The sequence below is a fragment of the Klebsiella sp. SYXHC3 genome (assembly GCF_057196925.1).
Window position 1 is genome coordinate 1 of the sequence record NZ_JBXUNG010000013.1, and the last position, 56947, is coordinate 56947.

Genomic DNA, 56947 nt, shown 5'->3' on the forward strand with positions numbered 1-56947 from the left:
GGGGAAGGATTCGAACCTTCGAAGTCGATGACGGCAGATTTACAGTCTGCTCCCTTTGGCCGCTCGGGAACCCCACCACGGGGTAATGCTTTGTACTGGCCTGCTCCCTTCTCGGGAAGCGGGGCGCATCATACCAAATGACGCGCCCCTGTAAAGCATTCCTTTGACAAAATTAAACTGGTTGCCTGATTTTTACGCGTAACGCCGCAAAGCTAACCAATTCATTTCGCTGTCGATTAAAGAATAATCGTCCGATTACCGTAAACAAAGACGCGTTGCGCCAGCACCTGATACAGCGCGCGGCTTAAGACGTTTTTTTCCACGTCGCGGCCTGCGCGCATCATATCTTCGGCGGTATAGGTATGATCGACATGAATCACGTCCTGCATGATGATTGGGCCTTCATCCAGATTATCATTTACGTAGTGGGCGGTGGCGCCAATGATCTTCACGCCGCGCTCATAGGCCTGATGATACGGACGCGCGCCGATAAACGCTGGCAGGAATGAGTGGTGGATATTAATGATTTTGTTCGGGAAGCGGGCGACAAACTCCGGGGTAAGCACGCGCATGTATTTTGCCAGTACCACGTAATCCGGATCGTGGGCGGCTATCGCATCACCCATCCGCTGGTCGTGCTCTTCGCGGCTCAATCCTTCATGGCTCACCAGCTCAAAAGGAATATCAAAACGTTCTACCAGCGTGCGCAGCGTTTCATGGTTGCCGATAACCGCGGCGATGTCGACATCCAGACCGCCATAGTTGGCTTTCATCAGCAGATCGCCGAGACAGTGAGCTTCTTTGGTGACGAGAATCACCACTCGGCGACGGCCCGCGGGATTGAGTTCACGGATTGAGCCTTCCGGCAGCGCGCTATCGAGATCGGCGAGCAGGGTGGCGTCATTAAAGATACCTTCGAGCTCGGTACGCATAAAGAAGCGGCCGGTACGATGATCGACAAACTCATTGTTCTGTACAATGTTCAGCTCGTGTTTGTAACAAATATTCGTGATACGCGCGATGAGGCCTTTCTGATCAGGGCAAATGGTGCGTAGTACTTTACGTTGTAATGAATGCATCGCGGGGAAAATCCTGTTGTGTTTGCAATTGCTGATGCCGGGCCTTACTGGCCGCAGCATTTTTTAAATTTTTTACCTGAGCCGCAAGGGCAGGGGTCATTACGACCAATTAATGGTCGGGTGCCGTCAATATAGTACCACTGTCCGTTTTCTTTTAAGAATCTGGAACGTTCAATAATCGCGCCGGGACGGTTATCTTCAGTAAAGCGCGCGATAAAGCTGACGAAGCCTTCATCGGAACTACGGCCGTTATCGGTTGCGAAAACGGTTAAACCAAGCCACTGCGTATTGGCAAAGCCTTTTTCGATATCGGCGCAAGCTGACCGCCAGTCAGATATCGCTGGCAACATGAGCTATACTCCAGAGCGCTGCCACAGGGGCATAATTGCGACAAAATCGCCTCCATGGAAAAGAATGACGGCGCCAGAGCGCCAAAGTGCATTATGTTAACTGAGCGATGGCGCTGATGTCATGCTCGGAGTGGAAGGATATGTATCTGTACTAATGAGAAAGCTAAAGATTGGTTTAGCGCTAGGGGCTGGCGCCGCGCGCGGTTGGTCGCATATCGGCGTGATCAAAGCGCTGCATCGGGCGGGAGTTGATGTCGATGTGGTAGCGGGATGTTCGATTGGTGCCTTAGTCGGTGCGGCCTACGCCTGCAATCGCCTCCCTGCGCTGGAAAAGTGGGTTAGCTCCTTTAGCAACTGGGACGTGCTGCGATTGATGGATCTCTCCTGGCGGCGCGGCGGACTGTTACGCGGCGAGCGCGTGTTCAATCAATACCGGCAAATTATGCCCGTCGCGCAAATTGAAGCGTGCGAACGCCGTTTTGCCGCCGTGGCGACTAATCTGAGTACCGGGCGCGAATTATGGTTTACGGAAGGCGATCTGCACATGGCGGTCCGCGCTTCTTGTAGTATGCCTGGCCTGATGTCGCCGGTGATGCATAACGGCTACTGGCTGGTGGATGGCGCGGTGGTTAATCCGGTCCCGGTCTCACTGACGCGAGCTTTGGGGGCGGATATTGTGATTGCCGTCGATCTCCAGCATGACGCCCATCTTATGCAACAGGATTTATTATCAATAGAGTCGCCTCGTCCGGAGCCGATAGAGGAGCTCAGTTGGCATTCCCGTCTGCGATCCCGGTTGGGGAGAATGAGCTCTCGCCGTGCGACAATAACCCCCACGGCGATGGAGATTATGTCAACCTCGATACAGGTGCTGGAAAATCGCCTGAAACGTAATCGTATGGCAGGCGATCCGCCGGATATCCTGCTCCAGCCGTTTTGTCCGCAAATCTCCACTCTTGATTTTCATCGTGCTGGCGAAGCGATGGCCGCAGGACAGCTGGCCGTTGAGAAAAAAATGGATGAATTATTACCCTTGGTGCGCACTTCCGCGTAGCGCACTTGTCCAACACTTAAGTAAATTCTGACAGGCGATAGCGTGAATAGCGTGCCACTATTTAATTATCGTCAGCCAGGGGAGAGAACATGACGCAGCCATTGGCGGGAAAACAGATTCTGATAGTTGAAGACGAACCCGTTTTCCGCTCTCTCCTTGATAGCTGGCTAACTTCCCTGGGGGCGACTACCCGCCAGGCGGAAGACGGCATTGAAGCGCTACAGCAAATCGCGATTTCGAAACCGGATCTGATGATTTGCGATATCTCGATGCCGAGGATGAACGGCCTTGAACTGGTTGAGCAGGTTCGCAACCAGGGTGAACAGCTCCCGATTCTGATGATTTCAGCGACCGAAAACATGGCGGATATTGCTAAAGCATTACGTCTTGGCGTGCAGGATGTCTTACTGAAGCCGGTAAAAGATTTTAATCGCCTGCGTGAAACGGTGTATGCATGTCTCTACCCGACAATGTTTAGTTCACGAGTTGAAGAGGAAGAGAGATTATTTGAAGACTGGGACGCGTTAGTTAGCGATCCCCTGGCGGCGTCAAGGTTATTACAGGAACTTCAGCCGCCGGTGCAGCAGGAGATTTCCCATTGTCGTATCAATTATCGTCAGCTTATCTCAGCGGATAAGCCGGGGTTGGTGCTGGATATTGCGCCGTTATCAGAAAACGATCTGGCGTTTTATTGCCTGGATGTCACCCGCGCTGGCGATAATGGCGTTCTGGCGGCATTATTATTACGCGCTTTGTTTAATGGTTTGCTGCAAGAACAACTTGCTCATCAGGGACAGCGCCTGCCGGAAATGGGCGCATTGTTAAAACAAGTTAACCAATTACTCCGCCAGGCCAATTTACCGGGTCAATTCCCATTGTTGGTTGGTTATTATCACAGCGGATTAAAAAATTTGATTCTGGTTTCTGCCGGTCTTAACGGTACGTTGAATACCGGAGAGCATAAAATTCAAATTAGTAACGGCGTTCCATTAGGAACGTTGGGCAACGCATACCTCAACCAAATTAGCCAGCGCTGCACATCCTGGCAGTGCCAAATTTGGGGAGCAGGGGGACGTTTACGCCTGATGTTGTCTGCAGATTGAACAATTCGCTCTATTTTTAGTAGGTGGGATTACCGGGCCTACATTTCCGGTGGTACTATCACTGCGTTTTATGCGTAAAAGTCCTAATTCGAGGGTATCCATACCTTTTCAGACCAGGTTTAACTGATCAGACTGATATACTCGATGCGTTATTTATTGACATTAAGTTCAAAAAACGAACAGTCCAGGAGATTTCAATGGCTGCCCTTAATTCTAAAGTAAGAAAAGCTGTTATCCCGGTAGCGGGATTAGGCACCAGGATGCTACCCGCCACCAAGGCTATTCCGAAAGAAATGCTGCCACTGGTAGATAAACCATTAATCCAATATGTTGTTAACGAATGTATCGCCGCTGGGATTACTGAAATTGTTCTGGTGACACACTCTTCGAAAAATTCTATTGAAAACCATTTCGATACCAGCTTCGAACTCGAAGCGATGCTGGAAAAACGTGTAAAACGTCAGCTTCTGGAAGAAGTTCAGTCTATCTGTCCGCCGCACGTCACCATTATGCAGGTACGTCAGGGGCTGGCTAAAGGTCTGGGCCACGCGGTGCTGTGCGCGCATCCGGTTGTCGGCGATGAGCCGGTTGCGGTTATTCTGCCCGACGTGATTCTGGACGAATATGAGTCCGATCTGACCCGTGATAACCTGGCGGAGATGATTGCTCGCTTTGACGAAACGGGCGCCAGCCAGATCATGGTTGAGCCGGTTGAAGACGTCACCGCTTATGGTGTTGTTGACTGCAAAGGTGAAAGCCTGCAGCCTGGCGAAAGCGTGCCGATGGTTGGTGTTGTTGAGAAACCAAAAGCAGACGTCGCGCCGTCTAACCTGGCGGTAGTCGGTCGTTATGTGCTGAGCGCCGATATTTGGCCGCTGCTGGCGAAAACCCCTCCGGGAGCCGGTGATGAAATTCAGCTGACAGATGCTATCGATATGCTGATCGAGAAAGAAACCGTTGAAGCTTACCACATGAAAGGCAAAAGCCATGACTGCGGTAATAAGCTCGGCTATATGCAGGCCTTCGTAGAATATGGTGTTCGCCATAAAACTCTGGGCGAAGACTTTAAAGCCTGGCTTGCGCAAGCGGTCGCGAAGTAATATTCGCCACCCGAGAAACCGGTTCGCCTGATAGCGAACCGGTTTTTTTATGCCTGATACTTTCAGCGTGTAATGATAAAAAAAATCCCGCCGAAGCGGGATTTTTATATCAAGCGTAAAGCAAATTAGAGCAGGAAATCGTCCAGTGTTTTACCTTGCTCGTCCATTGCTTTCTTGATGACTGCCGGAGTACGACCCTGGCCAGTCCAGGTTTTAGTTTCGCCGTTTTCATCAACGTAGCTGTATTTTGCCGGACGTGCAGCACGTTTAGTTTTGGTGCCAGCTTTAACTGCTGCCATAGTGCTCAGCAGTTCATTCGGATCAATACCGTCAGCGATCAGCATTTCGCGGTACTGTTGCAGTTTACGAGTGCGCTCTTCAATTTCAGCAGCAGCGGCGCTTTCTTCTTCACGACGTTCGTTAACGACAACTTCTAATTTTTCCAGCATCTCTTCAAGCGTTTCAAGGGTGCATTCTCTTGCCTGCGCACGAAGAGTACGGATGTTGTTCAAAATTTTAAGTGCTTCGCTCATTGTAGTAATCTCAAACTTATATTGTGGGGTGGTTTGTTGAACTAATAATAGAGCGATAAAATCAGATGTGCAATAGGGGAGAATGTAAGGAATTCAAAATTACTTGTTATTTGTCTGGTTGATTAAATAATTTAAGTTAAATTTTCGCGCGACTTCACATCTTCTCGCTTATAGCTTAAGCATACGCACTGACGCTAAAACCATGAGTCAGGATGATTTTCCTGCGTTTCGAGAGTAAATTTATACTTCACGTGGATAAATATCACACTTCAGTTTTAGCGCATTAGTTATGGTGATGTTTAATATAAATTGGCGACCAAAACCCATTATAGTTGTCTGGAGAATGGCGGTTTAAGCACAAAACGACAATGATTTGTATCTGCTACCGTGGTGACGGTGATGTCTGAACGCTATTCCTTCGCTGGCCGTTTCATTTGTTGTAAAGCATTGTCATTAAACCAGCAGCAATACCGCCGTGAAAGCACGGTAGGCTCAGTAATATATGATACAATTGCGCGGTAAAACACATTGATTGGGGTTACGCAGCCGATGGCACAACTTTATTTTTACTATTCTGCAATGAATGCAGGTAAGTCTACTGCGCTGTTGCAGTCGTCGTACAATTACCAGGAACGAGGGATGCGTACCGTCGTTTATACCGCTGAAATTGACGACCGTTTTGGTTCTGGCAAAGTGAGCTCACGAATCGGGCTTTCTTCACCAGCGCGGCTGTATAATCCTCAGACGTCGTTATATGCCGATATAGCGTCAGAACATGCCCGCCAGCCCATCCATTGCGTACTGGTGGACGAAAGCCAGTTCCTGACCCGTGAACAGGTTCATGAGCTCTCAGAAGTCGTGGATGAGCTGGATATCCCTGTATTGTGCTACGGCTTGCGTACAGATTTCCGCGGTGAGTTATTCAGCGGTAGCCAGTATTTGTTAGCATGGTCGGATAAACTGGTTGAGTTAAAAACGATTTGCTTCTGTGGCCGTAAGGCAAGCATGGTGTTACGTCTTGATCAGGAAGGGCGGCCATACAATGAAGGAGAACAGGTAGTGATTGGCGGTAATGAGCGGTACGTTTCCGTATGCCGTAAGCATTATAAAGAGGCGTTAAGCACCGGTTCATTAACTCAGGTGCAAAGTAAGCTGCGTCACGGCGAATAATGCTGTAATTTCATTACCTTCAGGCGTCTAAATGGCGCCTGTTGTCTTTTATGGAATCGGTTCCTTTATTCCGACTTCACCAGATTTATTGCATTCACTACTCCTGGATGTAACTCTAATAAAGTACGAATATAAAAAAAGCCCCATCAATAGATGGGGCTTCGTTCATTTCAATTCTGCGAATTAAGCGGATTTTTTCGCTTTTTTCTCAGCTTTGGCCGGAGCCGCTTCTTTTTTCACAGCCGCCGCTTCACCTTCTACAAAGTCACGACCGTAGTAGGTATCCAGCAGAATCTGTTTCAGCTCGGCGATCAGCGGGTAGCGCGGGTTAGCGCCGGTGCACTGGTCATCGAAGGCGTCTTCAGACAGCTTATCGACGTGAGCCAGGAAATCAGCTTCCTGAACGCCGGCTTCGCGAATAGATTTCGGAATACCCAGTTCAGCTTTGAGGCTTTCCAGCCATGCCAGCAGTTTCTCGATTTTCGCCGCAGTGCGGTCGCCCGGAGCGCTCAGACCCAGGTGGTCTGCGATCTCAGCGTAGCGACGGCGCGCCTGCGGACGGTCATACTGGCTGAATGCGGTCTGCTTGGTCGGGTTGTCATTCGCGTTATAGCGGATAACGTTGCTGATCAGCAGGGCGTTTGCCAGACCGTGAGGAATGTGGAACTGCGAGCCCAGTTTGTGCGCCATTGAGTGGCACACGCCGAGGAAGGCGTTAGCAAACGCGATACCGGCGATAGTGGCGGCGCTGTGCACACGTTCACGGGCTACCGGGTTCTTAGAACCTTCATGGTAAGAGGCCGGCAGATACTCTTTCAGCAGTTTCAGCGCCTGCAGAGCCTGACCATCGGAGAACTCAGAAGCCAGTACGGAGACGTAAGCTTCCAGAGCGTGAGTCACGGCATCCAGACCACCGAAGGCACAGAGAGACTTCGGCATATCCATGACCAGGTTGGCATCGACAATCGCCATATCCGGAGTCAGAGCGTAGTCGGCCAGCGGATATTTCTGTCCAGTTGCATCGTCGGTTACCACGGCGAACGGGGTAACTTCAGAACCGGTACCGGAGGTGGTGGTAATGGCAACCATCTTGGCTTTGACGCCCATTTTCGGGAACTTGTAGATACGTTTACGGATATCCATAAAGCGCAGCGCCAGTTCTTCGAAGTGGGTTTCCGGGTGCTCGTACATGACCCACATGATTTTTGCCGCATCCATCGGGGAACCGCCGCCCAAGGCGATGATTACGTCTGGTTTGAAGGAGTTGGCCAGATCCGCGCCTTTACGCACGATAGTCAGCGTTGGGTCAGCTTCAACTTCAAAGAACACTTCGGTTTCTACGCCAGCCGCTTTCAGTACGGAAGTGATCTGGTCCGCGTAACCGTTGTTGAACAGGAAGCGGTCAGTCACAATCAGCGCGCGTTTGTGACCATCAGTAATCACTTCATCCAGTGCGATTGGCAGTGAGCCACGACGGAAGTAGATAGATTTCGGAAGTTTATGCCACAACATGTTTTCAGCTCGCTTAGCAACGGTTTTCTTGTTGATCAGGTGTTTCGGACCAACGTTTTCAGAGATGGAGTTACCACCCCAGGAACCACAACCCAGAGTCAGGGAAGGTGCGAGTTTGAAGTTATACAGGTCGCCGATACCACCCTGGGAGGCCGGGGTGTTGATCAGGATACGCGCGGTTTTCATCATCTGGCCGAAGTAGGCCACGCGAGCCGGCTGGTTGTCCTGGTCGGTGTACAGGCAAGAGGTGTGACCGATACCGCCCATGGCGACCAGTTTTTCTGCTTTATTGACCGCGTCTTCGAAATCTTTCGCACGGTACATTGCCAGCGTCGGAGACAGTTTTTCGTGAGCGAACGGTTCGCTTTCGTCAACGTCGGTAACTTCGCCGATCAGAATCTTAGTGGTGGCTGGCACGGTGAAGCCTGCCAGTTCAGCGATTTTTGCCGCTGGTTGACCAACGATCGCCGCATTCAGCGCGCCATTTTTCAGGATGATGTCCTGAACGGCTTTCAACTCTTTACCCTGCAGCAGGTAGCCGCCGTGGCTGGCAAAACGCTCGCGGACGGCGTCGTAGACGGAGTCGACAACCACCACGGATTGTTCAGAAGCACAGATAACGCCGTTATCGAAGGTTTTCGACATCAGTACGGACGCCACAGCGCGTTTGATATCAGCCGTTTCATCAATAACAACCGGCGTGTTGCCCGCGCCAACGCCGATAGCTGGTTTACCGGAGCTATAAGCGGCCTTAACCATACCTGGGCCGCCGGTGGCGAGGATCAGGTTGATGTCAGGATGATGCATCAGTGCGTTAGACAGTTCTACGGAAGGCTGGTCGATCCAACCGATCAGATCTTTCGGCGCGCCTGCGGCAATCGCTGCCTGCAATACGATGTCCGCTGCTTTGTTAGTCGCGTCTTTAGCACGTGGGTGCGGAGAGAAGATGATGGCGTTACGCGTCTTCAGGCTGATCAGCGATTTGAAGATAGCAGTAGAAGTCGGGTTGGTAGTCGGGACGATACCGCAAATAATACCGATTGGCTCAGCAATGGTGATGGTACCGAAAGTGTCGTCTTCAGACAGGACGCCACAGGTCTTTTCATCTTTATAGGCGTTGTAGATATATTCGGAAGCGAAGTGGTTTTTGATCACTTTATCTTCAATAATACCCATGCCGGATTCGGCAACAGCCATTTTAGCGAGAGGGATTCGAGCATCTGCAGCGGCCAGAGCGGCAGCACGGAAGATCTTATCAACTTGTTCTTGAGTGAAACTGGCATATTCACGCTGGGCTTTTTTTACGCGCTCTACAAGTGCGTTAAGTTCAGCGACATTAGTAACAGCCATAATGCTCTCCTGATAATGTTAAACTTTTTTAGTAAAACAGTAGCTCGATTCGACATTATAGACAGGCTGTTAACAGCTTGCATGTAAATGTTAACGTAAAGATTTCTAACGCTTTGAACCCACTGATTTACTAAAAAAGCTTTGTCTCACTACGCACTCAGGTACTTCGGCCTTTCACTCTGTTGATGTAGCCAAGATTACTCACTTCTGAGTATTAATTACGTGATTTGGATCAATATTTGGCGATGCTGATACCTTTCAGCAGGTCAATAATTAACCAATCAAGTCAAGATTAATGATAAGATATGCATATTTAATGAATAAAGTGCATGCGCGAAACAAATATATAACAAATAAAATCAATAAACCCCGGCTGCATATTTGAGATGAATTGTGGCGATGAAAAGGGTATCTTCTGCGCAATTATTTTGTACCGATACTGTCAACAGCCTTTTTTAATGGTGCTGCGGAGTTCACTGTGACCCTACCGTTGTTTGATTTCGCTATTTATTTTAAATTTTTTATCGGCCTGTTCGCGCTGGTCAATCCGGTTGGCATCATTCCGGTTTTCATTAGTATGACCAGTTACCAGACGGCGCTGGTACGTAATAAGACGAATCTGACGGCTAACCTGTCGGTGGGTATCATCCTGCTTACCTCGCTCTTTCTTGGCGATGGCATCTTACAAATTTTCGGCATCTCAATTGATTCCTTCCGTATTGCCGGCGGGATCCTGGTGGTGACGATCGCCATGTCGATGATCAGCGGCAAACTCGGCGAAGATAAACAAAATAAACAAGAGAAGTCGGAGACGGCCATTCGTGAAAGCATCGGTGTCGTACCGTTGGCATTACCTTTAATGGCGGGGCCGGGGGCTATTAGTTCCACGATCGTGTGGGGCACGCGTTATCACTCGATTGCCCATCTGATTGGTTTTTCAATCGCTATTGCGTTGTTTGCCGCCTGTTGTTGGGGAATTTTCCGCATGGCGCCATGGTTAGTCAGATTGCTGGGGCAGACCGGTATTAACGTCATTACACGTATCATGGGTCTGTTACTGATGGCTTTAGGCATCGAGTTTATTGTTACCGGGATTAAAGCGTTGTTTCCTGGATTGACAGCATAGCCGGTGTATCAGGCGCGGGGTTGGGCCTCGCGTTTGAAAGATTATTAGCAAAAGTTATTCCTGGCACTAATAAAAAAGACAAACGATAACTTTTGCTAATGATGATTTAATTTTATATTTATCATATGGTTAGTTGATTTTATTCTATCTCGCCGTACTGTCTTTCTCCTGTCGTCACTGTTATTTTCATCACACCATTCTCTGGCGCTTGCTGTCGGATCATTGAAATGATATTAGTAATTTCATTGAGACAGCAGATTAATGTGCTAAAAAATAGACAACTGTTAAATTTTTGTACAAAAAAGCAACTTCGCGCGCAGGGCCGGGCCGCAAAACGACAGGGTGGTCCTATCTTGCTGATTAAAAACAATGTTTTTTCTTTTTTGGCGTTATAAGCCTTACGATAAGCACGGTAAAAAAAACAATAAAAGAGAATCCGGTAACATATTTGCAAATTGCATTGGCGGACAAGAAATCGTTTTGGTACTTTCCGGCCTGATCGCTAACTAACTAATATGCACAAATGAGAATTATTATTAAATGACTCGTTGTGCCGACATTCCCCTCTGGACAGGGGGTAAAGAATCGACGTCAAGGCTGCCGTTTGAGCGGTCGTAATAAATAAGTCGGTGATAGCAAGCAGTAAAATCTGACAGCGGCAAAGACTCCTGCACTGTACAGAATCCCTATAAGGGAAAAATAACAGGCTGGTTAAATAACCAGTAATTATAATGAGTGGAGTAACAACACATGACCATCATCACTAAAAAAAGTCTGGTAGCGGCGGGAATTTTATCTGCGCTCATCACCGCAAATGTTGCTATGGCAGCGGATGTTCCTGCCGGGGTGCAACTGGCGGATAAACAAACGCTGGTGCGTAATAACGGGGCAGAGGTGCAATCTCTGGATCCGCATAAAATTGAAGGTGTACCGGAGTCCAACGTTAACCGCGATCTGTTTGAAGGGTTAGTGATTGGCGATCTTAACGGCCATCCTGTTCCGGGCGTTGCCGAATCGTGGGATAACAAAGATTTTAAAGTCTGGACTTTCCATATTCGCAAAGATGCCAAATGGTCTGATGGCTCGCCGGTTACCGCGCAAGATTTCGTTTATAGCTGGCAGCGTCTGGCCGACCCGAAAACAGCATCACCGTACGCCAGCTATCTCCAGTACGGCCATGTCGCCAACGTCGATGAGATTATCGCTGGCAAAAAACCAGCAACCGATCTCGGCGTCAAAGCGATCGACGACAAAACCTTTGAAGTCACCCTGAGCGAGCCGGTCCCTTATTTCTATAAACTCCTTGTCCATCCATCCGTTTCCCCAGTACCAAAAGCCGCCATCGAAAAATATGGTGAAAAATGGACTCAGCCGGCGAATATCGTCACCAATGGCGCCTATAAACTAAAAGATTGGGTGGTGAACGAACGTATTGTGCTCGAGCGTAATACGAATTACTGGGACAACGCTAAAACGGTTATTAACCAGGTAACTTACCTGCCAATTTCTTCTGAAGTTACCGATGTGAACCGCTACCGCAGCGGCGAAATCGACATGACCTATAACAACATGCCGATTGAACTGTTCCAGAAGCTGAAAAAAGAGATCCCGAAAGAAGTTCACGTCGATCCTTATCTGTGTACTTATTATTACGAAATCAATAACCAGAAAGCGCCATTTACCGACGTACGCGTCCGTACCGCGCTTAAGCTGGCGCTGGATCGCGATATTATCGTCAATAAAGTGAAAAACCAGGGCGATCTGCCGGCTTACAGTTACACCCCGCCATACACCGACGGCATGAAACTCGTTGAACCCGAGTGGTTCAAATGGTCTCAGGAAAAGCGTAATGAAGAAGCGAAAAAATTACTGGCGGAAGCCGGTTATACCGCTGATAAGCCGCTGACCTTTAACCTGCTGTATAACACTTCCGACTTACATAAAAAACTGGCTATTGCCGTGGCGTCCATCTGGAAGAAAAACCTTGGCGCTAACGTTAAGCTGGAAAATCAGGAGTGGAAAACCTTCCTCGACAGCCGCCATCAAGGCACCTTTGACGTCGCCCGCGCCGGCTGGTGTGCTGATTACAATGAGCCGACATCGTTCCTGAACACCATGCTCAGCGATAGTTCTAACAACACGGCGCATTATAAGAGCCCGGCATTTGATAAGATCATCGGCGATACCTTGCAGGTCACCGATGAAGCGAAACGCGCAGAGCTGTACGCGCAGTCGGAGCAACAGTTGGATAAAGATTCCGCGATTGTTCCGGTTTACTACTATGTGAACGCGCGCCTGGTTAAACCGTGGGTTGGCGGTTATACCGGTAAAGACCCGTTGGATAATATTTACGTGAAGAACCTTTATATTATCAAACATTAATGGCAAGACGTGGGGCAGGCAGAGCTTGCCCCACCGTGTCTGAATTCATCGCACTCGATAGGCACAGGCCAGAAGGTACGGGCAATGTTAAAATTCATATTACGTCGCTGTCTGGAAGCGATTCCGACGCTATTCATCCTTATTACTATCTCTTTCTTCATGATGCGTCTCGCGCCGGGCAGTCCTTTTACCGGTGAACGTACGCTGCCGCCGGAAGTCATGGCGAACATTGAAGCGAAATATCATTTAAACGACCCCATCATGACCCAGTACTTCAATTATCTGAAGCAGCTGGCGCACGGTGATTTTGGTCCTTCCTTTAAATATAAAGATTATTCGGTGAACGATCTGGTGGCATCAAGCTTCCCGGTTTCCGCCAAATTAGGCCTTGCCGCCTTTTTATTAGCGGTAATCCTGGGCGTCAGCGCCGGGGTTATTGCCGCGTTAAAACAAAATACCAAATGGGACTACGCGGTGATGGGGGTGGCAATGACCGGCGTCGTCATACCGAGTTTTGTGGTGGCGCCGCTATTGGTGATGATTTTCGCCATCACGTTGCATTGGCTGCCTGGCGGCGGTTGGAACGGCGGGGCGCTGAAATTTATGATCCTGCCGATGGTGGCGTTATCGCTGGCATATATTGCCAGTATCGCCCGTATTACCCGTGGATCGATGATTGAAGTTTTGCACTCCAACTTCATCCGTACCGCACGGGCGAAAGGCCTGCCGATGCGCCGAATTATCTTCCGCCACGCGCTGAAGCCTGCGTTGCTGCCGGTGCTTTCCTATATGGGGCCGGCATTCGTCGGCATTATCACCGGCTCAATGGTTATCGAAACGATTTACGGCCTGCCGGGTATTGGCCAGTTATTCGTTAACGGGGCACTTAACCGCGACTACTCGCTGGTGCTCAGCCTGACGATTCTGGTCGGCGCGCTGACCATTCTGTTTAACGCGATCGTCGACGTACTGTACGCCGTTATCGATCCGAAAATTCGCTACTGAAGCCGGAGTTCGCCATGATGTTAAGTAAGAAAAACAGCGAGGCGCTGGAGCACTTCAGTGAGAAGCTGGAAGTTGAGGGCCGTAGCCTGTGGCAGGATGCGCGTCGTCGCTTTATGCATAACCGCGCGGCGGTGGCCAGCCTGATTGTGCTGGTGATTATTGCACTGTTTGTGACTATCGCTCCAATGCTGTCGCAGTTCTCCTATTTCGATACCGACTGGGGGATGATGTCCAACGCTCCGGATATGGAGTCTGGTCACTATTTTGGTACCGATTCATCCGGCCGCGACCTGCTGGTGCGCGTGGCGATTGGCGGGCGCATATCGTTGATGGTTGGCGTTGCCGCGGCGCTGGTGGCGGTGATCCTCGGTACCCTCTATGGTTCGCTTTCCGGCTATCTCGGCGGCAAAGTGGACTCGGTGATGATGCGTTTACTGGAAATCCTCAACTCCTTCCCGTTTATGTTCTTTGTGATCCTGCTGGTCACCTTCTTTGGCCAGAACATCCTGCTGATCTTTGTGGCTATCGGGATGGTGTCGTGGCTGGATATGGCGCGTATCGTACGCGGTCAGACCCTGAGTCTGAAACGTAAAGAGTTCATTGAAGCCGCGCAGGTCGGCGGGGTCTCTACCGCGAATATCGTTATTCGTCATATCGTGCCGAACGTGCTGGGTGTAGTTGTGGTTTACGCATCATTGTTGGTACCTAGCATGATTCTGTTCGAATCCTTCCTGAGCTTCCTCGGCCTTGGGACCCAGGAGCCGCTGAGCAGTTGGGGCGCATTACTCAGTGATGGCGCCAACTCAATGGAGGTATCGCCGTGGCTGTTGTTGTTCCCTGCCGGGTTCCTGGTGGTAACGCTGTTTTGTTTTAACTTTATCGGCGATGGCCTGCGTGATGCCCTCGACCCGAAAGACCGCTAAGGAGCGCCGTCATGAGCACAATTGAAATGACTAAAGCGCCGCAGGCCGCGCAGCAAAGCGGTCTGCTGCTGGATGTGAAGGATCTTCGGGTGACGTTTAAAACGCCAGACGGCGATGTCACCGCGGTTAACGATCTGAATTTTAACCTGAGGGCCGGCGAAACCTTAGGCATCGTCGGTGAGTCAGGTTCCGGTAAATCGCAAACGGCGTTCGCGCTAATGGGACTTTTGGCCGCGAATGGCCATATTAGCGGTTCCGCCACTTTTAACGGTCGCGAAATCCTTAATTTGCCCGAGCGCGATCTGAATAAGCTGCGTGCCGAACAGATTTCGATGATTTTCCAGGACCCGATGACCTCGTTGAACCCTTATATGCGGGTCGGCGAGCAGTTGATGGAAGTGCTGATGCTGCATAAAGGGCTGAGCAAAGCCGCGGCTTTTGAAGAGTCGGTAAGGATGCTTGATGCGGTAAAGATGCCGGAAGCGCGCAAGCGCATGAAGATGTTCCCGCACGAGTTCTCCGGCGGGATGCGCCAACGCGTGATGATCGCCATGGCGCTGTTATGTCGGCCAAAACTGCTGATCGCGGATGAACCGACCACCGCGTTGGACGTCACGGTGCAGGCGCAGATCATGACCTTGCTCAACGAGCTGAAGCGCGAATTCAACACCGCGATTATTATGATTACCCACGACCTCGGCGTGGTCGCGGGGATCTGCGATAAGGTACTGGTGATGTACGCCGGGCGCACCATGGAATACGGTCAGGCGCGCGACGTCTTCTATCAACCGTCGCACCCGTACTCGATCGGTTTACTCAATGCGGTACCGCGTCTCGATGGCGAAGGCGATTCCTTGCTAACGATTCCAGGCAACCCGCCGAACCTGCTGCGTCTGCCGAAAGGGTGTCCTTTCCAGCCGCGCTGCCCGCATGCCATGGAAATCTGTAATAGCGCTCCGCCTCTGGAGTCGTTTGCGCCAGGCCGCCTGCGTGCCTGCTTTAAACCGGTGGGGGACCTGCTATGAACGCCGTGATCGAACAAAGAAAAGTGCTGCTCGAAATTGCCGATCTGAAGGTGCATTTTGATATTAAAGATGGCAAGCAGTGGTTCTGGCAGCCATCAAAAACGCTCAAAGCGGTCGATGGCGTCACTCTGCGCCTGTATGAAGGCGAAACGCTGGGGGTGGTTGGCGAATCCGGCTGCGGTAAATCGACCTTCGCCCGCGCCATTATCGGCCTGGTGAAAGCCACCGACGGTAAAGTCGCCTGGTTGGGTAAAGACCTGCTGGGTATGAAACCTGAAGAGTGGCGCGATGTGCGTAGTGATATCCAGATGATCTTTCAGGATCCGCTGGCCTCACTGAATCCGCGTATGACCATTGGCGAAATCATCGCTGAACCGCTGCGGACCTATCACCCGAAGATGCCTCGTCAGGAAGTGCGCGATCGCGTGAAGGCGATGATGATGAAGGTCGGCCTGTTGCCGAACCTGATTAACCGCTATCCACACGAATTCTCCGGCGGCCAGTGTCAGCGCATTGGTATCGCGCGTGCGCTGATCCTTGAGCCTAAGTTGATTATTTGCGATGAGCCGGTTTCGGCGCTGGACGTTTCCATTCAGGCGCAGGTGGTGAACTTACTACAGCAACTGCAACGGGAGATGGGGCTATCATTGATTTTTATCGCCCATGATCTGGCGGTAGTAAAACATATTTCCGACCGTGTGCTGGTGATGTATTTAGGCCACGCGGTGGAGTTGGGGACCTATGATGAGGTGTACCACAATCCGCTGCACCCTTATACCAAAGCGCTGATGTCGGCGGTGCCGGTGCCGGATCCCGATCTGGAGAAAAACAAAACCATCCAACTGCTGGAAGGGGAGTTGCCTTCGCCGATTAATCCGCCATCGGGTTGTGTATTCCGCACCCGATGCCCATTGGCCGGGCCCGAATGCGCCAAAACGCGGCCGGTGCTGGAGGGCAGTTTCCGCCATGCGGTTTCCTGCCTGAAGGTAGACCCGTTATAATCACTCGGGCTGACTGATGTCAGCCCTTTTTTATTGTGAGGTTAACGTGGCAGTTTCGCTTTCCGCCGCCCGTTTGCGGCTTTACCATCTACTCTTCGATCAAACTCGTCGCTCCGGCCGCCGTTTTGAAGGGCTTTGCGGTTTATTTGCCCTGTTGAGCGTGGTTATTATTTTTGTTGAGTCTGGACTCGGTTCGCAGTATCACCTGTCGCTAGATGAATGGCATGTTTTTGTCTGGCTGGAATTAGGAATTACCGCGGTCTTCACCGTGGAATATATTTTACGCGTAATAAGCTGGCCGAATCCGCTGCGCTATATCTTCAGCTTCTGGGGATTTATCGATCTGGCGACCGTTCTGCCGCTGTATGTAATGTGGTTATGGCCGGAAATGAGCCTTGAGTATGTCTTTGCCTGGCGGGCCATGCGGGTTATCCGCGCGCTGCGTATTCTCAAACTGCTGCGCTTTATGCCGTCGCTGAATATTTTTTGGCGGGCTATCATCAGCGCCCGTCACCAGCTCATTCTGTTCTACTCGTTTATTGCTATTGTGATGGTGATTTTTGGCTCGCTGATGTATTTAATTGAAGGGCCGCAATACGGGTTTACCACCTTAAATGCCTCGGTCTACTGGGCAATCGTCACCATTACTACCGTGGGATACGGCGACATTACGCCGCATACGCCATTAGGGCGGATACTCGCCTCGGTGCTTATTCTCATCGGTTATTCTATCATCGCCATCCCGACCGGGCTGATTACGACGCATATGACGACGGCGCTACAAAACCGACGTGCCCGCCGCGTTTGCCCAAACTGCAGTAACGCCGAGCATGATAAAAATGCCCGTTTCTGCCACGCCTGCGGAACAGAATTACCGCAATAACGTATAAAACAAAAAGCCTGCCGATGTTACCGTCGGCAGGCTTTTCTACAGGCGCATTAGCTTAATGCTTATTCGCGCCACAGAATGTGGCACAGCTTGTGATCTTTTTCCCGGCATAGCAGAACGCGAGCGAAAATATCGTTGATCTCGCCGCCATCGGTATCGGCCAGGCCAATAACGACTTCGGCGAAGAAATCTGGATTGAGGTCGTAATCGACATGCTCTTGCCAGTCTTCCGCCGGGTCAAACAGTTCGGCGCCGCCGCGCTCTTCAAACTGCAGATTGAAAAGAATGATATCCGCCGGGTCGAGGTTATCGGCCGCCAGCTCAAGAAAGATATCGTAGGCCTGTTCGAGCGTTTCGTCTTCGGTCAGGCGATTGTTTAAATCCATATCCATGATTGCTACCCGTTAAGCATCTGATGGGCACGTTTTACAGCAACGGGCTGAAGAAGTAAAACAGTCGCTCTGCGATCCGCTGCCATAGCGGTCGTTTGGCCCACAGTTTTGCATCCAGCAGGCGCGAGCGGGAGATGTAATCGTCCTGCACCGCCGCCAGGTCGCCGCCAAAGCCCACGTCGTCGATCGCCAGCGTGATCTCGAAATTGAGCCACAGGCTGCGCATATCAAGATTAACGGTACCGACCAGGCTCAGTTCGCCATCTACCAGCACGCTTTTGGTATGTAGCAGGCCGCCTTCGAATTGATAAATTTTCACCCCAGCAGCAAGCAGTTCAGTGAAGAAGGCGCGGCTGGCCCAGCCTACCAGCAGGGAGTCGTTTTTGCGCGGCATAATAATACTGACCTCGACGCCGCGCTGGGCTGCGGTACAGATGGCGTGCAGCAGATCATCACTGGGGACGAAGTAGGGGGTGGTCATGATCAGATGTTCTTTCGCCGCATAAGCCGCAGTTAACAACGCCTGATGAATCAAATCTTCCGGGAAGCCGGGGCCGGAAGCAATAGTATGAATGGTATGCCCGTTAGCCTCTTCAAACGGCATGATATTGACGTCCGGCGGCGGGGGTAAAATTCGCTTGCCGGTTTCAATTTCCCAGTCGCAGGAGTAGACAATCCCCATGGCCGTAGCCACCGGGCCTTCCATTCGCGCCATCAGATCGACCCACTGGCCGACGCCGGAATCCTGTTTGAAGTAGCGTGGATCGACCATATTCATGCTGCCGGTGTAGGCGATATAGTTGTCGATCATCACCATTTTACGATGCTGACGTAGATCCATGCGGCGTAAGAACACGCGCATCAGATTAACTTTAAGCGCTTCAACCACCTCGATACCGGCGTTACGCATCATTGCCGCCCACGGGCTGCGGAAGAAGGCGACGCTGCCGGCTGAATCGAGCATTAGCCGACAATGCACGCCGCGGCGCGCGGCGGCCATCAGCGACTCGGCGACCTGATCGGCCATTCCGCCGGGCTGCCAGATATAGAACACCATCTCGATATTGTGTCGTGAGAGCTGAATATCGCGAATCAACGCCTGCATCACGTCATCGGATTCGGTTAGCAACTGCAGTTGGTTACCCTTAACGCCGGCGATCCCCTGGCGACGTTCACAGAGTTTGAACAGCGATTCGGCAACCGGGCTATTTTCTTGCGCAAAGATATGCTTGCAGCTTTTCAGGTCCGTTAGCCATTTGGCGGTAGAGGGCCACATGGCGCGCGCGCGCTCGGCGCGCCGTTTTCCAAGATGCAATTCGCCGAAGGAAAGATAGGCGATAATTCCCACCAGCGGCAGGATGTAAATAATCAGTAACCACGCCATGGCGGAAGGCACCGCACGGCGTTTCATTAGAATGCGTAATGTCACGCCGGCAATCAGCAGCCAGTACCCCAGAATGACCAGCCAGTTTACGACCGTGTAAAAGGTTGTCATAGATGAAAAATCCTTTTGAATAGCCCGATGCCATGAGTTTACGCATCAACATCCATCTGGCAAATAAAAACGCAGCGAAAGCGATGGTCAGACAGATTCATCGGTTTATAATGGGGCGTGTTTTCACTCGTAGAGTAGTAGCAATGAAGCGTAGTAGAACGGAAGTAGGGCGCTGGCGCATGCTTAGACAAGTAAGTCGCCGTAAATCGCGCTGGCTGGAAGCCCAATCGCGCCGCAACATGCGGATTCTTTCAATCAGGAAGTGCCTGGTAAAACGGCAGCGTCATGCTTTGCTGTTCACCTTCTCTGAATTTTGAGAGTAAAAATTAAAGGCACCGTGAATCGCCGCGGGTTTAACAGACACCTCAGGGTCACTGAAGATGACTTAAAGAGAGGTGCCCATGAGCGGTAAGCGTTATTCTGAAGAGTTTAAAATTGAAGCAGTCAAACAGGTTGTTGATCGTGGTCATTCTGTTTCCAGTGTTGCAACACGTCTCGATATCACCACTCACAATCTTTAGGCCTGGATAAAGAAGTACGGTCCGGATTCTTCCACTCATAATGAACAGTCAGATGCTCAGGCCGGGATCCGCCGTCTCCAGACAGACCAGATGCTGACCGGGCAGATCAAACAGTTCTGGCTTGAGTCTGGCTGCGTCTATGGTTAACGCAAGTGCGTGATACCGGACAGGCACAAGACAGCGGACCCGGTGGCTTACATTCGTGAATTTTCCAGCGTCATTCACGCGGAATACGGAACACTGCTGCAGGACCTGCGCAGAGAATAGCGATGCCGTTCGTCATTTTGCATTTATGAATGGCACGATTATGCGGGATACTTACACACTGGCTTCTCCCCCTCTTTACAGGTTCCTCTGACTCCACGTCAAACCATGCCTCTTACAGAAAATCCTCTCTCTGTGGCGTAAAAGTATCCAGCAATATACCGGCCTCCAGACACTCGCAACCGTGTATGATATTCGGTTGTTTGTAGAGTGTGTCACCGGCTTTCACCTCACGAGTCTCATCGCCAATGGTGAACACAAAGCGCCCGGAAAGCACATAGGTCAGTTGTTCGTGAATATGCCGGTGGAGTGCCCCGATAGCACCCTTTTCAAAATGTACTTCGACCGCCATCAGCGAACCACTGTGCGCCAGAATCCGCCTGCGTACTCCGTTACCGAGATCTTCCTCCGAAGTCTCGTCCCTAAAAATAAACATAGTTACTCCTTACCAAGTGAACTGACCAGAGTATCCGGTATTTGTGCAAGATAAAGGGCCGGCAGGCCTTCGAAATCAGATGTAAATAACACGTCCCGGTCGTCGGGTGAAAAAGAGGGATGCGGATGGGTAACCTGCCGGTCGCCGTCCAGCACCTGCCAGGAACTCTGATGTGTCGCCAGTGGCGCATAGCGGCGGGTTCGGGTGTCAAAGAGATAGAGAAAGGGATCGTTTTCGATGACATGCCCTGAGGTATCCTGTACATCCACCGGGGTACCCGAGCCATCACCCACCAGCAGCGTGCCATCGGCATTGCTCATCAGATGTGAGCAGGCCGGCATTGTCATCAGGCTGCTGTCTTCTCCGGTTTGTGGTGAGAAGCGGCGAATGTAACGCTCGGAATGACCTTTAAGGTATGAAACGTAGAGGAGTGCGGAACCATCCGGTACCCAGAACTCATGGGTACAGCTTTCTTCCGGCGCATGAGTTTTCACTTTGCGTACGTTACTCCCGTCTTCGTTGACCAGCCACATGCGTGCATCCACAAGATCGTGAGGTCCCTCATGACAGAATGCCACCGTACTGTCGTCGTAAGGTCGATAGAGGGGATGTCCAAGCCATTCGTTCGCTTCATGGATCACCCGCGTGGAACCGTTATGCAGATCCACCTGCAACAGGCGACAATGCGGACGACGCAGATAAAACGTCCGGAATTTTTGCCAGTCGGTGAGCGGTGTCCAGTCATCACGGGCAATTTCGATACCGACCAGACGCGTACATTCGCTGTTTGCTACCCAGGTGCCATAGCCAACCCATTCCTCCGGTACCGTATAGATCGTATGTTCGCTGTAATCATCCAGACTGACACGACGTAATTCCCGTTCGTTTTTCACGTAATAAAGGCTGCGATCGTCGGGCGACAAAAAGCCACCGAAAGTATTGTCACCACGACCGTGTGTAAGTTGAACGGCGGTCTGTTTTTGCCGGTCCAGCAGGTAATAGTTGCGATGACCGTCAAATTCAGCAGCAAACAGGAGTTTACTGCCGTCACGTGTAAAGCTTTTTTGATAGAAATAGTTGCGATGACATATCACATCTGGTGGTGTCAGACGCGTTATCCGAGCCCCGGTATGCGGGTCACTGAAATGGTGAAAATGTAACTGAATCGTTGAACCCTTAGCCATTACTAGCCCCTGCATTACAGAAGGAAATTTTATTATGAAATTGTGTTTCATAATAATAAAAACAAAGTATCTTTTCTGTCGAGGGGGAATGTCCAGTACCGATGATGGAAATGTAACCCCGGTCACAATTTCTTCAGAAGCGCCCTTAGCAATGTTTTTAATGTGAACATACTCACCTTTCTTTACGGCTATCCTGACTATAAAACACAGTCTTATAAAATCTAAAACGCTATTTCGTTTCTTGTTTGATAACAAAGGGCAGGGTTATGAAGATAGAAAGACCAGTTCTTTTCAGGCATCAGCTCGCATATGGAGGGGGTAACTTGCTGGGTAGCGGGGCACTGGCTATTGCCGGTATCTGGTTACTTTACTTTTACACCACCTTTTGTGGTCTGACACTGCTGCAGGCTTCGGCTATTTTTTCGGTTGCCAGTATTATTGATGCCATCAGCAATCCGCTCATGGGATATATTTCAGATAATTTCGGCAAAACGCGTCTCGGTAAACGCTTTGGCCGCCGCCGGTTCTTCATTCTGCTGGGCATCCCCCTGATGATGGTCTACCCCCTGCTGTGGATCGATGGATTTGGTTTCTGGTATTACCTTTGTACCTATGTGTTGTTTGAGTTGATCTACACCTCTGTCATGGTGCCCTATGAAACACTCGCCACTGAAATGACCGCAGATTTCGCGAAACGATCTAAACTCACTGGTTTTAAAGCTATTTTTGGTAAAGTAGCCAACTTTCTCGCCGCTTTCATTCCGGGCCAGTTCATTCTTGTTTACGGTAAAGAATCGGCCACCCCATTTTTTTACACCGCCCTGACATATGGGGTGATTTTATGTGTGGCGATGGGGACACTCTGGTATTACTCGTGGGAGCGCCCGGCCGCAGATGCTTCGCCGGAAAGTGAAGAAAACACCACGCTCAGCCATGCAATGCTGGCATTGCTGAGGGAGATGAGATCGACTTTTTCACTGCGTGTTTTTCGCAAACATCTGGGTATGTATTTGTGCGGCTTCGGGGCAGAGTGGCTGTTTGCTTCTGTCTTTACCTACTTTATCATTTTTGTCCTGCAGTATGATCCGACCATGGTATCCGGACTGAGCAGCCTGAACTCCGTACTTCAGCTCTTTTCCACAGCTATTTTTATTGCTATCTGCGTAAAACATGGGTTCAGCAAGCCCTATATACTTGCGCTGGGTATCGTTATTTTTTCCGTACTGTGTTATGCCGCGCTCTTTTTTTTCCACCTACCTCAACAGTATGCCACTGCGGCGATGCTGGCGATTACCGTTGTCTTCGGGATCGGTACGGGCGGGGTGTATTACATTCCCTGGACTGTGTATACCTTTCTCGCTGATGTTGACGAAGTCTTTACCGGACGCCGCCGTGAGGGGATCTATGCCGGCACGATGACCTTCTCCGGTAAACTTGTGCGCTCTGTGATTGTGTTTACTATGGGAGCGATCCTGAGTTTCTATGGATTCCAGTCTAAATCGCAAACCCAGCCGGAAAGTGCGGTAATGGCTATTGCGCTGGTCTTTTGCGTCGGTGTGATTGCACTGGCTCTCGCGGGGATTTATTTCAGCGCGCAGATGAAGCTGAACCGGAAGGCACATCTGGTGGTGCTTGCTGAGGTGGCACGTATCCGGGCTGGTGGCCAGATTTCACATGTCACAGCGGATGTTCGTGCCGTCATGGAAGCCCTGATCGGTTTTCCGTATGAACAATGCTGGGGTAACAGTACCGTCTGTTGCGATGGCAGAAACAAGCATCCTGACAGGACACCACTTGTCGGCACGACCCGACAACCCTGAGGTATACCGGTTTCTGTCAGGGCTCGGAAGGGAGGCGGAGTCAGAAGCCGGTGATGTTTCTTCTACCCCCCGGAAGGAGCACCTTTTCCTGACGCTGTCGCATCTCATGGTTTGCGAAACCAGTTCAGTCTGGCCGGATGAACCAGCCCGTGCAATGCGCGGGAATAATCCAGAACCAGCCCGGGAGTCCAGGCCATGGTAGTGGCACGGCGGCGGAGTTGTGCTGCGATCCAGAGCTCCGGCTGCAAAAAGAGCCGTAAAAAAACTGACCAGCCGCTCCGGTTGCACAGCACACCATCTAACGCGGCTTCAAGTGCGTAGGCCACACTGCTGGAGCAATTTCGCCAGGTAAGGTTATATATTTCCTGGCGGCGATAGTATGTAGCGAATGCCCGGAGTGATACCGCGTTGAAAGTATGAAAACAAACCTGTCTGTCGGCTTCACACCAGGCGGCGGACTCTGATGCGTAACTGTCCTGAAATTTTCCGGGTACATTATTCTCCCGTACGGCCCGGAGTGTGCGAAAAAACTCCGAAGGGGACCGATCTATATCCACTGCCGGGTAAAGACTGATATAGATATCCTGCATCTCCAGCGCGGCATGTCCGGTAGAAATGACCCCGGCAGAATCCACTGCTGCAATATAGCGATTCATCACTGGCCGGGGGAGAGTGTCCTGGGTAGCAGAACCTTCCGGTGTCCAGACCAGAACCCGGAGCTCTGTCGCTTCCAACGCCACTTCTTCCTGACAGGGATGCTGTGGTTCTGTATTTGTCGGCGCGTATCCTGTGCTGTCCGGAGACTGGACATCAAAAATAGTCACCCCCGGGGCCAGACTTCGGAGCCGAAAAGCAAGCAGAATGCAGTCAACGGCACTGAGCAGCATCAGCGCCCCGATGAACTGAGGAACCGTTCCATCATGATGAGTGGGATAGGGCTGGAAAAGGAATACCGCATACAGGATCTGACACATCCCGCCAGCCAGCGCGCGTCTCCAGTACGGATAACGAACCACCCAGGCGGCAGCAACCTGAAAAGCGCCGGACAACAAACAGATAAATCCCAGTATGATAGCCAGGAGGAGATTACTGCCTGAATATCCTGACAGAATAAGCAGGGCCACGGCTCCAATAATCCCACCTTTAAACAGATAAATTCCTCGCTTAGCCCCGGTGGCACCGGATGACGCAACAAGCGTTAACAGACTCTCGCACAAAAGAAACCAGCCAAAAAGTCCGAGCGGAAAATAGCGTGCTCCCAGCATACCGTCCGCCAGTACCAGAAAACCGAAAAGACCCCACATCAGACCTGCAGCAGTAAGAAGGTACCGGTTGCCACCGATAAAACGTCGGCCGCATAAAAGCAGTGCAATCTGCAGCATATTCAGTGGTCCTCCGGACGGATAACGGAAACCGGACCACTGGCGGGTAACCAGTATCCGACGAGGAATCCACCTGTTGTACCGGGCAAAAAGAATAGTCCCCGCTCGCAGATCAGTACGTGCTCATCTCCCGGCAATGTAAGCCGAAATATCAACGATCCGCCTACGGGCAGGCCGCGGATCGCCTGTTCCCAGCGTGATGTTAACTGTTGCCTGACAGCAGTATCCACGCTCTGGAGCAGGATTTTTCTGTCAGGCAGGTGTGCCACCGTATCTGCCAGCACCGGTGTTCCCTGCAGATCCCAGTCGATCCGGCCACTTCGGATATCCATGCGAAAGGCGGTTTCTTCGTGATGCATCTGCTTACGCCCCGGACCGTTTAGCTTATCCGGCAACCGCAGTAACAGCCGGACAAAGATAGTCAGGATGGCCGTACCGGACAGGTATCCCTGAGCGAGAAGCAGCGGTTCGCCCGGATCCAGGCCATTAATAAAAAAGGGGCCTGTCTGGTGCCATGAAAAGGAAACCACAACGATGCTCAGTGCCAGAAAAGCCAGCGCGCCGGCTTGGGCACCGGCGATGACCGGGACGACAGCAGTCAACAGGACCGGCAAGCAGGCCAGTCCGTAAATGAGCCCCGCCCGGGACTCTTCCCCGGAAGGGGAAGAGAAAATGAGTATGGCAATCACCGCGACCAACAGCACGCTGGCGAGGGTCTTTACGACGTCCCTCGTTGCCTTCCGGGCTGGCTCCCATGTCAGACCTGTCAGTATGGTAGTGGCGACGATGTTGCCGCTGACATTTGCCGCCCACCACAAAGCAGTGGTATCCGCAAAAGACACGGGATGACGCGAAGACAGCCATCCTGCTGCGGCCATACCAGCCAGCGCGCTGATGATAAGAGTACTGATTAGCCAGACACATACCTTACGAAAATCATCCTGTCCACGACTGTAGTGCTGTACGGCCAGCGCTACTGTAACGTCACCACTGACTGAAATCAGGGAAAGTATCAGGGATGTTTCCGAAGAATGGCGCATCAGCAGATCCATCCCTGCGCGGGCAGCAAAGAGCACGATATACATTGCGGGCCAGAATCGTCGCGGCAGAGAAAGGAAAGCGCTGACAGCAGCACCGGCAGGAAACCAGACCATCGCTACACGATTTTGCGGATCGTCCAGTTTCAGAGAGATAAATGCCAGAATAAGATAAATGACGGGCCAGATAATGAGGGCAGGAAGATAGTTTTTTTCTGCAATCTGTATACGTTTCGGCATATCCAGTACCTGCAGGTAATATCAGTGCGTGACGGTGGAGGAAAACAGCTGAATGACCACCACCCCCGACAGTATCAAGCCCATCCCTGCAATGGCGGGAAGATCAAGCTTCTGGCCGAAGAGAAACCAGGAAAAAATGGAGACAAGAAAGATGCCCAGGCCGGCCCATATCGCGTAAGCGATCCCCAGATTCATGACCTTAACGACCTGAGAGAGTCCGTAAAATGACACGGCATAACCGGCGACGACCCCAAGGGAAGGAAGCAGGCGTGTGAATCCTTCTGATGCTCTGACCATGGTTGTTGCAAAGGTTTCGGCCGCGATGGCCAAAATCAGGATGATCCACGTGTTCAGCATGACCTCATTGCCTTAAAGAAAGGGTTCTGGTTTAAAAAATAGGAAACAAACCCGGAATTGGCCACCTGTTGATCAATACCGGTACGAAGGGTTGCATGAACACTGCGGCTGTGGCCCTGACCCGAAATCCTGCACCATTCAGAAACAGAATGCCGTCATGATCTACACTCCCTGAACGGAGGTGGTGCCGATGAAAAAGTCACGATTCACCGAAGAACAGATTGTTTTTGCCCTGAAGCAGGCTGAACTGGAGACGTCCGTGCCGGAGGTCTGCGGTAAGCAGGGCATTTCCGATGCCACGTTCTATCGCGTTCGCTCAGAAGCAAAACTTTGGTACCGGGCGCGACGTTGTATCGACCAATCGGCTCCGGGTCATATGCGATGTCACGATCGGCTTCATCGGCAAGACAGGAAAGATAATCTTCACGGGTCATTGACTGGGAGAAGCGTCCGCACATATCAACCTCCAGTGGTCAGACTTAAAGTATAGAAGACGTATCGAGGATCCAAGGAAGGGCGACCATTCTGCACTTAGTGTACCTAAATGCGTCCTTTACAGAATGATCGCTATATTATGATTGGTATATCTTACTGATATTAACTAGCTAATTTGCTTAACTAAAATACTTTCTTGTAAGGTTTCACCGAGACGTGCTGATAGACGCCCGCGGCGATATAGGGGTCATCGTTGGCCCAGGACTGCGCCGCTTCCAGCGATTCAAATTCTGCGATAACCGTTGAGCCGCTAAATCCTGCCGCGCCAGGTTCATTGCTATCCACCGCGGGCATCGGGCCTGCGGTCAGTAAACGGCCTTCATCATGTAATAGTTGTAGGCGCGCCAGATGGGCAGGGCGCACCGCCTGGCGTTTTTCCAGAGAATCGGCGATATCTTCTGCGTAGATGACGTAAAGCACGGCAAGGCTCCTTAATCAAAAAATAGGCAAATCACGTGACGTGAAAGCGTTATGGGCAGCAATGTAAGATGCGCACGCCTTTAGCATGCCACGGCACGCCGGTTTTTTTCCACAAAACGAGGCAAAATTTGATGCAAGATAACACGTCTTATTGAATATGATTGCTATTTGCATTTAAAATCAGGGCATCATTTTTCAACAGAAACGACTATGAGCGCAATGACCCTTGATTTACCTCGCCGCTTTCCGTGGCCAACGCTGCTGTCCGTGGCTATCCACGGTGCCGTTGTGGCGGGGTTGCTTTATACCTCGGTACATCAGGTTATTGAAAAGCCTTCGCCTTCACAGCCAATCGAAATCACGATGGTGGCGCCGGCGGATTTAGAGCCTCCGCAGGCGGCGCAGCCGGTCGTTGAACCCGTTGTTGAACCGGAGCCGGAACCGGAGCCTGAAGTGGTGCCTGAGCCGCCAAAAGAGGCACCAGTGGTTATCCACAAACCGGAGCCGAAGCCCAAACCCAAGCCGAAACCAAAGCCTAAGCCGGAGAAAAAAGTCGAGCCGAAACGCGAGGTGAAGCCCGCTGAGCCGCGCCCGGTCTCGCCGTTTGAGAATAACAATACGGCGCCTGCGCGTACTGCCCCGAGTACCACGGCGGCAACGGCAAAACCGATGACCACCGCGCCGAGCGGTCCTAAAGCGTTGAAACGCGGCGACCCGTCTTACCCGCAACGTGCGCAGGCGCTGCGTATTGAAGGTGACGTGCGCGTGAAATTTGATGTCACCGCCGATGGTCGGGTGGAGAATATCCAGATACTCTCTGCGAAGCCGGCCAATATGTTTGAGCGTGATGTCAAAACCGCGATGCGCAAATGGCGCTACGAGGCAGGCAGGCCGGGCACTGGTTTGACGATGAATATCAAATTCCGCTTAAACGGCGTAAAAATGGATTAAGCTCGCTGATGAAAAAGGCCCTTTTGAGGGCCTTTTTTTACGCCTATTGCAGGGCTTCATCGAGCGCTTTTTGCGCGGTGACCAGGTGCTGACCGCCGAACAGAATTGCCCGATTAAGTAAAGTGTATAGCTGGTAAATCGGTTGCCGTTCAAGGAAACCAGCGGGCAGCGGCGAGACCGACTGATAGCCATCGTAAATCTGCGGCGGTTGTTCCGGATGCAGAGGCAGCATTGCCAGATCGCATTCGCGATCGCCCCAATAACATGCCGGATCGAAAATATACGGCCCATTGGGCCCTAGCGCGCAGTTCCCGGACCACAAGTCGCCATGTAATAAAGAAGGCTGCGGCTGATGGCTGCTGAGCCGCTGCTGTACACTTTCGACAATGTTGTCGATATCGCCGAAGTGCAGTCCTTTTTCCGCCGCTAGCTCCAGCTGCCAGCCAATGCGTTGTTCAGCGAAAAACGTTGACCAGCGGCGCTGCCAGGCATTCGGCTGCGGGGTCGTCGACAGATCGTTGTCAAAATCAAGGCCAAACTGCGGCTGGTCGCTCCACTGATGTAAATGGGCGATTTGCTGACCAAGCAGAAACGCGTTATGCGCGTCCAGCGGTCGCGGCGGCAAATATTCCATCACCAGAAAACTGTAATCCCGGTCGCTGCCGACGGCAAAAACCTGTGGAACGCTGACGGTTTTACAGCGCGAGAGCAGCTCCAGCTGGTCCGCCTCCGCGGTAAAAATGGGGAGCAGTTCGCGTTCATCGCATTTGACGAAATAATCTTTTCCGCCAAAACGTAAATGCCAGGCGGCATGGATCTCTCCGCCGGGTAGCTCGTTGCGCAGTTCGATTTCAGCGCCGTCAGTGTGCTGCTCGCTTAACAAATTGCTAATAGCTTGCCACATGCTGTCTCTCCCCATGTTTTCCACCATATCATAAGGTTAGCGTATAACCTGGCCGTAAAGTTCGAGCTAACGCACAACTGACGTCTTCCACGATGGCGATCGCACTTATTGAGCTTTTAACCATTCGCTAAATGTGATGATGGCGATCTCTGCCGGCCTGCCTAAAGCGGCTTTCGCGAGACCTGCGCTTAATGCCCGAACGTCTTCGGGGCTTTGTGCGCTCAGCAGGCCAAATGTGTTAGTACCTAAATCATGGGTTTTGCCATCATCGTCGTTGAGCGTCAGGACGAAACCTGCGCGAATGAAATGATTGCTGAGCTCGTTAATCTCAGTCAGCGCTTGTTCCTGGAACTTAACGGTGATCACGTGCGCGGTAATATCGTTGCTCATTTTTCACTCTGTTGTTATGCATGGAATTTCTAGCATAGACCATGGTAGCGAATTGACCCCCTTCACCCGGGTGAAGGGGGGCGATACTAGCGGCCACACAGGTAATCGTAGATTTTCTGCGTGTTGGTTAATGAACACAGGCGGGTGCCGTGGTTAATCGTGGCGGCGCTACCAGCGGCAACGCCAAAGCGGACCATATCCTCAAGCGAGGCATGTTCCGCCAGACGTAGCGTCATTGCGCCGACCATACTGTCACCCGCGCCAACGGTGCTCTGGCTTTTCATCGGTGGCGGCACCACCTGTACGCTGCCGGTGGCATCAACTCCCAGCGCCCCCTGCGGACCCAGCGAAACCACAACCCGGCGTACTTTTCCGGAGCGGATCAGTTCCAGCGCGGCATTACGCACGTCGTCAGGCTGGCTGAGGTCGCGCTGTACCAGCGCGCTAAGCTCTTTCTGGTTCGGTTTGACCAGCTCGATGTTGCCGACATCCAGCGCGGCGGCCAGCGCATCGCCGGAGCTGTCGATGATGCAACGTAGCCCGTGCTGCTGCGCGTTTTTTACCAGTTGAGTCAGATGCTCGACGCTGATTCCGGGAGGCAGGCTGCCGCTGATAACCAGCAGCGAACCGGGCTCAATCGCCAGCACTTTCTCTTCCAGGCGACGGAACTCCTCTTCGGTTAGCGCCGCGCCGGGCATGACAAAGCGATATTGTTCACCGCTGGCATCGACATGCACATGTAAGTTCTGCCGCGTCCAGTCGCGAGTTTCTATTGTTTCGACCGGGACCTGCTCGTCTGCCATCAGGGCGGTAAGATGCTCGCCGGTGGCGCCCCCAACCGGGAAAATCGCCGTCGCTTTACCACCCAGAAAGGTAATGGCCCGGGCGACGTTGATCCCGCCGCCTCCAGGTTCGAATACCGGTGCGCTACAGCGTAATTTGCCTTCGGGGTAAATTTGCGGCGTCAGCGTTGCGCTGTCGAGTGATGGGGCCAGCGTGAGCGTATAAATTTTGGTCATCCTGTTCCTCCTTAATACGAATAAAGCTGCTTTTTTAAGCATGGCACCGAAATGGAGTGAGGGGAAGCGGGGCGGACGATGGATTTACAAAGATGTCTGGGTTTTTATCTTTATGAAATAAAGATTGTTTTGGGAACCGTCTTATTCAAAAAACGAAATAGCAACTGATTGCTAAGTTATTCGTGCTTTTTTATAATCAAGCGCCTTTCTTAGGACTCGCATTCAGCGCGCCTCGCGAAAGTTTCCGGGACCTGCCTGGTCTCCTTAAATGTTGTACGGACTCTAAATTAAATGAAGGGATCGCTGGTCCATTCATCATTTGTACTGTCCTGAAGATATGTATTTTAGAGAGTTATAATGAAGCTTTTGAAGACAGTACCCGCAGCGGCATTGCTGGCGGGGGGGCTTTTTGCGTCTGTAAACGCACTGGCCGATGATTCCGTTTTTACCGTCATGGATGACCCTTCCACTGCCAAAAAACCTTTCGAAGGTGCTGTGAATGCGGGTTATCTCGCTCAGTCCGGCAACACGAAAAGCTCCTCAATGACCGCTGACTCCACGCTGACCTGGTACGGCGATACCACGGCCTGGTCACTGTGGGGCAATGCGAGCAACACGTCCTCTAACGATCAACGCTCTTCGGAGAAATATGCCGTGGGCGGCCGTAGTCGTTATAACCTGACCGATATGAACTATGTATTTGGCCAGGCCAGCTGGCTGACCGATCGCTACAACGGCTATCAACAGCGCGACGTGCTGACTGCCGGTTATGGTCGCCAGATCCTCAACGGCCCGGTTCACAGCCTGCGTTTTGAATTTGGTCCGGGCGTGCGTTACGACGAGTATACCGATGGCGATAACGAAACTCAGCCGCTGGGGTACGCCTCCGGCACCTGGGCATGGCAGATGACCGATAACGCCAAATTTACTCAAGGTGTTTCGGTATTCGGCGCTGAAGACACGACGCTGAACTCGGAAAGCGCATTAAATGTGGCAATCAACGCCCACTTTGCGCTGCGTGTCGCCTATAACCTGACGTGGAACTCGCAGCCGCCGGCTTCGGCGCCGGAGCATACCGACCGCCGCACCACCTTATCGCTCGGTTATAAAATGTAATTTTTCAGGCCGGGCAACCGGCCTGATTCCTGTTATTTCCTGCCGGGTATGAATACTCACTATAACGGATGATTTTTTCATTTCGCTTTTTAGCGGTGGTGGTATTTATCTCTTCATTTCAGGTAATTGATCGGTTAATTAACCGTGTGGTTTAAGCGGGAATTGGGCTGACCCCGCCCCGGTAGACGATTCTGTCCCATATTTGCGTTTGATCTATCAGAACACCAAGCCTCGCCATCGTGCTGGGCTTTTTTATGCCTGCGATCCGGGCAGGGCTCTTGGGTAGAGATGTACTGAATGAAACTATAATACCGTGTTGCAAGGGCCATCTACGATATAACTCTTATAGTTTCTGGTTGAAATTAATTAAATATGAAAAAATATATATTTGTTTTCATATTTGGTGATTTTTTGTGATTTTTAGAGTTTTATTTGTGTTCTTTGCTGTACTTTCTGCAAGTGGGTGCGTTCAGAAAACTTTAGATGAGCGTATATCGGAAGCTAAAGGAAAATACGTGACTCAATCAGCGGCGGGTAGTTCTGGTCTGGACCCCACTCAAGATGTTAATCCACTAGTTAGGTTAGAATGCAGTACAAAGGCTGGTACCAAAATCTCTGCACTGGTAAATGGTACATCTCAGATAGTGACGATCAGCGGTGCAGTCTTCCGTTATGTTGATCGATTTGACGATTCAAATGGAAAAGATACTCTGATGTTTGGTCGGGTTACCCATGGCGAAAAGTACGCGTTATTTATTCAAATGGATAGTTTTCCTGTGCCTCTCACCATGTATAGCGAAAAAATGGGTGTCATAAATTTTTCATGTCAGCCTTACACTGAATAATACACTCCATCTCCAACCAGGCTGCGCTTTTGCGTGGCCTTTTTTATTTTCAGGACCGCGGGAATCATCTGCGACGAGCATTGTTGATAAATCAACCCGACGGTCCTCATCCTTTCAAACATACAGCACCCGCTAACTACGCAAGGTGAGAGTATGTATCGCATGGAAAAGATAACCACTGGTGCTGCTTATGGCGCTTCAGCCGGGAGCATCCTGAATGGCATGCTTAATGCCTACAGCCCCGAGCAGTGGAATGCCATCGGCGTGCTGGCGGGCATTGTCATTGCCGTACTTACGTACCTGACGAATTTGTATTTCAAAATACACGAAGACAACCGACGAAGCAGGAGCAGAGATGAACCCGACGCTCAGGAATAAGATTGCGGCGTTGTTTGAATCGGCGATGTGCGCATTGATTACCCACACACTGAATGATGCAAAGCGCCTGTTTCAGGAAAAGGTGAAGTATGCATACGACAAACTGCCGGCGGAGATAAAGGCGGCTAACCCAGACAGCAACGATTCGTCTGGCGAACTCGTTTTTAAGAAAGGCGGCTCGCTATACGTCAGCACGTCGTTTTGTGGCGGTACGCTGCGCTATCTGCATGTTTCCGAGTTCGGGAATATATGCGCCAAGTATCCTGACAAAGCCCGTGAAATCGTCACTGGTGCGTTTGAGGCGGTATCGACAGGCTGCTTCGCTACTATCGAGAGCACAGCGGAAGGCCGGGCGGGTTACTTCTTCGATTACTGCCAGACGGCAGAAAAAGCCTTGCTGCAGGGTAAGCCACTATCCGCGCTCGACTGTAAGTTCTTCTTCTTTTCCTGGTGGAAGAATCCGCATTACGCAATTGACCCGGTTGAGTCGCTACCTCAGCGCTTAGTTGAATACTTTGCTGAGGTGGAGGCAAAGCACGGAGTAGTCGTCAGCGAGCGTCAAAAGGCCTGGTATTACGCCAAAAGAGAAAACACTCGGCGATGACATGAAGCGCGAATAACTGGGCGACGGTCGCCTCATTCTCAACGACTAAAGTTGTCCCTTCGCTTGAACCCAGGTTTACGCGAACAATTCTCACAATTTACAATCAGCTATTTCAAAGGGTTGCATAATGCTGATTGGCTACGCGCGGGTGTCTACCGGCGATCAAAACCTCGATTTACAGAAAAATGCACTGGTTCGCGCAGAATGTGAGCTAATTTTCGAAGATACCGCCAGTGGGAAGAACGCCAGACGACCTGGTTTAAGAAAAGCTATTCGCCGCCTTCGGCCCGGAGATTCACTGGTTGTCTGGAAACTCGATCGCCTTGGTCGTAGTGTGCGAGATCTCATCACGTTGGTATCAGAGCTGCAGGATCGAGGAATTCATTTTCGCAGCCTGACCGACAGTATTGATACCAGTACGCCGGCAGGACGCTTTTTCTTTCACGTCATGAGCGCTCTCGCAGAGATGGAAAGGGAGCTGATAGTTGAACGTACCCGGGCAGGGTTAGCCGCGGCAAGAGAACAGGGGAGAGTTGGAGGGCGCCGCCGGGTAATGACCCCGTAGGTCTTGGAACGATGCCAAAAATTGCTGGGGAATGGGGCGACCCGGCAGCAGGTGGCTGATGTTATCGGTGTTGGAGTAAAGACGATATATAAATATTTCCCTTCGCAAGCGGAAAATCGAATTCCTGGAAAAGTATACTCTGAGCATGTGTCGCCTCAATAGCTTATATTGAACCGACCATAATGGAGCTTCACGACCATCTTGAAAAACTCCCGGTTCGATAAAACTGGATTTCACTTACAACTTATATAATATACTATTGGAAGATTATTAGAATCCTTTCGCTAAGGGGAATAACATGCATAAAAGAGCAAATATTGAACGGTTTGCGGCAGTATGCATGGTAGTGACTTTATCATTAGGTATGGTTCTGTTCTCGCCTAATGTAAGTTCTGAAAATAAATTACATTCAACGACAAGTGCTGTGTCTCAATGCAATAAGGTCAGAAATGTAATCGGTGAATATAGACCTGTAAATGTCAAATACTTTACAGGAACGATGATTGTATATAATGATGATTTTAGTAATCGCTTCAGATATGCACTGCGAGCAAACGATGGGTTTACTAGTGTTTATGAAATAGCAGAGCATGTCAGAGGGTGTAAGTATAAAATCATTAGCAATGACCAGAACTACATCACTTTTAAAGGTGATATCCTAGAATATCATCATATTGGTTCTACCGGGTGGGTAGACAGCTATAGTAAGAAATAATAGGAAAATCATTATGGTTAATGCATCAAGATTAATAGTTGCCAGTCTTTTTGTTCTCCAGGCAGGCTTAGCTGGGGCGGCCACTTTATCTTGCATAGAACAGGGTGCTGATACTACAAAAGCTCAGCCAATAATCAGTTTTATACAAGACAGTAGTGGTAATGTGCAAAAAAACACCTTGGCGACGAGCGGAAAAACTGAGGAAGGTTTGTTTTATTTTTACTCAGGCCAACGAGAGGTTAAGGATAAAAATATTACTATGTTAATGTACAGTACCAGACAGAAGGGGCAGGTTGATAAAGTTGCAGCAGCAGACACATTGGCCATTTACCTTCCACATGATGAGAAGTTAGGGACTGTTGCAAAAGAGTTTCATACAGATAATGAAGGAAATATTACCGATGGTAATTCATATGTATGTGTTGATTTAAATAAATAAAAACTTATTGTACTGTTTGTCAATGCTTGCTGGTATTGCATTAATTTTGGTCAAATTGAACGCAGCCCTGTAAACATGGAGCCTTATGCAATTAATACGTTTTAAAATCAATGGTGAGCAATAGGCTCGATCAATTCAGGTCGGGGCACTTCACATTACCCGCGGCGCGCGTCACTGAATGCCAGATAAACTTATCTGCGGGCGCAGTACCGTCCGCAGCTATTTCCTCCGCCTCTTTCCCTTCAATACTTTGCCTCATCTATTCCCTTGCTGTTTTTGGTGACAGTTCCAGTGTCTGCAGTTTCGATACGTGCTTAACCAGCGGTGTTTTATCCCACCTCCTGGGCATAACCCCAGAAAACTGGATCGATATGCAGTTGTTCGTCGCGTTCGCTCAGAAGCAAAACTTTGGTGCCGGGCGAGACGTTGTACCGGCCAATAGGTTCCGGGTCGTATGGGATGTCGCGATCGGCTTCATCGACAAGACAGGAAAGATAATCTTCACGGGTCATTGACTGGGAAAAGCGTCCGCACATATCAACCTCCAGTGGTCAGAATGAAAGTATAGAAGAGGGAAGAGGGGTTGAAATGAGGTAATAAGGACTCATATATAAAGTCCACAATAAAAGTGTGCAGTTAATGCCATTACCGCGCTTTTACAATTTATCAAGGGCGTGTACTATTGAGGCTCGTTATCAGCAGGCGAAGGTAGGTACATTTAGGAAGTTTACATCCTGATGTACACAGTTTGCAGAGTGAAGCAAATAAAGCCATCTAACCTGATGATATAGTTAATTTATTTAGTTTTGTATGTGCTCTTTCGTGCGGGGCACCACTGCAAATAAGGACATAAAATGCCTGTAATTACGCTTCCTGATGGCAGCCAACGCCATTTCGACCATGCAGTTAGCCCGATGGATGTCGCTCTGGATATCGGTCCAGGCCTGGCGAAAGCCACCATCGCCGGACGTGTAAACGGTGAGCTGGTTGACGCCTGCGACCCGATCGAAACTGACTCCACGCTTTCTATTATCACCGCAAAAGATGAAGACGGCCTGGAGATCATTCGTCACTCCTGCGCTCACCTGTTAGGTCATGCGATCAAACAGCTGTGGCCGAACACTAAAATGGCCATTGGCCCGGTTGTCGACAACGGTTTTTACTATGATGTCGATCTGGACCACACCCTGACTCAGGAAGACATCGACGCGCTCGAAAAACGTATGCACGAGCTCGCCGAGAAAAACTACGATGTCATCAAGAAGAAAGTCAGCTGGCACGAAGCGCGTGAAACCTTCGTGAAGCGCGGCGAACCCTATAAAGTTTCTATTCTTGACGAAAACATCGGCCATGATGACAAGCCAGGCTTGTATCATCACGAAGAATATATCGATATGTGCCGCGGTCCGCACGTACCGAATATGCGTTTCTGCCATCACTTCAAACTGATGAAAACCGCTGGCGCGTACTGGCGTGGAGACAGCAACAATAAAATGTTGCAGCGTATCTACGGCACCGCCTGGGCAGATAAAAAAGCGCTGAACGCCTACCTGCAGCGTCTGGAAGAAGCCGCTAAGCGCGATCACCGTAAAATTGGTAAACAGCTTGACCTGTATCATATGCAGGAAGAAGCGCCGGGTATGGTGTTCTGGCACAATGATGGCTGGACTATCTTCCGTGAACTGGAAACTTTCGTTCGTTCGAAACTGAAAGAGTATCAGTATCAGGAAGTCAAAGGCCCGTTCATGATGGACCGTGTGCTGTGGGAAAAAACCGGCCACTGGGACAACTACAAAGATGCGATGTTCACCACCTCTTCCGAGAACCGTGAATACTGCATTAAGCCGATGAACTGCCCGGGTCACGTGCAGATCTTCAACCAGGGGTTGAAATCTTACCGCGATCTGCCGCTGCGTATGGCTGAATTCGGTAGCTGCCACCGTAATGAACCGTCGGGCGCGCTGCATGGCCTGATGCGCGTTCGTGGCTTTACTCAGGATGATGCGCATATCTTCTGTACTGAAGATCAGGTTCGCGATGAAGTAAACGCCTGTATTCGTATGGTTTATGATATGTACAGCACCTTTGGCTTCGAGAAAATCGTCGTCAAGCTGTCTACTCGCCCGGAAAAACGTATCGGTAGCGATGAGACCTGGGATCGCGCGGAAGCGGATCTGGCGGTGGCGCTGGAAGAAAACAATATCCCATTTGAATATCAATTGGGCGAAGGGGCGTTCTACGGCCCGAAAATTGAATTTACCCTGTATGACTGCCTCGATCGTGCATGGCAGTGCGGTACTGTACAGCTGGACTTCTCCCTGCCGCAGCGTTTAAGCGCCTCTTATGTTGGCGAAAACAACGAGCGTCAGGTACCAGTAATGATTCACCGCGCGATTCTCGGCTCGCTGGAGCGCTTCATCGGCATCCTGACCGAAGAGTTCGCTGGCTTCTTCCCAACCTGGCTTGCGCCAGTGCAGGTAGTGGTCATGAATATTACTGATTCTCAGTCTGAATACGTTAACGAATTGACGCGTAAACTACAAAATGCGGGCATTCGCGTAAAAGCGGACTTGAGAAATGAGAAGATTGGCTTTAAAATCCGCGAGCACACTTTACGTCGTGTCCCGTATATGTTGGTCTGTGGCGACAAAGAAGTCGAAGCCGGCAAAGTGGCCGTGCGTACCCGTCGCGGTAAAGACCTCGGCAGCATGGACGTAAATGAAGTGATCGAGAAGCTGCAACAAGAGATTCGCAGCCGCAGTCTTCAACAACTGGAGGAATAAGGTATTAAAGGCGGAAAACGAGTTCAAACGGCACGTCCGAATCGTATTAATGGCGAGATTCGCGCCCAGGAAGTTCGCTTAACTGGTCTGGAAGGTGAGCAGCTGGGTATTGTGAGTCTGAGAGAAGCTATCGAAAAGGCTGAAGAGGCTGGAGTAGATTTAGTTGAAATCAGCCCTAACGCCGAACCGCCAGTTTGTCGTATCATGGACTACGGCAAGTTCCTTTATGAAAAGAGTAAGTCTTCTAAGGAACAGAAGAAGAAGCAGAAAGTTATCCAGGTTAAGGAAATTAAATTCCGCCCTGGTACTGATGAAGGTGACTATCAGGTAAAACTCCGCAGCCTGATTCGCTTTCTCGAAGATGGCGATAAGGCCAAGATCACGCTGCGTTTCCGCGGTCGTGAGATGGCCCACCAACAGATCGGTATGGAAGTGCTTAATCGCGTGAAAGACGATCTGGTTGAACTGGCAGTAGTCGAATCCTTCCCAACGAAGATCGAAGGCCGCCAGATGATCATGGTGCTCGCTCCGAAGAAGAAACAGTAAGGCCATCAAGTAACATTCCGGTGGGCTTCGGCTCACTGGTTTGTTCGCCTTTGTTTCGTTTATTAACAATGCGAAGTGGAAGTTATTAAAATGCCAAAAATTAAGACCGTACGCGGTGCTGCAAAGCGCTTCAAAAAAACCGGTAAAGGTGGTTTTAAGCACAAGCACGCTAACCTGCGTCACATTCTGACCAAAAAAGCTACCAAGCGTAAACGTCACCTGCGTCCGAAAGCCATGGTTTCCAAAGGCGATCTGGGCCTGGTAATCGCGTGCCTGCCGTACGCATAAGTCGTTAACCCTTTTAACTTTTTAATTAGAATAGATACAGGAGAGCACATATGGCTCGCGTAAAACGTGGTGTAGTTGCCCGTGCACGTCACAAGAAAATTTTGAAACAAGCTAAAGGTTACTACGGTGCGCGTTCTCGCGTATACCGCGTTGCCTTCCAGGCTGTTATCAAAGCTGGTCAGTACGCTTATCGTGACCGTCGTCAGAAAAAGCGTCAGTTCCGCCAACTGTGGATTGCGCGTATCAACGCAGCAGCACGTCAGAACGGTATTTCTTACAGCAAATTCATCAACGGCCTGAAAAAAGCCTCTGTTGAAATCGACCGTAAGATCCTGGCTGACATCGCCGTATTCGACAAATTAGCGTTCACCGCTCTGGTCGAAAAAGCGAAAGCAGCTCTGGCATAAGCCAGTTGAAAGAGGGAGCTTGTCTCCCTCTTTTCGTTTCAACACTATCAATACATTGACTTTTATCCGTGCAGGCTTTTCAATACAGGTCTGACATTTCTTACCAGACAAGGTAATGCAAGCATGAATGCTGCTATTTTCCGCTTCTTTTTTTACTTTAGCACCTGAACTCAGGAGGCTAGCGCGTGAAAGAAGAAACGGAAAACAGCGCCAGAAAGCCTCCCCTGTGGAGGCTTTTTTCGTATATAGATTCGGGATATTTATTTCACTAAAACCGGTGTCTGCACCGACATAATGAGGAAAACCATGTCACATCTCGCAGAGCTGGTTGCCAGTGCCAAGGCAGCCATTAACGAGGCATCAGATGTTGCCGCGCTGGACAACGTCCGCGTTGAATATCTGGGCAAAAAAGGGCATCTGACCCTGCAAATGACCACCCTGCGTGAGTTGCCGCCGGAAGAGCGCCCGGCAGCGGGTGCGGTCATTAACGAAGCGAAAGAGCAGGTGCAGCAGGCGCTGAACGCGCGTAAGGCTGAGCTGGAAGGCGCCGCGCTCAATGCCCGTCTGGCGGCAGAGACCATCGACGTCTCGCTGCCGGGTCGCCGCATCGAAAACGGCGGTTTACATCCGGTTACCCGCACCATCGATCGTATCGAAAACTTCTTCGGCGAACTCGGCTTCACCGTGGCGACTGGCCCGGAAATCGAAGATGACTATCATAACTTCGATGCGCTGAACATTCCGGGTCACCATCCGGCTCGCGCCGACCATGATACCTTCTGGTTCGATGCGACCCGTCTGCTGCGTACTCAGACTTCTGGCGTACAGATCCGCACCATGGAAAACCAGCAGCCGCCAATTCGTATTATCGCGCCGGGCCGCGTCTATCGTAACGATTACGATCAGACCCACACCCCGATGTTCCATCAGATGGAAGGTCTGATTGTTGATAAGAACATCAGCTTCACCAATCTGAAAGGTACCCTGCACGATTTCCTGAATAACTTCTTCGAAGAAGATCTGCAGGTACGCTTCCGTCCGTCCTACTTCCCGTTCACCGAGCCGTCTGCAGAAGTTGACGTGATGGGTAAAAACGGTAAATGGCTGGAAGTGCTGGGCTGCGGCATGGTGCACCCGAACGTACTGCGTAACGTCGGCATCGATCCGGAAGTTTACTCCGGCTTCGCCTTCGGCATGGGCATGGAGCGTCTGACCATGCTGCGTTATGGCGTGACCGATTTGCGCGCATTCTTCGAAAACGATCTGCGTTTCCTCAAACAGTTTAAATAAGGGCAGGACAGAACAATGAAATTCAGTGAACTGTGGTTACGCGAATGGGTTAACCCGGCGATCGACAGCGAAGCGCTGTCCGATCAGATTACCATGGCGGGCCTGGAAGTTGACGGCGTTGAGCCGGTGGCCGGTAGCTTCAACGGCGTGGTCGTCGGTGAAGTGGTCGAGTGCGGCCAGCATCCGAATGCTGACAAACTGCGCGTTACTAAAGTCAATGTCGGCGGCGAGCGTCTGCTGGACATCGTCTGCGGCGCGCCAAACTGCCGTCAGGGCCTGAAGGTGGCCGTCGCGACCATTGGCGCCGTACTGCCGGGCGATTTTAAAATTAAAGCGGCGAAACTGCGCGGCGAACCGTCAGAAGGGATGCTGTGCTCTTTCTCCGAGCTGGGTATTTCCGACGATCATAGCGGTATCATCGAACTGCCGGCCGATGCGCCGATTGGTACCGACATTCGCGAATACCTCAAGCTTGACGACAACACCATCGAAATCAGCGTTACGCCAAACCGCGCCGACTGCCTGGGTATCATCGGCGTGGCGCGCGATGTCGCTGTGCTGAACAAAGCGCCGCTGAACGCGCCGGAAATCACTCCGGTTGCCGCGACCATTGACGACGTGCTGCCGATTCAGGTTGAGGCGCCGCAGGCGTGCCCGCGTTATCTGGGCCGCGTGGTGAAAGGCATCAACGTCAAAGCGCCGACCCCACTGTGGATGAAAGAAAAGCTGCGCCGCTGCGGTATCCGTTCCATCGATGCGGTGGTTGACGTGACCAACTACGTGCTGCTCGAACTGGGTCAGCCGATGCATGCCTTTGACCGCGACCGCATTGACGGCGGTATCGTGGTGCGGATGGCGAAAGAGGGCGAAACGCTGGTGCTGCTGGACGGCTCTGAAGCTAAGCTCGATAGCGATACGCTGGTTATTGCTGACCATAAGAAAGCGCTGGCGATGGGTGGTATCTTCGGCGGCGAACATTCCGGCGTTAACGATGAAACCCAGAACGTGCTGTTGGAATGCGCGTTCTTCAGCCCGCTGTCTATCACCGGTCGCGCGCGCCGTCATGGCCTGCACACCGATGCATCCCATCGCTACGAGCGCGGCGTCGATCCAGCTCTGCAGTATAAAGCGCTGGAGCGTGCGACCCGTCTGCTGATCGACCTGTGCGGCGGTGAAGCCGGCCCGATTATCGATGTAACCAACGAAGAGACGCTGCCAAAACGCGCCACCATCACCCTGCGCCGCAGCAAGCTGGATCGCCTGATTGGCCATCATATCGATGACGCGCAGGTTAGCGACATTCTGCAGCGCCTGGGTTGCGAAGTGACCGTTGGTCAGGACCAGTGGCAGGCCGTTGCGCCAAGCTGGCGTTTCGATATGGAGATCGAAGAAGACCTGGTTGAAGAAGTGGCCCGCGTCTACGGCTACAACAACATTCCTGACGAGCCGGTACAGGCGGGTCTGATTATGGGAACCCACCGTGAAGCGGATCTGTCGCTGAAGCGCGTGAAAACGCTGCTGAACGACAAAGGTTATCAGGAGGTCATTACCTACAGCTTCGTTGACCCGAAAGTACAGCAGCTAATCCACGCCGGTGAAGAGGCGCTGATTCTGCCAAGCCCGATTTCCAGCGAAATGTCGGCGATGCGCCTGTCGCTGTGGACCGGTCTGTTGGGCACCGTCGTCTACAACCAGAACCGTCAACAGAGCCGCGTGCGCATCTTTGAGAGCGGTCTGCGCTTCGTGCCGGATACGCAGGCGCCGCTGGGCATTCGTCAGGATGTGATGCTGGCCGGGGTGATTAGCGGTAACCGCTACGAAGAACACTGGAACCTGGCAAAAGAAACCGTCGATTTCTATGATTTAAAAGGCGATCTGGAATCTGTTCTTGATCTGACCGGTAAATTAGCCGATATCGAATTCCGCGCAGAAGCGGCTACCGCACTGCATCCGGGACAATCCGCGGCGATTTATCTGAAAGGTGAACGCATTGGTTTCATTGGGGTTGTTCATCCGGAACTGGAACGTAAACTGGATCTTAACGGCCGCACTCTGGTGTTCGAAATCGAGTGGAACAAGCTTGCAGACCGCGTGGTGCCTCAGGCGCGCGAAATTTCTCGCTTCCCGGCGAACCGTCGCGATATCGCGGTACTGGTCGCGGAAAACGTCCCTGCAGCCGATGTTTTGGCCGAATGTAAGAAAGTTGGCGTAAATCAGGTAGTTGGCGTAAACTTATTTGACGTGTACCGTGGTAAGGGTGTGGCGGAAGGCTTTAAGAGCCTTGCGATTAGCCTGATCCTTCAGGATACCAGCCGTACACTCGAAGAAGAGGAGATTGCCGCTACCGTTGCCAAATGTGTAGAGGCATTAAGAGAGCGATTCCAGGCATCATTGAGGGATTGAACCTATGGCGCTTACAAAAGCTGAAATGTCAGAATATCTGTTTGATAAGCTTGGGCTTAGCAAGCGGGATGCCAAAGAACTGGTAGAGTTGTTTTTCGAAGAGATCCGTCGTGCTCTGGAAAACGGAGAACAGGTAAAACTCTCCGGGTTTGGCAACTTCGATTTGCGTGATAAGAACCAACGCCCGGGACGTAACCCGAAAACGGGGGAAGATATTCCCATTACAGCCCGGCGTGTGGTGACCTTCAGACCCGGACAGAAGTTAAAAAGCCGTGTCGAAAACGCTTCACCCAGAGAGAAATAATCTGGACTGACTAATTAAAAAGGCCGCTATGCGGCCTTTTTTCTTACCTGTTTTATCTTACGCTTTTACGGCGGTGACCATGATTTCCACCAGGATGTCGGGCCGCGCCATCTCGGCCTGAACGGCCGCCCGCGCTGGGCTATGGCCTTCCGGCATCCACTTCACCCAGACCTCATTAAACGCGGCAAAATCGCGTGAGATATCTTTAAGCCAGATTTGTGCGGAAAGGATGTGCTGCTTGTCGCTACCGGCGGCGACCAGCAGAGCGTCGATCTTCTCCAGTACTTCGCGGGTTTGCAGCGCAATATCATCAGCGCTGCTTTTCGGCGTTTGGCCGGAGAGAAACACCAGGTTGCCGTACTCGACGCTGGAGGAAAGTCGGGGTTGCGGATTATTACGAATAATTGTCATGCGGATTGTTTCCATGTCAGACCATCTAAAGAAATTGCCGGCGCTTCGCCATCGAGGAGTGCTCCCAGTATCACGGCGCTGCCGGCCGCGAGCGTAAAACCAAGGCTACCCTGGCCGAGATTCATCCACAGATTCTGGTATCCGGCGCGCCCCAGCATCGGTGGGCCCGCTGGCGTCGACGGGCGCATACCGGTCCAGGCTTCAGCCTCATCCAGCCCCTGCAGATCGGGGAAGCTGTTCGCGACGATATTTTTCAGCGCCTGAACGCGGCTATCCCGTATTTCTTCACCGTCGTAGCCGATATCCACCATCGCCGCGATGCGTAACCGATCGCCCAGGCGGGCGTAAACGATTTTGTGTCCGTAGTCAGTCACGCTGATATCCGGCGCGATCCCGGCCTCTTTAGGGTAGGGAAGGGTCAGGCTGTATCCCTTCAGCGCGCACAGCGGCACGCGCACGCCCAGATGACCCAGCAGTGGGCCGCTACCGTTGCCGGCGGCGACGACATAATCATCGCCGGTTATTGTACCGCGGCTGGTCTCAAGCGAACTGATGCGCCCGTCGCGCTTATTGAGCCGCAGCACCTCGCAGTGGGTGAGTAGGCTGAAGTTGCTGCTGGCATTGAGTTTGTCGAGCAGGGCGAGGCAGAATGTATGGCAGTCTGCCGTTTCATCTCCCGGTGAATAAATCCCGCCTTGTAGCGACTGGCTGATGTGTTTCAGGGCCGGTTCCAGTTGCAGGCAGGCTTCGGCGCTCAGGGCATGCTGATACTGGGGATTAATCCCTTTTGCCGCTTTATGAAAGTCGTACTCCCGGCGATGGATAATGAGTTTACCGCTACGCCGCCAGTGAAAATCAGCAAGATTATCTTCATCAAGCCACGACTGCATAACCTGACGGCTGAGCAGGGATAAGCGTAAAATATGATCGCCGTTAATTTTGTTGCTTTGGCTATTGCAGGCGCGCAGGAAATGCAACAGCCAGCGCCACTGCTGGAAAGACATTTGCAGGCGCATATTCAGCGGCGAATCGGCTTTGCCCATCCATTTAATCCCCTGCAGGGGGACGCCACGGTCGGCAAGCGGCGCCACGTAGCGGTAGCTTAATTGCCCGCCGTTGGCGAAACTTGTGGCGCTGCCCGGCTCGGCGTTGCGCTCCAGTAGCTGCACCTGGTGTCCGCTCTTAATTAATACCCAGGCGGTGGCCAGCCCTACCACGCCGCCGCCGATAATCACAATGCGTTTTTTCATAACCTGATATATCCACCGCTGATAAATATCTTGCGGTTATGTCAAAGCATTTACCCCAGCGGCGCAATTGACTTTTTATGGTCAGGGTATAACTGCAGGTTAATTTCTTTGAGCTGTTGACGCAGCTGTTTACACAGAAAATCGACAAATTTCTGGGTGATTGGGCTGAGCGAAACATCGGCGCGACGCAGCAGGCATAGGTTGATTTTCATCGGCGGCGTAATCGGGTGAATCATCTCCGGCGACAGATTATGCCGCGCCGAGAAGATATCGGTGATGCTGCAGCCGATACCGCGCTTCACGAACTCGGTGGCCATGTAGTAGGTCTGTACATTAAGCCGGGTAGTGGAAAAATCACGGCGGGTGGCGATGGCGGCAGAGAGCGAATGCGGCCCCGGCGATATCCAGCGCTGCTGATCGATCTCTTTGATGTCCACCGCGCCTTGTCGGTAGTCGCGGTCGATATAGACCAGCGGCACTTCGGCAATCAGGGTGGTGATGATCTCCCCCTGCTGGACCGGCTGCAGCGTCAGCGCTAAATCTATTTCGCGCAGATCCAATTTCTTGACCAGCGTCTCAGTATGCTCGGTGGTTAAGGTCATCACCAGATTACTGTTTTGTTGATAAAAATCGGTCACCAGCTCCGGCACCAGGCTTAATCCGAGGCTTGGTAAACAGCCTAAGGTAATTTTGGCGCGCGGATCGCGGGCCAGATTATCCGCCAGCAGGCGCAGGTTATCGAGATCCTGATAAATGCTCTGCGCTTTTTCAAAAAGTGTGAGCGCTTCGCTACTTGGCAGCAGCTTACCCCGTACCCGCTGAAACAGCTTAAAACCGAGCTTAAGCTCGGCGTTTTTTAACGCTTTACTGGCGGCCGGCTGGGAGATATTCAGCGATTCCGCCGCACGTGAAAGAGAGCCGCAAGTCATCACGGCGTAGAAGATTTCCAGATGGCGCAGTTTCATGAACAGTTAACTCAGGGTTATAGCTTGCCGATAAAAAGTCATTTTCTACTAACACTAAATTAACATAAATTTAATCACCAATCAGCGCTCCGGTTACATATTGTGCTGCTGGTACCGTCTTCAGGCGGTCTTTTACGTTCTCAGAACCATTCCCTTTGTACCCTACAAACCCTCAGGCCATGAAGCCAATAATGATAACGAGGGGGGATATTTTCTGAGCAGGCCCGAATACGCCAACCTGCAATCGTGGTCGGTTCTAATGGCTTTAAGGAGTTATATGAGTGACTCAACGCTCGCTGGCAATACGCTCGCCAGACGAAATATCACAAGAAAAAACGTTATTATTGGCCTGTTATTGGTGCTGTTTGTGTTGACCGCGTGGTGGTGCCATGGCCGCCCGAGTAATGAACTCGGCCTGTTGGGCTTTACGCCATTAGTGGCGTTAGCGGTGCTGTCTCTGGTCGGTGTCGATATTGTGCTGGCGGTGATTTCTTCAATTATTATCGCCATGATTATGACCTCCACCGGGTTGCCGGAAATGGGCACCATGCTGGCGAAATCCACCGGTTCATTTATCGCCACCGTCGGGCTGATTATTATGCTCGGCGCCGGGGTGGGCGAAGTCGCCACCCGTACCGGCGCCGCGGTTGAGTTAGTGAAATTTGTGGTTCACCGCATCGGCCTGTCCAGCCAGACCCGAGTGAAGTTTGGCATTGTGGTGTCCTCGATTTTAATCTGCGGCTCGCTGGGGACGATGGCTGGTGGTAACGCGATTATTGTCGCGGTGATCATCCCGGTGGCGGCAGCGGTACGCCTGACTCCGCCGACGGTGGCCGCGCTGATGATGACCGCCGGATCCGTGGGATTGTTTACCGGGCCGTTTACCCCCAGCACCGTGACTATCCTGAGCCTCGGCGGATTAAGCTATCCGGATTATCTGCTGTACGTGGGGCTGCCGATGAGCGCGGTGACGCTGCTGGCTGGCTGGGTGATGGCGGGGCGGATCCAGAAGATGACCGAAGGAAAACTACGCTATGAAGTCGATCTCACGGAGAAGCCAACAGAAGCACTGAGCGCTGCGCAGCTGCGTCGGCGTAAGCTCAGCGCGTTGGCCTTCGCGGCAACGATTATTGTGATGGCGGTCATTGGCGTGGTGATCAAAGCCGGATTCAGCTTTGCGATTATCGTGATGCTGCTGGTGGCCTTGATTACCGGGCTGGTGGGCGGCCTGCGTCCGACGCAGATCCTGCAGGCGCTGTACCACGGTTGTGGCCGTCTGGTGTGGATGTTTATCCTCTACTGGCTGTATAACCCGATCCTGGAGCTGATGGATGGCCTTCATGCCTATCAGGGGCTGCTCGACTATACCCAGCCGCTGCTGGAAGGTATTTCGCCTGCCTGGCTGTGCTTTTGCATCTTCGCTTTCAATATTATTGGCCACGTACCGGGGGCGGCGGTGGCGCAGATGACCTTCACCCACAAAATTTTCGGCCCGATGCTAATGGCCGCCGGCGTGCCGCCGCAGGGGACTACCGCGGTGTTACTGGCCTCTTCGCAGGTCGACTGGTTTGGCCCATTCCCCTCTTCGGATATGTTTGGTCAAATGGGGCTGGCGCAGTCTACCCACCTGAAATACATGCTGTATAACGGCTGGGCGATTGTGGTGGCGAATATCATTCTCTTCGCGTTACTGTTCCAGGTATTGGTGTAAATTCCATTCCCACGCTGGCGTCACGAGGAGCGCTGGCGCCAGCGTGGTGATGACTCTGAGTTTTTCCTTTTCTCCCCGCCATCGTCACCGTAAAATCAATCACCTCGCTCACTTGCCTCCGGGACTTATGCAGACCTTTGCCGATATTCAACAGCGCCATAACCGTCGTTGGCTAACCGCCTTAACGCTGATCCTGCTCGTCACATTGACTATTAGCCTGTGCGCCGGCGACCAATGGATCCCGCCGCAGGAGTGGTTTAGCGCCAAAGGCGAGCTGTTTATCTGGCAAATCCGTCTGCCCCGCACGCTGGCGGTGCTGTTAGTGGGGGCGGCGCTGGCGCTTTCCGGCGCGATCATGCAGGCGCTGTTTGAAAACCCGCTGGCGGAGCCGGGACTGTTGGGCGTCTCTAACGGCGCGGGCGTTGGGCTGATTGCCGCCGTGCTGTTAGGCCACGGCGTGTTACCCATGTGGGCGCTGGGGCTGTGCGCCATTGCCGGCGCGCTGCTGATTACCTTTATTCTGCTCCGTTTCGCCCGGCGTCATCTGTCCACCAGCCGTTTGCTGCTGGCGGGCGTCGCGCTCGGTATTATTTGTAGCGCGTTGATGACCTGGGCGGTCTATTTCTCAACCTCGTTTGACCTGCGCCAGCTGATGTACTGGATGATGGGCGGTTTTGGCGGTGTCGACTGGCAGCAGCTGTGGCTGATGCTGGCGCTGCTACCGGTTCTGCTGTGGGTATGCTGGCAGTCGCAGCCGCTAAATTTATTGGCGTTGGGCGAAGTCTCGGCGCGTCAGCTCGGCCTGCCGCTGTGGCTATGGCGGAAATTACTGGTGGTGGCCACCGGCTGGCTGGTCGGCGTCAGCGTGGCGCTGGCGGGGGCGATTGGCTTTATTGGTCTGGTGATCCCGCATATTTTGCGTCTGTGCGGCCTGAGCGATCATCGGGTGCTGCTTCCCGCCTGCCTGTTAGCTGGCGCCAGCGCGCTGCTCGGCGCCGATATCATCGCCCGGCTGGCGTTATCGGCGGCGGAATTACCGATCGGCGTGGTGACGGCGACGCTGGGGGCGCCGGTGTTCATCTGGTTGCTGCTGCGTTCAGGGCGACGGGGGTAGGGAGACGCCGTCATCATGGACGGCGTCGGGTGACGATTACCAGCCTTTGATGGCATCGCCTTTATAGACTTCCTGCGCTTTATCGGCGACCTCCCTGGTCTGGAAGGCCTCTTTCAGCTCCTGAATTTTCTTGCTGTCTTTATTATCTTCGCGCGCCACAATCGCATTGACATAAGGTGAATCCGGGCCTTCCATAAACAGGCCATCGCGGGCGGCGGATAAACCGACCTGCGCCGAGAAATTAGTGTTGATGATGGCCAGCGTTACGTTCGGGTCGTCGAGCGTACGGGTCAGCTGCGGAGTATCGACTTCGACAATCTTCAGATGTTTCGGGTTATCAATGATATCCAGCGTAGTGGGCAGATAGCCTACGCCGTCTTTCAACTTGATTAATCCTTGCGCCTGTAACAGCAGCAGGCTGCGGCCAAGCGTGGTGGTTTCGTTAGAGATAGAGACGGTCGCGCCGTCAGGCAGTTCGCTGATATTTTTGATTTTGCGCGAATAGGCGGCAATCGGGAAGACGAATGTTTTACCGACGATGGCGAATTTATAGCCGCGCTCTTTCGACTGCGCCTCGAGATAGGGCAGCGTCTGGAAGGCGTTGGCGTCGACATCCTTATTATTTAATGCTTCATTCGGCAGGACGTAATCATTGAAAGAGATAACCTCAACGTCGAGGTTATATTTGTCTTTCGCTACCTGCTCTACGACTTTCCAGATAGCTTCATCCGGGCCGGTATTGATCGCGACTTTCACTTTATTGTTATCGTCCGGAGAGCAGGCGGATAACAGCGCCACCGATGTGGCGATTAACACCGAGCTTAACAACTTCTTCATCTCTAAAAACTCTCTTAAATTAACAAGTAACGAAACACTATTACATACTTTTCACACTGTACACTGATTTGTCCGCTGCGGATATTGAGAGGAATTCATGTTGCCGTTGGCAAGCGCAGCGCTGTCACATCAAGCGACATTTGCCCGCGAATCAAAGTAGAATCAAGCGCGTTGAATCCGCTACAGTAGATAGGGATCTCCTTAACCTGCATTATTGACTGAGGGAAGGCTATGCAACACGACATTCTTAATACCGAAGTGACGACCATCGATGGCGAGAAAACCACCCTGGCAGCGTATGCCGGAAAGGTGCTGCTGATCGTCAACGTGGCCTCAAAATGCGGCCTCACGCCGCAGTATGAGCAACTGGAAGCGCTGCAAGAAGAGTTTGCCCCGCAGGGATTTAGCGTCCTTGGCTTCCCATGTAACCAGTTTCTCGGACAGGAGCCGGGCAGCGAAGAAGAGATTAAAACGTTCTGCAGCATGACCTACGGCGTCACCTTCCCGCTGTTCAGTAAAATTGACGTCAACGGCGAACATCGCGCGCCGCTGTATCAAAAATTGATTGCCGCCGCCCCGAAGGCCGTCGCACCGGAAGGGAGCGGGTTTTATGAGCGGATGGCCAGTAAAGGGCGCGCTCCGCTGTACGTTGATGACATCCTGTGGAACTTTGAAAAATTCCTCGTTGGCCGCGATGGCCAGGTCATTCAGCGTTTCTCGCCGGATATGACGCCGGACGATCCGCAACTGCTGGCTGCGGTAAAAGGAGCATTAGCGCAATAATGCCGTTTTTGATGCAGCTACAGGATGTAGCGGAAGCGGGGCGGCTGTCGCCGTTTACCGCTGACGTGCGGCCCGGAGAGATAGTCCATCTGGTGGGGCCGAATGGCGCCGGCAAAAGTACCCTGCTGGCGCGCATGGCCGGGCTGACCAGCGGTCCCGGTTTGATTACGCTTAACCAGCGGGCGCTGGCTCAGTGGCCCGCAGCGGAGCTTGCCCGCCATCGCGCCTATCTGAGCCAGCAGCAGCTCCCGCCCTTCGCGATGCCGGTGTGGCACTATCTGTCGTTACATATGCAGGATAGCGCCCCGCAGGAGTTGCTCAACGAGATTGCCGGGCAACTGGGCTTAAGCGATAAGCTGGGGCGCCAGGTCAACCAGATCTCCGGCGGCGAGTGGCAGCGGGTGCGTCTGGCGGCGGTGATCCTGCAGATTCACCGGCGCGCGAATCCAGCCGGGCAGCTGTTGTTATTGGATGAACCAATGAACAGCCTTGATGTGGCGCAGCAGGCGGCGCTGGATAACGTGTTGGCGTCGCTGTGCGCGCTGGGGATCGCTATCGTGATGAGCAGCCACGATCTCAACCATACATTGCGTCATGCGCAGAGGGCGTGGCTCATTTGTGAGGGGCAGATGATTGCCTGCGGGGAAACGTACGAGGTGTTAAGTGAAGAGAATTTGACCGCCGCTTATCATATCGCTTTCCAGCGGGTGGAAGTCGCGGGTCATCTTATGCTCGTGGCGTCACAGTAGCGGGTAAGGATCTTGCCTGTAAGCCGCTAAACAAGCTAAATTATTGCAATAACAGGACAGGGAACAGAGGAATCGTCTGAGATGCGTGTGTGGTTCATTCTTATTGCGGCGATGGTGCTGGCAGGCTGTAGCAGCCACCGCGCGCCGCCGCCGAATCCACGGCTGGCTGATTCCATTACCGTGGTAGCCAATCTCAATGAGCAATTGCGCAACTGGCGCGGCGCGCCGTACCGCTATGGCGGCATGACGCCACGCGGCGTCGACTGCTCGGGCTTTGTGGTACGCACGTTCCGTGACAAATTCGCCATGCAGCTGCCGCGGGAAACTCGCGAGCAGGCGGAAATCGGCACCCGTATTGATAAAAGCGATCTGTTGCCCGGCGACCTGGTGTTTTTCAAAACCGGCTCCGGCGAAAGCGGCCTGCACGTCGGTATCTATGATACCGACAATCAATTTATTCACGCCTCCACCAGCCAGGGCGTAACCCGCTCGTCGCTGGACAACGTCTACTGGAATAAGAAATTCTGGCAGGCGAGGCGCATTTAACCCGCATCTGGCGAGAAAAGGGAGCGAGAGCTCCCTTTTTTAATTGCCATAACCCTGCAGTTCGCCCGTGTTAATCCCCTGTTGAAGGCACTACACTGGCGCCAGGAGGAACCATGACCCTGTCTTTTACTACTCACTGGCGCGATCGGCTGCCGGGTTTTTACACTTCACTGGCGCCCACGCCGCTGGATAACGCGCGTCTCATCTGGCGCAACACCTCTCTGGCGCAAACGCTGGGCGTCCCGGAGACGTTATTTAATCCGCAACATGGGGCGGGCGTCTGGGGAGGCGAAGCGGTGCTGCCGGGTATGTCGCCGCTGGCGCAGGTCTATAGCGGCCATCAGTTCGGCGCCTGGGCAGGTCAGCTTGGCGACGGGCGCGGAATTCTGCTTGGCGAGCAGCAGTTGCCGGATGGTCAACGTTTTGACTGGCACCTTAAAGGCGCCGGTCTGACGCCCTATTCGCGAATGGGCGATGGCCGGGCGGTACTGCGCTCGACTATCCGCGAAAGCCTTGCCAGCGAAGCAATGCATGCGCTGGGGATCCCAACCACCCGCGCGCTGGCGATGGTGACCAGCGACACGCCGGTTTACCGCGAACGCGAAGAACGCGGCACCATGCTGATGCGCATCGCCGAAAGCCACGTCCGCTTTGGCCATTTCGAACATTTTTACTATCGTCGCGAAGCGGAAAAAGTTCAGCAGCTGGCAGATTATGTGATTGAACACCACTGGCCGCAGCTGCAGCAGGAGGCGGATAAGTATATTCTTTGGTTCCGTGACGTTGTCACGCGTACCGCGGAAATGATCGCCTGCTGGCAGACCGTTGGCTTTGCCCACGGGGTGATGAATACCGATAATATGTCGATTCTTGGCCTGACCATGGATTATGGTCCGTATGGCTTCCTCGATGATTTCCAGCCCGGTTTTATCTGTAACCACTCTGATTACCAGGGGCGCTACAGCTTTGATAACCAACCGGCGGTAGGGTTGTGGAACCTGCAGCGTCTGGCCCAGTCGCTCTCGCCGTTCATCAGCGCCGACGCGCTGAACGCGGCGCTGGATGACTATCAGCCTGCCTTATTGACTGCCTACGGCCGCCGCATGCGCGACAAACTCGGCTTCTATACTCAGCAAACCGGTGATAACACTCTGCTTGATGGACTGTTCAGTCTGATGGAACGTGAAGGGAGTGACTACACTCGTACCTTCCGGATGCTGAGCCAAAGCGAGCAGCACAGCGCGGCATCGCCGCTGCGTGATGAGTTTATCGACCGCGCGGCCTTTGATAGCTGGTTTGCCGACTACCGGGCGCGGCTGCGCGATGAACAGATCGACGATAGCGAACGCCAGCAGCGGATGCAGGGCGTCAACCCGGCGCTGGTGCTACGCAACTGGCTGGCGCAGCGGGCGATAGAAAAAGCCGAAGATGGCGACATGGGCGAGCTGGAACGTCTGCATGAAGCCCTCGCGCAGCCGTTCGCCGATCGTACAGATGATTATGCCAGCCGCCCGCCTGACTGGGGTAAACATCTGGAAGTGAGCTGCTCCAGCTAACCGTAAAGCCTCGCCATCGCGCGGGGTTTTATTTGGTCAAAATTAGCTTACCGGCGTGGGTCTGGCGCAGCAGATAGCGCTGACCGTCATGTTCGATCACCACGCGACCTTCCGCACCCAACAGCGTCCGGCTGCTGATTTGGCGATCGCTGGCAAGGGGATAGGGAGCATTGTCTTTCGTTTTCTCAGCTGTGGCAGTGTTATCCATACGCGTCATAGCACCAAAATAAAAATAAAAGCAACAATGATAATCATTATCAGTAATGTTAATTTTCACGGCAAGCCTTTTTTGTTGTGGCTTACCATTTCAGGTAGTTATTGCGCAGAGGATGAACGGCGAGCGGTGAAATCCCGCCGCGAGCGCGGCGGGGAGAGGGATTACAACCGTGTAGCGGTGGCTGCAGCCAGTTCAGCGAGCATTTTTTCGCTATCTTCCCAGCTCAGGCACGGGTCGGTAATCGACTGGCCCCAGATCAGCGGCTGACCGGGGATCACTTTTTGCGTCCCTTCGGCGAGGAAGCTCTCCGCCATGATCCCGGCAATGGCGGTGGAGCCCTCGCGGATCTGCTGGCAGATATTGGCGCACACTTCCAGTTGACGGCGATGCTGCTTCTGACAATTGCCATGGCTGAAGTCGACGACCAGTTGCTCAGGGAGATCGAATTCCCGTAGCGCTTCGCCGGCGGCGGCGATATCCGCAGCATGATAATTTGGCCGTTTACCGCCGCGCATAATGATATGGCCGTACGGGTTACCGCTGGTCTGGTAGATGGTCATCTGGCCCTGTTTATCCGGTGACAGGAACATATGGCTGGCGCGCGAGGCGCGTATCGCGTCGACCGCGATACGGGTGTTGCCGTCGGTTCCGTTTTTAAAACCAACCGGGCAGGAGAGCGCCGAGGCCATCTCGCGGTGGATTTGGCTTTCGGTGGTGCGCGCGCCGATGGCGCCCCAGCTAATAAGATCGGCGATAAACTGCCCGGTCACCATATCCAGGAATTCGGTGGCGGTGGGGATACCCAGCTCGTTGATCTGCAGCAGCAGACGACGCGCCAGTTCGATACCGTGATTGACCCGGTAGCTGCCGTTGAGATCGGGGTCGGAAATAAGACCTTTCCAGCCCACGACGGTGCGCGGTTTTTCGAAATAGGTGCGCATGACAATTTCCAGCTGCGGCTGGTAACGTTCGCGCATGCCCTGCAGGCGGCGCGCATATTCCAGCGCCGCTTCAGGGTCGTGAATGGAGCAGGGGCCGATAATTACCAGCAGGCGGCGGTCTTCGCCGTTGAGGATTTTTTCAATCCGCCGACGGGAGGCGGAGACGTGGGCGGCAACCTCGGCCGTCACGGGATGGCGCTGCGCCAGTTCCGCGGGCGTTACCAGGCTTTCAATGCGCGCGGTACGCAATTCGTCTGTTTTATTCATTGGGGTCTCAAAAATCTGTTTCTTCCGCGGCGAAAATGCCGGGAAGTGATGCGCATCACGATAAACCAATCCCTGCTTATTGCAAGAGCAGGGCATGATCCTGTATAGGCCACGAGCGATAGCATAAACAAATTTTCAATAATGTACTAGTGTATTAGTACATCCTGCGATTCAGCCCCATGATATCCATGATTTTGGTGGCAATTTCCTCTACCGAATAGTTGGTGCTGTTGAGGCAGGGGATCTTGTTTTTGCGGTACAACGCTTCGACTTCGGTCACTTCCATGCGGCACTGGCGCAACGAGGCGTAGCGGCTATTTTCCCGGCGCTCTTCGCGGATTGCCGCCAGTCGCTCCGGGTTAATCGTCAGGCCGAACATCTTGTGCTGCAGCGGCTTTAACGAGGCCGGGAGAACCAGATTGTCCATATCGTCGGCGATAAAAGGGTAGTTAGCGGCGCGAATACCGTATTGCATGGCCAGATACAGGCTGGTCGGCGTTTTGCCGCAGCGCGAAACGCCGAGCAGGATCACCTGCGCCTGATCGAGATTGCGCAGCGAGATGCCATCATCGTGGGCAAGCGTGTAATCGATGGCGGCGATACGCGCATCGTATTTAATCAGGTTACCGGGATTCAGGCCGTGGGTGCGGTGAGCCACCGGCGTGGGATCCAGATGTAACTCTTGTTGCAGCGGGGCTACCAGCGCCTGCACGATATCCTGACAAAACCCCTCGCTTTGCAAAATAATGTCGCGAATTTCGGGGATAACGATGGAATAGAAGACCAGCGGCCGGATGCCGGTTTGTTGAAAAATGGCATCGATTTGCTCTTTAACCGCCCGGGCGCGGCTGACGTTTTCGACGAACGGCAGGGTTACGCTACTGATAGCCACCGGGAATTGCGACATTACCGCATGGCCTAAAACTTCCGCCGTAATAGCGGTACCGTCAGAAATATAAAATACGTGGCGATCTACAGCACTGTCCATTTTGACCATCCGGTATAATTATCTAAAAGCAGAGTAAATTTAAGCACAGAGCTTTAACCTTTGTCTCACTTAAAAAAAATGAAACGCTATTTTTGTTTTTAATGAAATGGCAGGTCCAGTTTCTGATTTTGCCCATTATTTGTATCAAATATCAATAGATTTCATTTTAATCATAGAGTTAGACAATTCTGGAAAACAATCCGAAAAACAGAAAATTAATTTGCTTGAACGATTCACCGTTTTTTTCAGCGGCATAAATATGTCAGGATGAATACCGTAGTCGATCGTGTGTTTTCTATAATTTGTATTAAATCACAAAAGGATTGTCTCGATGTCCAACAATGGCTCGTCACCGCTGGTGCTTTGGTATAACCAACTCGGCATGAATGATGTAGACAGAGTTGGGGGCAAAAATGCCTCCCTTGGTGAAATGATTACTAACCTGTCCGGTATGGGTGTCTCCGTACCAAACGGGTTCGCCACCACCGCTGATGCTTTCGATCAGTTCCTGGACCAAAGCGGTGTTAACCAGCGCATTTATGCACTGCTGGATGAAACCGACATTGACGACGTTTCCGCATTAGCGAAAGCGGGCGCGCAGATCCGTCAGTGGATCATCGACACCCCCTTCCAGAGCGAACTGGAAAACGCGATTCGCGAAGCTTATGACCTGCTGTCCGCCGATGACGCCGAGGCCTCGTTTGCCGTGCGCTCTTCCGCGACGGCGGAAGATATGCCGGATGCTTCCTTCGCCGGTCAGCAAGAGACATTCCTCAACGTGCAGGGCTTTGACGCCGTGCTCGTTGCCGTGAAGCACGTATTCGCTTCACTGTTTAACGATCGCGCGATCTCCTATCGCGTGCATCAGGGTTACGATCACCGCGGCGTGGCGCTATCCGCCGGGGTGCAGAGGATGGTGCGCTCCGACCTGGCCTCCTCCGGTGTGATGTTCTCCATCGATACCGAGTCCGGTTTCGACCAGGTGGTGTTTATCACCTCGGCGTGGGGGCTTGGCGAGAT

The 56947-nt window shown here is 52.2% G+C and carries 56 protein-coding genes, 7 pseudogenes and 1 other annotated feature (1 of these 64 cut by a window edge); of the genes and pseudogenes, 38 read left to right on the forward strand and 25 right to left on the reverse strand.

Going from position 1 to position 56947, the window contains the following annotated elements; genetic code table 11:
- Positions 1–236: 236 nt before the first annotated feature.
- The gene (gene purU, locus AC2CGP_RS21930) at positions 237–1079 is read right to left on the reverse strand and encodes a formyltetrahydrofolate deformylase (protein WP_015705100.1); all 843 of its coding nucleotides are present in this window, start codon (positions 1077–1079) and stop codon (positions 237–239) included.
- A gap of 44 nt (positions 1080–1123) precedes the next feature.
- Positions 1124–1473 (reverse strand): annotated as a pseudogene (locus AC2CGP_RS21935) (YchJ family metal-binding protein).
- A gap of 110 nt (positions 1474–1583) precedes the next feature.
- Between AC2CGP_RS21935 and rssA the strand changes: the two are divergent.
- The 3 genes from rssA (at position 1584) to galU (ending at position 4686) form a co-directional block, all read left to right on the forward strand.
- Positions 1584–2483, forward strand: a complete 900-nt coding sequence (gene rssA, locus AC2CGP_RS21940) for a patatin-like phospholipase RssA (protein WP_015367078.1) — start codon at positions 1584–1586, stop codon at positions 2481–2483.
- 89 nt (positions 2484–2572) lie between these two features.
- On the forward strand, positions 2573–3586 hold the full coding sequence (gene rssB / locus AC2CGP_RS21945) for a two-component system response regulator RssB (RefSeq protein WP_020079113.1): 1014 nt from the start codon (positions 2573–2575) through the stop codon (positions 3584–3586).
- A gap of 197 nt (positions 3587–3783) precedes the next feature.
- A complete protein-coding gene (galU, locus tag AC2CGP_RS21950; RefSeq protein ID WP_015367076.1) occupies positions 3784–4686 on the forward strand; it encodes a UTP--glucose-1-phosphate uridylyltransferase GalU in 903 nt (300 codons plus the stop codon).
- 125 nt (positions 4687–4811) lie between these two features.
- On the opposite strand, the gene hns is transcribed toward galU, so the two are convergent.
- Positions 4812–5219: a histone-like nucleoid-structuring protein H-NS gene (gene hns / locus AC2CGP_RS21955; protein ID WP_004103116.1), complete on the reverse strand. Its 408-nt coding sequence runs from the start codon at positions 5217–5219 to the stop codon at positions 4812–4814.
- A 549-nt stretch (positions 5220–5768) separates the two neighbouring features.
- Here hns and tdk point away from each other — a divergent pair.
- Positions 5769–6389, forward strand: coding sequence for a thymidine kinase (gene tdk / locus AC2CGP_RS21960; protein WP_015705104.1), 621 nt, complete (start codon positions 5769–5771; stop codon positions 6387–6389).
- 183 nt (positions 6390–6572) lie between these two features.
- On the opposite strand, the gene adhE is transcribed toward tdk, so the two are convergent.
- A complete protein-coding gene (adhE, locus tag AC2CGP_RS21965; RefSeq protein WP_015705105.1) occupies positions 6573–9251 on the reverse strand; it encodes a bifunctional acetaldehyde-CoA/alcohol dehydrogenase in 2679 nt (892 codons plus the stop codon).
- A 478-nt stretch (positions 9252–9729) separates the two neighbouring features.
- On the opposite strand from adhE, the gene AC2CGP_RS21970 reads away from it, so the two are divergent.
- The 7 genes from AC2CGP_RS21970 to AC2CGP_RS22000 all read left to right on the forward strand — a co-directional run bounded on the left by AC2CGP_RS21970 (position 9730) and on the right by AC2CGP_RS22000 (position 17596).
- Positions 9730–10377 carry a YchE family NAAT transporter gene (locus AC2CGP_RS21970; protein ID WP_015367071.1) on the forward strand — a complete coding sequence of 216 codons (648 nt, stop codon included), beginning with the start codon at positions 9730–9732 and terminating at the stop codon, positions 10375–10377.
- Between the two features lie 750 nt (positions 10378–11127).
- Positions 11128–12759 (forward strand): oligopeptide ABC transporter substrate-binding protein OppA, encoded by a 1632-nt coding sequence (gene oppA / locus AC2CGP_RS21975; RefSeq protein WP_015367070.1) that lies wholly within the window; start codon positions 11128–11130, stop codon positions 12757–12759.
- An 84-nt stretch (positions 12760–12843) separates the two neighbouring features.
- Positions 12844–13764 carry an oligopeptide ABC transporter permease OppB gene (gene oppB / locus AC2CGP_RS21980; RefSeq protein WP_015367069.1) on the forward strand — a complete coding sequence of 307 codons (921 nt, stop codon included), beginning with the start codon at positions 12844–12846 and terminating at the stop codon, positions 13762–13764.
- A gap of 14 nt (positions 13765–13778) precedes the next feature.
- Positions 13779–14687, forward strand: coding sequence for an oligopeptide ABC transporter permease OppC (oppC, locus tag AC2CGP_RS21985; protein ID WP_015367068.1), 909 nt, complete (start codon positions 13779–13781; stop codon positions 14685–14687).
- Between the two features lie 11 nt (positions 14688–14698).
- Complete coding sequence (gene oppD, locus AC2CGP_RS21990; RefSeq protein ID WP_015705106.1) at positions 14699–15712, forward strand: ABC transporter ATP-binding protein; 1014 nt, start codon at positions 14699–14701, stop codon at positions 15710–15712.
- Entirely contained in the window at positions 15709–16713 is a 1005-nt protein-coding gene (gene oppF / locus AC2CGP_RS21995; RefSeq protein ID WP_015367066.1) for a murein tripeptide/oligopeptide ABC transporter ATP-binding protein OppF, read from the forward strand. Before oppD ends, oppF begins: the two co-directional genes overlap by 4 nt.
- A gap of 16 nt (positions 16714–16729) precedes the next feature.
- Complete coding sequence (locus tag AC2CGP_RS22000) at positions 16730–17596, forward strand: ion transporter (RefSeq protein WP_213759712.1); 867 nt, start codon at positions 16730–16732, stop codon at positions 17594–17596.
- 68 nt (positions 17597–17664) lie between these two features.
- Here AC2CGP_RS22000 and AC2CGP_RS22005 read toward each other — a convergent pair whose 3' ends face one another.
- Both AC2CGP_RS22005 and cls read right to left on the reverse strand, forming a co-directional pair.
- On the reverse strand, positions 17665–17994 hold the full coding sequence (locus AC2CGP_RS22005) for an HI1450 family dsDNA-mimic protein (protein ID WP_015367064.1): 330 nt from the start codon (positions 17992–17994) through the stop codon (positions 17665–17667).
- Between the two features lie 34 nt (positions 17995–18028).
- Positions 18029–19489: a cardiolipin synthase gene (cls, locus tag AC2CGP_RS22010; RefSeq protein ID WP_015367063.1), complete on the reverse strand. Its 1461-nt coding sequence runs from the start codon at positions 19487–19489 to the stop codon at positions 18029–18031.
- 143 nt (positions 19490–19632) lie between these two features.
- On the opposite strand from cls, the gene AC2CGP_RS22015 reads away from it, so the two are divergent.
- Both AC2CGP_RS22015 and AC2CGP_RS22020 read left to right on the forward strand, forming a co-directional pair.
- On the forward strand, positions 19633–19806 hold the full coding sequence (locus AC2CGP_RS22015; RefSeq protein WP_086538044.1) for a YciY family protein: 174 nt from the start codon (positions 19633–19635) through the stop codon (positions 19804–19806).
- A gap of 84 nt (positions 19807–19890) precedes the next feature.
- Positions 19891–19996 (forward strand): annotated as a pseudogene (locus tag AC2CGP_RS22020) (transposase); the annotation flags it as partial.
- Between the two features lie 393 nt (positions 19997–20389).
- Here the strand turns inward: AC2CGP_RS22020 and AC2CGP_RS22025 are convergent.
- Both AC2CGP_RS22025 and AC2CGP_RS22030 read right to left on the reverse strand, forming a co-directional pair.
- Entirely contained in the window at positions 20390–20710 is a 321-nt protein-coding gene (locus tag AC2CGP_RS22025) for a cupin domain-containing protein (RefSeq protein ID WP_047040885.1), read from the reverse strand.
- Positions 20711–20712: 2 nt separating this feature from the next.
- On the reverse strand, positions 20713–21894 hold the full coding sequence (locus tag AC2CGP_RS22030; RefSeq protein ID WP_015367059.1) for an oligogalacturonate lyase family protein: 1182 nt from the start codon (positions 21892–21894) through the stop codon (positions 20713–20715).
- A 266-nt stretch (positions 21895–22160) separates the two neighbouring features.
- Between AC2CGP_RS22030 and AC2CGP_RS22035 the strand changes: the two genes are divergently transcribed.
- The gene (locus tag AC2CGP_RS22035) at positions 22161–23714 is read left to right on the forward strand and encodes an MFS transporter (RefSeq protein WP_045362740.1); all 1554 of its coding nucleotides are present in this window, start codon (positions 22161–22163) and stop codon (positions 23712–23714) included.
- A gap of 104 nt (positions 23715–23818) precedes the next feature.
- Here AC2CGP_RS22035 and AC2CGP_RS22040 read toward each other — a convergent pair whose 3' ends face one another.
- The 3 genes from AC2CGP_RS22040 to AC2CGP_RS22050 are packed head-to-tail and all read right to left on the reverse strand — an operon-like array spanning position 23819 to position 26727.
- On the reverse strand, positions 23819–25096 hold the full coding sequence (locus AC2CGP_RS22040; protein WP_126028784.1) for an HdeD family acid-resistance protein: 1278 nt from the start codon (positions 25094–25096) through the stop codon (positions 23819–23821).
- A gap of 2 nt (positions 25097–25098) precedes the next feature.
- Complete coding sequence (locus tag AC2CGP_RS22045) at positions 25099–26373, reverse strand: MASE1 domain-containing protein (protein ID WP_126028785.1); 1275 nt, start codon at positions 26371–26373, stop codon at positions 25099–25101.
- Positions 26374–26394: 21 nt separating this feature from the next.
- The gene (locus AC2CGP_RS22050) at positions 26395–26727 is read right to left on the reverse strand and encodes an SMR family transporter (RefSeq protein ID WP_171830396.1); all 333 of its coding nucleotides are present in this window, start codon (positions 26725–26727) and stop codon (positions 26395–26397) included.
- A 193-nt stretch (positions 26728–26920) separates the two neighbouring features.
- Here AC2CGP_RS22050 and AC2CGP_RS22055 point away from each other — a divergent pair.
- Positions 26921–27037 (forward strand): annotated as a pseudogene (locus AC2CGP_RS22055) (transposase); the annotation flags it as partial.
- Here the strand turns inward: AC2CGP_RS22055 and AC2CGP_RS22060 are convergent.
- Positions 27024–27188, reverse strand: a pseudogene (locus tag AC2CGP_RS22060) (SOS response-associated peptidase); the annotation flags it as partial. The pseudogenes AC2CGP_RS22055 and AC2CGP_RS22060 sit on opposite strands and share 14 nt — an antisense overlap.
- Positions 27189–27348: 160 nt before the next feature.
- The gene (locus AC2CGP_RS22065; RefSeq protein WP_015367051.1) at positions 27349–27645 is read right to left on the reverse strand and encodes a YciI family protein; all 297 of its coding nucleotides are present in this window, start codon (positions 27643–27645) and stop codon (positions 27349–27351) included.
- Positions 27646–27855: 210 nt separating this feature from the next.
- On the opposite strand from AC2CGP_RS22065, the gene tonB reads away from it, so the two are divergent.
- Complete coding sequence (gene tonB / locus AC2CGP_RS22070) at positions 27856–28596, forward strand: TonB system transport protein TonB (protein ID WP_015367050.1); 741 nt, start codon at positions 27856–27858, stop codon at positions 28594–28596.
- A 43-nt stretch (positions 28597–28639) separates the two neighbouring features.
- On the opposite strand, the gene AC2CGP_RS22075 is transcribed toward tonB, so the two are convergent.
- The 3 genes from AC2CGP_RS22075 to pfkB all read right to left on the reverse strand — a co-directional run bounded on the left by AC2CGP_RS22075 (position 28640) and on the right by pfkB (position 30909).
- Complete coding sequence (locus AC2CGP_RS22075; protein WP_015705109.1) at positions 28640–29500, reverse strand: fructosamine kinase family protein; 861 nt, start codon at positions 29498–29500, stop codon at positions 28640–28642.
- A 105-nt stretch (positions 29501–29605) separates the two neighbouring features.
- Positions 29606–29890: a type V toxin-antitoxin system endoribonuclease antitoxin GhoS gene (gene ghoS, locus AC2CGP_RS22080; protein ID WP_213198231.1), complete on the reverse strand. Its 285-nt coding sequence runs from the start codon at positions 29888–29890 to the stop codon at positions 29606–29608.
- An 86-nt stretch (positions 29891–29976) separates the two neighbouring features.
- Complete coding sequence (gene pfkB, locus AC2CGP_RS22085; RefSeq protein WP_045385832.1) at positions 29977–30909, reverse strand: 6-phosphofructokinase II; 933 nt, start codon at positions 30907–30909, stop codon at positions 29977–29979.
- Positions 30910–31266: 357 nt separating this feature from the next.
- On the opposite strand from pfkB, the gene AC2CGP_RS22090 reads away from it, so the two are divergent.
- From AC2CGP_RS22090 to AC2CGP_RS22120, 7 genes and pseudogenes are all read left to right on the forward strand, one after another.
- Positions 31267–32025 (forward strand): DUF481 domain-containing protein, encoded by a 759-nt coding sequence (locus AC2CGP_RS22090; RefSeq protein ID WP_015705111.1) that lies wholly within the window; start codon positions 31267–31269, stop codon positions 32023–32025.
- A gap of 515 nt (positions 32026–32540) precedes the next feature.
- The gene (locus tag AC2CGP_RS22095) at positions 32541–32870 is read left to right on the forward strand and encodes a hypothetical protein (protein ID WP_047739867.1); all 330 of its coding nucleotides are present in this window, start codon (positions 32541–32543) and stop codon (positions 32868–32870) included.
- 153 nt (positions 32871–33023) lie between these two features.
- Positions 33024–33248 carry a class II holin family protein gene (locus AC2CGP_RS22100; RefSeq protein ID WP_047739866.1) on the forward strand — a complete coding sequence of 75 codons (225 nt, stop codon included), beginning with the start codon at positions 33024–33026 and terminating at the stop codon, positions 33246–33248.
- 4 nt (positions 33249–33252) lie between these two features.
- Positions 33253–33865 (forward strand): annotated as a pseudogene (locus tag AC2CGP_RS22105) (terminase); the annotation flags it as partial.
- 114 nt (positions 33866–33979) lie between these two features.
- Positions 33980–34579, forward strand: a pseudogene (locus AC2CGP_RS22110) (recombinase family protein).
- 136 nt (positions 34580–34715) lie between these two features.
- Positions 34716–35132 (forward strand): hypothetical protein, encoded by a 417-nt coding sequence (locus AC2CGP_RS22115; RefSeq protein ID WP_047739865.1) that lies wholly within the window; start codon positions 34716–34718, stop codon positions 35130–35132.
- 13 nt (positions 35133–35145) lie between these two features.
- Complete coding sequence (locus AC2CGP_RS22120; RefSeq protein ID WP_045367434.1) at positions 35146–35571, forward strand: hypothetical protein; 426 nt, start codon at positions 35146–35148, stop codon at positions 35569–35571.
- A gap of 107 nt (positions 35572–35678) precedes the next feature.
- Here AC2CGP_RS22120 and AC2CGP_RS22125 read toward each other — a convergent pair.
- A pseudogene (locus tag AC2CGP_RS22125) lies at positions 35679–36107 on the reverse strand (SOS response-associated peptidase family protein).
- Positions 36108–36425: 318 nt separating this feature from the next.
- Between AC2CGP_RS22125 and thrS the strand changes: the two are divergent.
- The 8 genes from thrS (at position 36426) to ihfA (ending at position 43592) form a co-directional block, all read left to right on the forward strand.
- Positions 36426–38354: a threonine--tRNA ligase gene (gene thrS, locus AC2CGP_RS22130; RefSeq protein WP_015367045.1), complete on the forward strand. Its 1929-nt coding sequence runs from the start codon at positions 36426–36428 to the stop codon at positions 38352–38354.
- Between the two features lie 3 nt (positions 38355–38357).
- On the forward strand, positions 38358–38900 hold the full coding sequence (infC, locus tag AC2CGP_RS22135) for a translation initiation factor IF-3 (protein WP_004189469.1): 543 nt from the start codon (positions 38358–38360) through the stop codon (positions 38898–38900).
- 90 nt (positions 38901–38990) lie between these two features.
- A complete protein-coding gene (rpmI, locus tag AC2CGP_RS22140; RefSeq protein WP_001124225.1) occupies positions 38991–39188 on the forward strand; it encodes a 50S ribosomal protein L35 in 198 nt (65 codons plus the stop codon).
- A gap of 50 nt (positions 39189–39238) precedes the next feature.
- A complete protein-coding gene (rplT, locus tag AC2CGP_RS22145) occupies positions 39239–39595 on the forward strand; it encodes a 50S ribosomal protein L20 (RefSeq protein WP_004102963.1) in 357 nt (118 codons plus the stop codon).
- Positions 39596–39713: 118 nt separating this feature from the next.
- Positions 39714–39838 (forward strand) — a sequence feature (Phe leader region).
- On the forward strand, positions 39719–39763 hold the full coding sequence (gene pheM / locus AC2CGP_RS22150) for a pheST operon leader peptide PheM (RefSeq protein ID WP_001386830.1): 45 nt from the start codon (positions 39719–39721) through the stop codon (positions 39761–39763). (Overlaps the previous feature by 45 nt.)
- Before the next feature lie 63 nt (positions 39839–39901).
- Entirely contained in the window at positions 39902–40885 is a 984-nt protein-coding gene (pheS, locus tag AC2CGP_RS22155) for a phenylalanine--tRNA ligase subunit alpha (protein WP_015367044.1), read from the forward strand.
- Positions 40886–40900: 15 nt separating this feature from the next.
- A complete protein-coding gene (gene pheT, locus AC2CGP_RS22160; protein ID WP_032711430.1) occupies positions 40901–43288 on the forward strand; it encodes a phenylalanine--tRNA ligase subunit beta in 2388 nt (795 codons plus the stop codon).
- A gap of 4 nt (positions 43289–43292) precedes the next feature.
- Positions 43293–43592 (forward strand): integration host factor subunit alpha, encoded by a 300-nt coding sequence (gene ihfA, locus AC2CGP_RS22165; protein WP_015367042.1) that lies wholly within the window; start codon positions 43293–43295, stop codon positions 43590–43592.
- Between the two features lie 57 nt (positions 43593–43649).
- Here the strand turns inward: ihfA and AC2CGP_RS22170 are convergent, their stop codons facing one another.
- The 3 genes from AC2CGP_RS22170 to admX are packed head-to-tail and all read right to left on the reverse strand — an operon-like array spanning position 43650 to position 46218.
- Positions 43650–44003: a RidA family protein gene (locus AC2CGP_RS22170; RefSeq protein WP_080962791.1), complete on the reverse strand. Its 354-nt coding sequence runs from the start codon at positions 44001–44003 to the stop codon at positions 43650–43652.
- On the reverse strand, positions 44000–45265 hold the full coding sequence (locus AC2CGP_RS22175) for a D-amino acid dehydrogenase (protein WP_323133822.1): 1266 nt from the start codon (positions 45263–45265) through the stop codon (positions 44000–44002). Before AC2CGP_RS22175 ends, AC2CGP_RS22170 begins: the two co-directional genes overlap by 4 nt.
- A 38-nt stretch (positions 45266–45303) precedes the next feature.
- Positions 45304–46218 (reverse strand): HTH-type transcriptional regulator AdmX, encoded by a 915-nt coding sequence (admX, locus tag AC2CGP_RS22180; protein ID WP_015705115.1) that lies wholly within the window; start codon positions 46216–46218, stop codon positions 45304–45306.
- Between the two features lie 277 nt (positions 46219–46495).
- Here admX and AC2CGP_RS22185 point away from each other — a divergent pair, with 277 nt between their 5' ends.
- Together AC2CGP_RS22185 and btuC are read left to right on the forward strand one after the other, a co-directional pair.
- The gene (locus AC2CGP_RS22185) at positions 46496–47929 is read left to right on the forward strand and encodes a hypothetical protein (RefSeq protein ID WP_015367038.1); all 1434 of its coding nucleotides are present in this window, start codon (positions 46496–46498) and stop codon (positions 47927–47929) included.
- Between the two features lie 127 nt (positions 47930–48056).
- Entirely contained in the window at positions 48057–49043 is a 987-nt protein-coding gene (gene btuC / locus AC2CGP_RS22190) for a vitamin B12 ABC transporter permease BtuC (RefSeq protein WP_015367036.1), read from the forward strand.
- A 36-nt stretch (positions 49044–49079) separates the two neighbouring features.
- Here the strand turns inward: btuC and AC2CGP_RS22195 are convergent, their stop codons facing one another.
- Positions 49080–49880 (reverse strand): MetQ/NlpA family ABC transporter substrate-binding protein, encoded by an 801-nt coding sequence (locus AC2CGP_RS22195; protein ID WP_015367035.1) that lies wholly within the window; start codon positions 49878–49880, stop codon positions 49080–49082.
- 231 nt (positions 49881–50111) lie between these two features.
- On the opposite strand from AC2CGP_RS22195, the gene AC2CGP_RS22200 reads away from it, so the two are divergent.
- The 4 genes from AC2CGP_RS22200 to selO all read left to right on the forward strand — a co-directional run bounded on the left by AC2CGP_RS22200 (position 50112) and on the right by selO (position 53514).
- On the forward strand, positions 50112–50663 hold the full coding sequence (locus tag AC2CGP_RS22200) for a glutathione peroxidase (protein WP_015367033.1): 552 nt from the start codon (positions 50112–50114) through the stop codon (positions 50661–50663).
- Positions 50663–51412, forward strand: a complete 750-nt coding sequence (btuD, locus tag AC2CGP_RS22205) for a vitamin B12 ABC transporter ATP-binding protein BtuD (protein ID WP_020079093.1) — start codon at positions 50663–50665, stop codon at positions 51410–51412. The genes AC2CGP_RS22200 and btuD overlap by 1 nt, the downstream gene beginning before the upstream one ends.
- Positions 51413–51493: 81 nt before the next feature.
- The gene (locus AC2CGP_RS22210) at positions 51494–51958 is read left to right on the forward strand and encodes an NlpC/P60 family protein (protein ID WP_015367031.1); all 465 of its coding nucleotides are present in this window, start codon (positions 51494–51496) and stop codon (positions 51956–51958) included.
- A 113-nt stretch (positions 51959–52071) separates the two neighbouring features.
- Positions 52072–53514, forward strand: a complete 1443-nt coding sequence (gene selO, locus AC2CGP_RS22215) for a protein adenylyltransferase SelO (RefSeq protein ID WP_213759710.1) — start codon at positions 52072–52074, stop codon at positions 53512–53514.
- A 28-nt stretch (positions 53515–53542) separates the two neighbouring features.
- Here the strand turns inward: selO and hemP are convergent, their stop codons facing one another.
- From hemP to AC2CGP_RS22235, 4 genes are all read right to left on the reverse strand, one after another.
- Complete coding sequence (gene hemP / locus AC2CGP_RS22220; RefSeq protein ID WP_026612342.1) at positions 53543–53722, reverse strand: hemin uptake protein HemP; 180 nt, start codon at positions 53720–53722, stop codon at positions 53543–53545.
- Positions 53723–53892: 170 nt separating this feature from the next.
- Complete coding sequence (gene aroH / locus AC2CGP_RS22225; RefSeq protein ID WP_032709933.1) at positions 53893–54939, reverse strand: 3-deoxy-7-phosphoheptulonate synthase AroH; 1047 nt, start codon at positions 54937–54939, stop codon at positions 53893–53895.
- 154 nt (positions 54940–55093) lie between these two features.
- Positions 55094–55927, reverse strand: a complete 834-nt coding sequence (gene ppsR, locus AC2CGP_RS22230; protein ID WP_015367027.1) for a posphoenolpyruvate synthetase regulatory kinase/phosphorylase PpsR — start codon at positions 55925–55927, stop codon at positions 55094–55096.
- A gap of 144 nt (positions 55928–56071) precedes the next feature.
- Positions 56072–56182 (reverse strand): hypothetical protein, encoded by a 111-nt coding sequence (locus AC2CGP_RS22235; protein WP_072201375.1) that lies wholly within the window; start codon positions 56180–56182, stop codon positions 56072–56074.
- 76 nt (positions 56183–56258) lie between these two features.
- Here AC2CGP_RS22235 and ppsA point away from each other — a divergent pair, with 76 nt between their 5' ends.
- On the forward strand, positions 56259–56947 hold the beginning of the coding sequence (gene ppsA / locus AC2CGP_RS22240; protein WP_015367026.1) for a phosphoenolpyruvate synthase. Its footprint extends 1690 nt past the window's final position; the window shows 689 of its 2379 coding nt (coding positions 1–689); it begins with the start codon at positions 56259–56261; the stop codon falls past the right edge of the window.

Coding starts and splice junctions, on each gene's coding strand:
- purU (WP_015705100.1), bottom strand. CDS start 1,079: ATGCATTCATTACAACGTAAAGTACTACGCACCATTTGCCCTGATCAG.
- rssA (WP_015367078.1), top strand. CDS start 1,584: ATGAGAAAGCTAAAGATTGGTTTAGCGCTAGGGGCTGGCGCCGCGCGC.
- rssB (WP_020079113.1), top strand. CDS start 2,573: ATGACGCAGCCATTGGCGGGAAAACAGATTCTGATAGTTGAAGACGAA.
- galU (WP_015367076.1), top strand. CDS start 3,784: ATGGCTGCCCTTAATTCTAAAGTAAGAAAAGCTGTTATCCCGGTAGCG.
- hns (WP_004103116.1), bottom strand. CDS start 5,219: ATGAGCGAAGCACTTAAAATTTTGAACAACATCCGTACTCTTCGTGCG.
- tdk (WP_015705104.1), top strand. CDS start 5,769: ATGGCACAACTTTATTTTTACTATTCTGCAATGAATGCAGGTAAGTCT.
- adhE (WP_015705105.1), bottom strand. CDS start 9,251: ATGGCTGTTACTAATGTCGCTGAACTTAACGCACTTGTAGAGCGCGTA.
- oppA (WP_015367070.1), top strand. CDS start 11,128: ATGACCATCATCACTAAAAAAAGTCTGGTAGCGGCGGGAATTTTATCT.
- oppB (WP_015367069.1), top strand. CDS start 12,844: ATGTTAAAATTCATATTACGTCGCTGTCTGGAAGCGATTCCGACGCTA.
- oppC (WP_015367068.1), top strand. CDS start 13,779: ATGATGTTAAGTAAGAAAAACAGCGAGGCGCTGGAGCACTTCAGTGAG.
- oppD (WP_015705106.1), top strand. CDS start 14,699: ATGAGCACAATTGAAATGACTAAAGCGCCGCAGGCCGCGCAGCAAAGC.
- oppF (WP_015367066.1), top strand. CDS start 15,709: ATGAACGCCGTGATCGAACAAAGAAAAGTGCTGCTCGAAATTGCCGAT.
- AC2CGP_RS22000 (WP_213759712.1), top strand. CDS start 16,730: ATGTCAGCCCTTTTTTATTGTGAGGTTAACGTGGCAGTTTCGCTTTCC.
- AC2CGP_RS22005 (WP_015367064.1), bottom strand. CDS start 17,994: ATGGATATGGATTTAAACAATCGCCTGACCGAAGACGAAACGCTCGAA.
- cls (WP_015367063.1), bottom strand. CDS start 19,489: ATGACAACCTTTTACACGGTCGTAAACTGGCTGGTCATTCTGGGGTAC.
- AC2CGP_RS22015 (WP_086538044.1), top strand. CDS start 19,633: ATGAAGCGTAGTAGAACGGAAGTAGGGCGCTGGCGCATGCTTAGACAA.
- AC2CGP_RS22025 (WP_047040885.1), bottom strand. CDS start 20,710: ATGTTTATTTTTAGGGACGAGACTTCGGAGGAAGATCTCGGTAACGGA.
- AC2CGP_RS22030 (WP_015367059.1), bottom strand. CDS start 21,894: ATGGCTAAGGGTTCAACGATTCAGTTACATTTTCACCATTTCAGTGAC.
- AC2CGP_RS22035 (WP_045362740.1), top strand. CDS start 22,161: ATGAAGATAGAAAGACCAGTTCTTTTCAGGCATCAGCTCGCATATGGA.
- AC2CGP_RS22040 (WP_126028784.1), bottom strand. CDS start 25,096: ATGCTGCAGATTGCACTGCTTTTATGCGGCCGACGTTTTATCGGTGGC.
- AC2CGP_RS22045 (WP_126028785.1), bottom strand. CDS start 26,373: ATGCCGAAACGTATACAGATTGCAGAAAAAAACTATCTTCCTGCCCTC.
- tonB (WP_015367050.1), top strand. CDS start 27,856: ATGAGCGCAATGACCCTTGATTTACCTCGCCGCTTTCCGTGGCCAACG.
- AC2CGP_RS22075 (WP_015705109.1), bottom strand. CDS start 29,500: ATGTGGCAAGCTATTAGCAATTTGTTAAGCGAGCAGCACACTGACGGC.
- ghoS (WP_213198231.1), bottom strand. CDS start 29,890: ATGAGCAACGATATTACCGCGCACGTGATCACCGTTAAGTTCCAGGAA.
- pfkB (WP_045385832.1), bottom strand. CDS start 30,909: ATGACCAAAATTTATACGCTCACGCTGGCCCCATCACTCGACAGCGCA.
- AC2CGP_RS22090 (WP_015705111.1), top strand. CDS start 31,267: ATGAAGCTTTTGAAGACAGTACCCGCAGCGGCATTGCTGGCGGGGGGG.
- AC2CGP_RS22100 (WP_047739866.1), top strand. CDS start 33,024: ATGTATCGCATGGAAAAGATAACCACTGGTGCTGCTTATGGCGCTTCA.
- AC2CGP_RS22115 (WP_047739865.1), top strand. CDS start 34,716: ATGCATAAAAGAGCAAATATTGAACGGTTTGCGGCAGTATGCATGGTA.
- AC2CGP_RS22120 (WP_045367434.1), top strand. CDS start 35,146: ATGGTTAATGCATCAAGATTAATAGTTGCCAGTCTTTTTGTTCTCCAG.
- thrS (WP_015367045.1), top strand. CDS start 36,426: ATGCCTGTAATTACGCTTCCTGATGGCAGCCAACGCCATTTCGACCAT.
- rpmI (WP_001124225.1), top strand. CDS start 38,991: ATGCCAAAAATTAAGACCGTACGCGGTGCTGCAAAGCGCTTCAAAAAA.
- rplT (WP_004102963.1), top strand. CDS start 39,239: ATGGCTCGCGTAAAACGTGGTGTAGTTGCCCGTGCACGTCACAAGAAA.
- pheS (WP_015367044.1), top strand. CDS start 39,902: ATGTCACATCTCGCAGAGCTGGTTGCCAGTGCCAAGGCAGCCATTAAC.
- pheT (WP_032711430.1), top strand. CDS start 40,901: ATGAAATTCAGTGAACTGTGGTTACGCGAATGGGTTAACCCGGCGATC.
- ihfA (WP_015367042.1), top strand. CDS start 43,293: ATGGCGCTTACAAAAGCTGAAATGTCAGAATATCTGTTTGATAAGCTT.
- AC2CGP_RS22170 (WP_080962791.1), bottom strand. CDS start 44,003: ATGACAATTATTCGTAATAATCCGCAACCCCGACTTTCCTCCAGCGTC.
- admX (WP_015705115.1), bottom strand. CDS start 46,218: ATGAAACTGCGCCATCTGGAAATCTTCTACGCCGTGATGACTTGCGGC.
- AC2CGP_RS22185 (WP_015367038.1), top strand. CDS start 46,496: ATGAGTGACTCAACGCTCGCTGGCAATACGCTCGCCAGACGAAATATC.
- btuC (WP_015367036.1), top strand. CDS start 48,057: ATGCAGACCTTTGCCGATATTCAACAGCGCCATAACCGTCGTTGGCTA.
- AC2CGP_RS22195 (WP_015367035.1), bottom strand. CDS start 49,880: ATGAAGAAGTTGTTAAGCTCGGTGTTAATCGCCACATCGGTGGCGCTG.
- AC2CGP_RS22200 (WP_015367033.1), top strand. CDS start 50,112: ATGCAACACGACATTCTTAATACCGAAGTGACGACCATCGATGGCGAG.
- btuD (WP_020079093.1), top strand. CDS start 50,663: ATGCCGTTTTTGATGCAGCTACAGGATGTAGCGGAAGCGGGGCGGCTG.
- AC2CGP_RS22210 (WP_015367031.1), top strand. CDS start 51,494: ATGCGTGTGTGGTTCATTCTTATTGCGGCGATGGTGCTGGCAGGCTGT.
- selO (WP_213759710.1), top strand. CDS start 52,072: ATGACCCTGTCTTTTACTACTCACTGGCGCGATCGGCTGCCGGGTTTT.
- hemP (WP_026612342.1), bottom strand. CDS start 53,722: ATGGATAACACTGCCACAGCTGAGAAAACGAAAGACAATGCTCCCTAT.
- aroH (WP_032709933.1), bottom strand. CDS start 54,939: ATGAATAAAACAGACGAATTGCGTACCGCGCGCATTGAAAGCCTGGTA.
- ppsR (WP_015367027.1), bottom strand. CDS start 55,927: ATGGACAGTGCTGTAGATCGCCACGTATTTTATATTTCTGACGGTACC.
- AC2CGP_RS22235 (WP_072201375.1), bottom strand. CDS start 56,182: ATGCCGCTGAAAAAAACGGTGAATCGTTCAAGCAAATTAATTTTCTGT.